Annotated in this window: 51 protein-coding genes; 19 read left to right on the top strand and 32 right to left on the bottom strand. The window is 69.7% G+C overall.

The window, feature by feature from the left end; all coding sequences use genetic code 11:
* Window positions 1-9: 9 nt before the first annotated feature.
* The 9 genes from FCN22_RS15840 to FCN22_RS15800 all read right to left on the bottom strand — a co-directional run bounded on the left by FCN22_RS15840 (window position 10) and on the right by FCN22_RS15800 (window position 9,591).
* The gene (locus tag FCN22_RS15840) at window positions 10-966 is read right to left on the bottom strand and encodes an L-lactate permease (protein WP_137122527.1); all 957 of its coding nucleotides are present in this window, start codon (window positions 964-966) and stop codon (window positions 10-12) included.
* Complete coding sequence (locus FCN22_RS15835) at window positions 963-1,709, bottom strand: GntR family transcriptional regulator (protein WP_202911621.1); 747 nt, start codon at window positions 1,707-1,709, stop codon at window positions 963-965. The genes FCN22_RS15840 and FCN22_RS15835 overlap by 4 nt, the downstream gene beginning before the upstream one ends.
* A 3-nt stretch (window positions 1,710-1,712) precedes the next feature.
* On the bottom strand, window positions 1,713-3,506 hold the full coding sequence (locus tag FCN22_RS15830; protein ID WP_444965520.1) for a gamma-glutamyltransferase family protein: 1,794 nt from the start codon (window positions 3,504-3,506) through the stop codon (window positions 1,713-1,715).
* The gene (locus FCN22_RS15825) at window positions 3,487-4,518 is read right to left on the bottom strand and encodes an ABC transporter ATP-binding protein (RefSeq protein ID WP_137122525.1); all 1,032 of its coding nucleotides are present in this window, start codon (window positions 4,516-4,518) and stop codon (window positions 3,487-3,489) included. Before FCN22_RS15825 ends, FCN22_RS15830 begins: the two co-directional genes overlap by 20 nt.
* Window positions 4,515-5,519: an ABC transporter ATP-binding protein gene (locus FCN22_RS15820; RefSeq protein ID WP_137122524.1), complete on the bottom strand. Its 1,005-nt coding sequence runs from the start codon at window positions 5,517-5,519 to the stop codon at window positions 4,515-4,517. The genes FCN22_RS15825 and FCN22_RS15820 overlap by 4 nt, the downstream gene beginning before the upstream one ends.
* Window positions 5,519-6,340, bottom strand: a complete 822-nt coding sequence (locus tag FCN22_RS15815) for an ABC transporter permease (RefSeq protein WP_238384783.1) — start codon at window positions 6,338-6,340, stop codon at window positions 5,519-5,521. Before FCN22_RS15815 ends, FCN22_RS15820 begins: the two co-directional genes overlap by 1 nt.
* A 59-nt stretch (window positions 6,341-6,399) precedes the next feature.
* Window positions 6,400-7,353 carry an ABC transporter permease gene (locus FCN22_RS15810; protein WP_137122522.1) on the bottom strand — a complete coding sequence of 318 codons (954 nt, stop codon included), beginning with the start codon at window positions 7,351-7,353 and terminating at the stop codon, window positions 6,400-6,402.
* Window positions 7,354-7,359: 6 nt separating this feature from the next.
* Window positions 7,360-9,003 (bottom strand): ABC transporter substrate-binding protein, encoded by a 1,644-nt coding sequence (locus tag FCN22_RS15805; RefSeq protein WP_137122521.1) that lies wholly within the window; start codon window positions 9,001-9,003, stop codon window positions 7,360-7,362.
* Window positions 9,004-9,156: 153 nt separating this feature from the next.
* Window positions 9,157-9,591 carry a MarR family winged helix-turn-helix transcriptional regulator gene (locus FCN22_RS15800; protein WP_137122520.1) on the bottom strand — a complete coding sequence of 145 codons (435 nt, stop codon included), beginning with the start codon at window positions 9,589-9,591 and terminating at the stop codon, window positions 9,157-9,159.
* Window positions 9,592-9,639: 48 nt separating this feature from the next.
* On the opposite strand from FCN22_RS15800, the gene FCN22_RS15795 reads away from it, so the two are divergent.
* From FCN22_RS15795 to FCN22_RS15785, 3 genes are all read left to right on the top strand, one after another.
* Window positions 9,640-10,689, top strand: coding sequence for an ABC transporter substrate-binding protein (locus tag FCN22_RS15795; RefSeq protein WP_137122519.1), 1,050 nt, complete (start codon window positions 9,640-9,642; stop codon window positions 10,687-10,689).
* A 97-nt stretch (window positions 10,690-10,786) separates the two neighbouring features.
* Window positions 10,787-12,193 (top strand): APC family permease, encoded by a 1,407-nt coding sequence (locus FCN22_RS15790; RefSeq protein ID WP_137122518.1) that lies wholly within the window; start codon window positions 10,787-10,789, stop codon window positions 12,191-12,193.
* Window positions 12,180-13,190: an acetamidase/formamidase family protein gene (locus tag FCN22_RS15785; RefSeq protein WP_137122517.1), complete on the top strand. Its 1,011-nt coding sequence runs from the start codon at window positions 12,180-12,182 to the stop codon at window positions 13,188-13,190. Before FCN22_RS15790 ends, FCN22_RS15785 begins: the two co-directional genes overlap by 14 nt.
* A gap of 79 nt (window positions 13,191-13,269) precedes the next feature.
* Here the strand turns inward: FCN22_RS15785 and FCN22_RS15780 are convergent, their stop codons facing one another.
* Window positions 13,270-14,091, bottom strand: a complete 822-nt coding sequence (locus FCN22_RS15780; RefSeq protein WP_238384782.1) for a HalD/BesD family halogenase — start codon at window positions 14,089-14,091, stop codon at window positions 13,270-13,272.
* 221 nt (window positions 14,092-14,312) lie between these two features.
* Here FCN22_RS15780 and FCN22_RS15775 point away from each other — a divergent pair, with 221 nt between their 5' ends.
* Entirely contained in the window at window positions 14,313-15,233 is a 921-nt protein-coding gene (locus FCN22_RS15775) for a LysR family transcriptional regulator (RefSeq protein WP_137122516.1), read from the top strand.
* 80 nt (window positions 15,234-15,313) lie between these two features.
* Here FCN22_RS15775 and FCN22_RS15770 read toward each other — a convergent pair whose 3' ends face one another.
* The 5 genes from FCN22_RS15770 to FCN22_RS15750 form a co-directional block, all read right to left on the bottom strand.
* Window positions 15,314-16,138: a HalD/BesD family halogenase gene (locus FCN22_RS15770; RefSeq protein ID WP_137122515.1), complete on the bottom strand. Its 825-nt coding sequence runs from the start codon at window positions 16,136-16,138 to the stop codon at window positions 15,314-15,316.
* A 96-nt stretch (window positions 16,139-16,234) separates the two neighbouring features.
* Window positions 16,235-17,587, bottom strand: coding sequence for a M20/M25/M40 family metallo-hydrolase (locus tag FCN22_RS15765; protein WP_202911620.1), 1,353 nt, complete (start codon window positions 17,585-17,587; stop codon window positions 16,235-16,237).
* 30 nt (window positions 17,588-17,617) lie between these two features.
* Complete coding sequence (locus FCN22_RS15760) at window positions 17,618-18,430, bottom strand: amino acid ABC transporter ATP-binding protein (protein WP_274381612.1); 813 nt, start codon at window positions 18,428-18,430, stop codon at window positions 17,618-17,620.
* Window positions 18,427-19,371: an amino acid ABC transporter permease gene (locus FCN22_RS15755; protein ID WP_238384781.1), complete on the bottom strand. Its 945-nt coding sequence runs from the start codon at window positions 19,369-19,371 to the stop codon at window positions 18,427-18,429. The genes FCN22_RS15760 and FCN22_RS15755 overlap by 4 nt, the downstream gene beginning before the upstream one ends.
* Entirely contained in the window at window positions 19,368-20,315 is a 948-nt protein-coding gene (locus FCN22_RS15750; protein WP_137122514.1) for an ABC transporter substrate-binding protein, read from the bottom strand. The genes FCN22_RS15755 and FCN22_RS15750 overlap by 4 nt, the downstream gene beginning before the upstream one ends.
* A gap of 103 nt (window positions 20,316-20,418) precedes the next feature.
* On the opposite strand from FCN22_RS15750, the gene FCN22_RS15745 reads away from it, so the two are divergent.
* Window positions 20,419-21,084, top strand: coding sequence for a GntR family transcriptional regulator (locus FCN22_RS15745; RefSeq protein WP_162308230.1), 666 nt, complete (start codon window positions 20,419-20,421; stop codon window positions 21,082-21,084).
* 27 nt (window positions 21,085-21,111) lie between these two features.
* On the opposite strand, the gene FCN22_RS15740 is transcribed toward FCN22_RS15745, so the two are convergent.
* A complete protein-coding gene (locus FCN22_RS15740; protein ID WP_137122512.1) occupies window positions 21,112-22,257 on the bottom strand; it encodes a CaiB/BaiF CoA transferase family protein in 1,146 nt (381 codons plus the stop codon).
* A gap of 142 nt (window positions 22,258-22,399) precedes the next feature.
* Between FCN22_RS15740 and FCN22_RS15735 the strand changes: the two genes are divergently transcribed.
* Together FCN22_RS15735 and FCN22_RS15730 are read left to right on the top strand one after the other, a co-directional pair.
* A complete protein-coding gene (locus FCN22_RS15735; protein WP_137122511.1) occupies window positions 22,400-23,548 on the top strand; it encodes an acyl-CoA dehydrogenase family protein in 1,149 nt (382 codons plus the stop codon).
* Between the two features lie 44 nt (window positions 23,549-23,592).
* Window positions 23,593-25,146, top strand: coding sequence for a PucR family transcriptional regulator (locus FCN22_RS15730; protein ID WP_137122510.1), 1,554 nt, complete (start codon window positions 23,593-23,595; stop codon window positions 25,144-25,146).
* Window positions 25,147-25,223: 77 nt separating this feature from the next.
* Here FCN22_RS15730 and FCN22_RS15725 read toward each other — a convergent pair whose 3' ends face one another.
* From FCN22_RS15725 to FCN22_RS15675, 11 genes are read right to left on the bottom strand one after another with little or no spacing between them, the layout of a single operon-like run.
* Window positions 25,224-25,529, bottom strand: a complete 306-nt coding sequence (locus tag FCN22_RS15725; RefSeq protein ID WP_162308229.1) for a Dabb family protein — start codon at window positions 25,527-25,529, stop codon at window positions 25,224-25,226.
* Window positions 25,526-26,791, bottom strand: coding sequence for an alpha-hydroxy acid oxidase (locus FCN22_RS15720; RefSeq protein WP_137122508.1), 1,266 nt, complete (start codon window positions 26,789-26,791; stop codon window positions 25,526-25,528). Before FCN22_RS15720 ends, FCN22_RS15725 begins: the two co-directional genes overlap by 4 nt.
* A 47-nt stretch (window positions 26,792-26,838) precedes the next feature.
* Complete coding sequence (locus FCN22_RS15715) at window positions 26,839-28,215, bottom strand: FAD-binding oxidoreductase (protein ID WP_238384780.1); 1,377 nt, start codon at window positions 28,213-28,215, stop codon at window positions 26,839-26,841.
* A 9-nt stretch (window positions 28,216-28,224) separates the two neighbouring features.
* The gene (locus tag FCN22_RS15710) at window positions 28,225-29,190 is read right to left on the bottom strand and encodes a PDR/VanB family oxidoreductase (protein ID WP_137122507.1); all 966 of its coding nucleotides are present in this window, start codon (window positions 29,188-29,190) and stop codon (window positions 28,225-28,227) included.
* A gap of 33 nt (window positions 29,191-29,223) precedes the next feature.
* Complete coding sequence (locus FCN22_RS15705) at window positions 29,224-29,712, bottom strand: hypothetical protein (RefSeq protein ID WP_137122506.1); 489 nt, start codon at window positions 29,710-29,712, stop codon at window positions 29,224-29,226.
* Complete coding sequence (locus FCN22_RS15700; RefSeq protein WP_137122505.1) at window positions 29,709-30,767, bottom strand: Rieske 2Fe-2S domain-containing protein; 1,059 nt, start codon at window positions 30,765-30,767, stop codon at window positions 29,709-29,711. The genes FCN22_RS15705 and FCN22_RS15700 overlap by 4 nt, the downstream gene beginning before the upstream one ends.
* Window positions 30,768-30,803: 36 nt before the next feature.
* The gene (locus FCN22_RS15695; protein WP_137122504.1) at window positions 30,804-31,871 is read right to left on the bottom strand and encodes a pyridoxal phosphate-dependent aminotransferase; all 1,068 of its coding nucleotides are present in this window, start codon (window positions 31,869-31,871) and stop codon (window positions 30,804-30,806) included.
* Complete coding sequence (locus FCN22_RS15690; protein ID WP_137122503.1) at window positions 31,868-32,605, bottom strand: IclR family transcriptional regulator; 738 nt, start codon at window positions 32,603-32,605, stop codon at window positions 31,868-31,870. The genes FCN22_RS15695 and FCN22_RS15690 overlap by 4 nt, the downstream gene beginning before the upstream one ends.
* A gap of 13 nt (window positions 32,606-32,618) precedes the next feature.
* The gene (locus FCN22_RS15685; protein WP_137122531.1) at window positions 32,619-33,371 is read right to left on the bottom strand and encodes an amino acid ABC transporter ATP-binding protein; all 753 of its coding nucleotides are present in this window, start codon (window positions 33,369-33,371) and stop codon (window positions 32,619-32,621) included.
* A gap of 60 nt (window positions 33,372-33,431) precedes the next feature.
* Window positions 33,432-34,337 carry an amino acid ABC transporter permease gene (locus FCN22_RS15680; RefSeq protein ID WP_202911619.1) on the bottom strand — a complete coding sequence of 302 codons (906 nt, stop codon included), beginning with the start codon at window positions 34,335-34,337 and terminating at the stop codon, window positions 33,432-33,434.
* 53 nt (window positions 34,338-34,390) lie between these two features.
* Entirely contained in the window at window positions 34,391-35,311 is a 921-nt protein-coding gene (locus tag FCN22_RS15675; protein WP_137122501.1) for an ABC transporter substrate-binding protein, read from the bottom strand.
* A 257-nt stretch (window positions 35,312-35,568) separates the two neighbouring features.
* Here FCN22_RS15675 and ureA point away from each other — a divergent pair, with 257 nt between their 5' ends.
* Genes ureA through FCN22_RS15660 form a run of 3 tightly spaced genes read left to right on the top strand, consistent with a single transcriptional unit; the run spans window position 35,569 to window position 39,604 of the window.
* A complete protein-coding gene (gene ureA / locus FCN22_RS15670) occupies window positions 35,569-36,312 on the top strand; it encodes an urease subunit gamma (protein ID WP_137122500.1) in 744 nt (247 codons plus the stop codon).
* The gene (locus FCN22_RS15665; RefSeq protein ID WP_137122499.1) at window positions 36,309-37,964 is read left to right on the top strand and encodes an urease subunit alpha; all 1,656 of its coding nucleotides are present in this window, start codon (window positions 36,309-36,311) and stop codon (window positions 37,962-37,964) included. The genes ureA and FCN22_RS15665 overlap by 4 nt, the downstream gene beginning before the upstream one ends.
* Window positions 37,964-39,604 (top strand): amidohydrolase, encoded by a 1,641-nt coding sequence (locus FCN22_RS15660; protein ID WP_137122498.1) that lies wholly within the window; start codon window positions 37,964-37,966, stop codon window positions 39,602-39,604. Before FCN22_RS15665 ends, FCN22_RS15660 begins: the two co-directional genes overlap by 1 nt.
* 45 nt (window positions 39,605-39,649) lie before the next feature.
* On the opposite strand, the gene FCN22_RS15655 is transcribed toward FCN22_RS15660, so the two are convergent.
* A complete protein-coding gene (locus FCN22_RS15655; protein WP_137122497.1) occupies window positions 39,650-40,861 on the bottom strand; it encodes a M20 metallopeptidase family protein in 1,212 nt (403 codons plus the stop codon).
* 232 nt (window positions 40,862-41,093) lie between these two features.
* Here FCN22_RS15655 and FCN22_RS15650 point away from each other — a divergent pair, with 232 nt between their 5' ends.
* The 8 genes from FCN22_RS15650 (at window position 41,094) to FCN22_RS15615 (ending at window position 50,443) form a co-directional block, all read left to right on the top strand.
* Window positions 41,094-42,770: an ABC transporter substrate-binding protein gene (locus tag FCN22_RS15650; RefSeq protein WP_137122496.1), complete on the top strand. Its 1,677-nt coding sequence runs from the start codon at window positions 41,094-41,096 to the stop codon at window positions 42,768-42,770.
* Window positions 42,771-42,830: 60 nt separating this feature from the next.
* Window positions 42,831-43,763: an ABC transporter permease gene (locus FCN22_RS15645; protein WP_202911618.1), complete on the top strand. Its 933-nt coding sequence runs from the start codon at window positions 42,831-42,833 to the stop codon at window positions 43,761-43,763.
* The gene (locus FCN22_RS15640) at window positions 43,756-44,655 is read left to right on the top strand and encodes an ABC transporter permease (protein ID WP_137122495.1); all 900 of its coding nucleotides are present in this window, start codon (window positions 43,756-43,758) and stop codon (window positions 44,653-44,655) included. The genes FCN22_RS15645 and FCN22_RS15640 overlap by 8 nt, the downstream gene beginning before the upstream one ends.
* 11 nt (window positions 44,656-44,666) lie before the next feature.
* On the top strand, window positions 44,667-45,692 hold the full coding sequence (locus FCN22_RS15635) for an ABC transporter ATP-binding protein (RefSeq protein WP_137122494.1): 1,026 nt from the start codon (window positions 44,667-44,669) through the stop codon (window positions 45,690-45,692).
* Entirely contained in the window at window positions 45,689-46,819 is a 1,131-nt protein-coding gene (locus tag FCN22_RS15630; RefSeq protein WP_137122493.1) for an ABC transporter ATP-binding protein, read from the top strand. The genes FCN22_RS15635 and FCN22_RS15630 overlap by 4 nt, the downstream gene beginning before the upstream one ends.
* Window positions 46,820-46,856: 37 nt before the next feature.
* Window positions 46,857-48,083 (top strand): metal-dependent hydrolase family protein, encoded by a 1,227-nt coding sequence (locus FCN22_RS15625; protein WP_137122492.1) that lies wholly within the window; start codon window positions 46,857-46,859, stop codon window positions 48,081-48,083.
* 73 nt (window positions 48,084-48,156) lie between these two features.
* Entirely contained in the window at window positions 48,157-49,569 is a 1,413-nt protein-coding gene (locus tag FCN22_RS15620) for a sugar porter family MFS transporter (protein WP_202911617.1), read from the top strand.
* A 244-nt stretch (window positions 49,570-49,813) separates the two neighbouring features.
* Window positions 49,814-50,443, top strand: coding sequence for an APC family permease (locus tag FCN22_RS15615; RefSeq protein WP_137122491.1), 630 nt, complete (start codon window positions 49,814-49,816; stop codon window positions 50,441-50,443).
* A gap of 9 nt (window positions 50,444-50,452) precedes the next feature.
* Here FCN22_RS15615 and lat read toward each other — a convergent pair whose 3' ends face one another.
* The 3 genes from lat to FCN22_RS15600 all read right to left on the bottom strand — a co-directional run bounded on the left by lat (window position 50,453) and on the right by FCN22_RS15600 (window position 54,862).
* Window positions 50,453-51,802, bottom strand: a complete 1,350-nt coding sequence (lat, locus tag FCN22_RS15610) for an L-lysine 6-transaminase (protein ID WP_137122490.1) — start codon at window positions 51,800-51,802, stop codon at window positions 50,453-50,455.
* Window positions 51,803-51,901: 99 nt separating this feature from the next.
* The gene (locus tag FCN22_RS15605) at window positions 51,902-53,569 is read right to left on the bottom strand and encodes a nuclease-related domain-containing DEAD/DEAH box helicase (protein WP_137122489.1); all 1,668 of its coding nucleotides are present in this window, start codon (window positions 53,567-53,569) and stop codon (window positions 51,902-51,904) included.
* A gap of 51 nt (window positions 53,570-53,620) precedes the next feature.
* On the bottom strand, window positions 53,621-54,862 hold the full coding sequence (locus FCN22_RS15600; protein ID WP_238384779.1) for a GmrSD restriction endonuclease domain-containing protein: 1,242 nt from the start codon (window positions 54,860-54,862) through the stop codon (window positions 53,621-53,623).
* Window positions 54,863-55,080: 218 nt separating this feature from the next.
* On the opposite strand from FCN22_RS15600, the gene FCN22_RS15595 reads away from it, so the two are divergent.
* A complete protein-coding gene (locus FCN22_RS15595; RefSeq protein ID WP_137122488.1) occupies window positions 55,081-55,845 on the top strand; it encodes a hypothetical protein in 765 nt (254 codons plus the stop codon).
* A gap of 39 nt (window positions 55,846-55,884) precedes the next feature.
* On the opposite strand, the gene FCN22_RS15590 is transcribed toward FCN22_RS15595, so the two are convergent.
* Window positions 55,885-56,529 carry an SDR family oxidoreductase gene (locus FCN22_RS15590; protein ID WP_137122487.1) on the bottom strand — a complete coding sequence of 215 codons (645 nt, stop codon included), beginning with the start codon at window positions 56,527-56,529 and terminating at the stop codon, window positions 55,885-55,887.
* Between the last annotated feature and the right edge of the window lie 107 nt (window positions 56,530-56,636).

Genomic DNA, 56,636 nt, shown 5'->3' with positions numbered 1-56,636 from the left:
ATGGGGGTGTCACGGGCCACGCTGCGGGAGGCGATCGCTGCCCTGCGCACGGCCGGCCTGTTGCAGAGTGTGCGCGGCGGCGGACGGCCCCGCGGCCCGGCCCGCGTCCCGGGCGTCCCGGGCGTCCCGGGGCCTTCCGGCCAACGCCGGCTCCGGCGCCGCGACCCCGGCCCGGCGGCGCCGCGTCAGCCAGGCCAGGGCCAAAGCGACGGCGAACCCGACGGCGCCCGCGCTGACCGTCCCGATGGCCGGCACGACCGAGGTCACGGCATACAGCGTCACGGCCATCGGCACGCCCGCGGACAGCAACAGCAGCAGGCCGTCCCTCAGCCCGCGCAACCCGCCGTCCAGCAACAGGACCAGGGCACCACCCAACACCCCGTTGACCCCCAGCATCAGCGAGGCGTGCCCCGCGAACGCGGCCGTCGCCGCCGCTGGCAGGTGTGCCGTCAGGGCAGCCATGTAGAACGACGAACCCATCGAACCGAACGTGACCGACCAGCTGTACCCGATCAACGGGTAGGCCACCGCCCTGGCCCGCGACCAGCCCGAGGCCAACAGCAACGGAGCGGCCACCGCGATCGGGGTGCCGAACCCCGCCACTCCCTGCACGAACGACGGCAGCAACCAGGCCAACACCAGCAGGTTCTCGCTGCGGTTGGGAAACAAGTGCTCGAACAGGCTCCCGATCCGGTCGAACCCGGCCCGTTCGGCCAGCCGGTACAACAACATCGCCGGGAACACCACATACAAGATCCAAGCCCCCAGCCACAGCCCCTTGCCCAGCGCCACCGCCAGCACCGACCAGCCGGCGCCGAAGACGGTACCCGCGATGACGCCGGTCAAGGCAGCAACCAACAGACACGCAGTCTTGGTGGCCAGCACCCCGGTCGTGACCAGGACCAGAAGCAGCAGGACCGGCGCAGCCGCCGCGAGCCAGTACCCCGCCGTGACCGGCGGGCTCACCGCCCGCTGCCCCCGCCCTCCCGCTTGCGCCGACCGCTCCGCCCCGGCACCGCCTCCTCCTCCGGCCCCATCGCCTGATAAGTCGACCGGGTCCGCTCCGTGTGCATCCGCATCACCCTCGCCGCAGTCGCCCCATCACCCGCCTCCAACGCCGCGATGATCCGCTCGTGCTCGTCCCAGGAGTGCATGCCCCGGGTGCGGGCGACCGGCTTGTAGAACCACCGCACCCGCAGATCGATCGACGCGATGTAGTCGCTGAGCAGCTGGATACCGGACAACGCCGCGATCCGGCGATGGAAGGCCGAGTTGGCCGACACGACCACCCCGACGTCCTTGGACCGCACCGCGCCCCGGCCCCGCTCGCAGATCTCCCGCAGCTCGTCCAGGCTCGCAGGCTCCATCCGTGGGGCCGCCAACCGCGCGGCCTCGCTCTCCAGCGCTGCACGAACCGCGAAGACCTCGTCCACCTCGTGGTCCGTGGGTTCGTGCACGAAGGCGCCGCGACCCGGCCGCAGGTCGACCCAACCACGCGCGTGCAGTGCCTGCAGCGCCTCCCGGACCGGTCCCCGGCTCACGTTCAGGCGCTCGGCCAGCTCGGTCTCCACCAGGTGCTGCCCGGGCGCCAACGTGCGGGAGATGATCAGCTCCCGAAGGGCGTCCTGGACCCCCTGCCGCAACGGCCCCGGCCGCTGCAGCGGACCCACGTCGTCGAACTCGTCGACGACGACCTTCGTACGTGCCACGGCTCAGCGTCCGACCGCGTAACCCTGCATGCCGCGGGGATTGGCACCGGCATGCAGCTGCCCGTCGGCGCTCCGCGAGACGGCCGTGAGCCGGCCCAACGACCACGGGTCCTCCACCATGACCTCGTGCCCGCGGCGCCGCAGCTCGGCGACGGTCGCCTCGCCGAGCCGCGACTCCACGTGCAGTCGCCCGGGGTGGATGTCTCGCGGGTAGAAGGAAGACCGGAGGTGACCTGAGCTCCAGGCTGGTGCGTCGATGGACTGCTGCAGGCCCATACCCGCATGCAGGACGTGCAGGAACAGCTGCAGCGACCACTGGTCCTGTTGGTCACCTCCGGGAGTGCCGAACGCCATCCACGGCCTGCCGTCGCGCAGCGCCAGGGTCGGCGACAAGGTCGTGCGTGGCCGTTTCCCCGGTGCGAGGGAGCCCGCAAGGCCCTCCTCGAGCCAGAACATCTGGGCACGCGTCCCCAGTGGAAAGCCGAGCCCCGGGATGACCGGGGAGCTCTGCAGCCAGCCACCGCTCGGGGTGACCGAGACCATGTTGCCGAAGCGGTCGACCACGTCGACGTGCACGGTGTCCCCCCGGGTGTCTCCGGTGGCACGCACCGTCGGCTCACCCAGACCGCCGGCCTCGCGGCGGCTCTCCGCCACGGACTCGTCGCCGGCCAACGCCGGCATCCGGGGAACCCTTCCGCCGGGTCGACCCGGACGCAGGCCGCCCACGTCGGCCACCTCGCCGACCAGGGCGCGGCGCTCGTCGTTGTAGGCGACCGACAGCAGCTCCTGCATCGGCACGTCGACGAACCCCGGGTCGCCGTACCACGCCTCACGGTCCGCGAAAGCCAGCTTGGCGCACTCGGTCACCAGATGCACCAGGTCGGGACCGGCGTGGTCCAGTCCGTCCAGCTCGAATCCACGCAGCAGCGCCAGTTGCTGGAGGAACACCGGGGCCTGCGACCAGGCACCGGCCTTGAGCACCGTGCAGTCGCCGTAGTCCAGGGACAGGGGCTCCTCGATGGTCGCCCGCCAGGTGGCCAGGTCCTCGCCATCGAGCAGCCCTCGGTGTGGTTCGCCCGACACGTCCATCACCGCGGTGGACCCGACGAAGTCGGTGATGGCCTCGGCGACGAAGCCCTCGTAGAAGGCCCGCCTCGCCGCCTCGATCTGCGCGTCTCTGTCCGATCCGGCGGCCTCCGCGGCGGCCAGCACCCGCTCGTAGGTGTCGGCGAGGTCGGGGTTGGTGAGCAACGTTCCCGGCTCGGGCGCCCGTCCCCCGCGCAGCCACACCTTCGCCGAGGTGTCCCAGTGGTCGGTGAACAGGTCCCGGACCGTGTCGATCGTCGAACAGATCCTGGGCAACGCAGGAAAGCCCGTCCGCGCATACCCGATGGCGTGCTCGAGGACGTCACGCGGCCGGAGCGTGCCATAGCGCTCGAGCATGGTCAGCCACCCACCGAACGCGCCCGGCACGCAGGCCGCCAGCAGGCCGGTCCCCGGCACGAGGTCCAGGCCCAGGTCGGCGAAGCGCTCGATCGTTGCGGACGCGGGTGCCGTGCCCTGACCGGCCAGCACGAAGGGCGCCTCCGTTCGCGCGTCCCAACCCACGGCGGGGACCTCACCGGCCGGTCCGTTGAGGTGGGGTTCGACCACCTGCAGCACGAAACCGGCGGTGACCGCCGCGTCGAAGGCGTTGCCGCCACGCTCGAGGACGGCCATGCCGGACTGGGAGGCCAGCCAGTGGGTCGAGGCGACCATGCCGAACGTGCCTGACAGCTCAGGTCTCGTGGTGAACAAGCGGCCCAGCTCCCTTCGTGATGTCCGGCGCGGTGCCGTCCGCGTGGACGAGGTGGCAGGCCGTGCGGTGGCCCTGCCCATGATGGGCGATCAGCTCGGGATCCCGGTCACGACACAGCGGCAGTTCCGCGACCGGACAACGTGTGTGGAAGTGGCAGCCCGAGGGCGGGTTGACCGGGCTCGGGATGTCGCCGGTGAGCACGACCCGTTTCCGCTCCCGCTGGACCGGCGGATCCGGCAACGGGATCGCCGACAGGAGCGACTGGGAGTAGGGGTGCCTCGGGTGCTTGAACAGCTCCTCCCTCGAGGACTCCTCGACGATCCGCCCGAGGTACATGACGGCGACCCGGTTGCACAGGAACTCCACCGCGGCGAGGTCGTGCGCGATGAACAGGCAGCTGAATCCCATGTCGCGCTGGAGGTCGAGCAGGAGGTTGATGATCGAGGCCTGGACGGAGACGTCGAGCGCCGAGACGGGCTCGTCCGCGATCAGCAGGCTCGGTTCGAGCACCAGCGAGCGAGCCAGGCCCACTCTCTGGCGTTGGCCACCCGAGAGCTCGTGGGGGTAGCGGGAGCGCATCTCCGGTCCCAGGCCCACGCGCTCGAGCATCTCGTCCACCCGCCGGGTGAGGTCCTTGCCGCGGGCGATCCGGTGCATCCGCAGCGGTTCGGCGACCACGGCACCCACCTGCATACGTGGGTTCAGCGAGGAGTGCGGGTCCTGGAAGACCATGTGCACCTGCCGTCGCAGGTGCCGCAGAGAGCGTTGTCGAAGGTGCGTGACGTCCCGGCCGTGGATCTTGATGGACCCTGCGGTCGGCTCCAGCAGGCGCACCACGCACTTGCCGACCGTCGACTTGCCACTGCCCGACTCACCGACCAGCCCGACCATCTCACCGGGTCCGATCGACAGGTCGACGCCATCGACCGCGTAGACCTTGCCTCCACCTCTGCTCCGGTCGACGTCGAAGTACTTGCGCAGGCCGCTGATCTCCAGCACCGGCTCACTCATGGCAGGACCACCTCCGTGGGGTGCGCCCGGGCGACCCCCGGGTGGACGCACGCTGCCCACTGGCCGGGCGCCGTCTCGGCCAGCCTCGGCATCTCGGTCCGGCAGTCGTCGCTGACCCGGGGACATCGCGGGGCGAAGACGCACTCGGTCGGCGGCTCGTGCAGCGTCGGCACCATGCCGGGGATCTCGGCCAGCCGGCCCTGGACATCGGCCAGCACGAGGTCGGGGCGGGGCACGGAACCGAGCAGTCCCAGGGTGTAGGGGTGCTGCGTCGATGCGAAGAGCTCGTCGACGGCGCCGGTCTCCACGACGTGCCCGGCGTACATGACCACGACGCGGTCGGCGATGTCGGCGACGACACCCAGGTCGTGCGTGATCATGACGACCGAGGTGTCGAGCTGGTGTTGCAGGTCCCGGACGATGTCCAGGATCTGGGCCTGGATCGTCACGTCCAACGCCGTGGTGGGTTCGTCAGCGAGGAGCACCTTGGGGTTGCAGGCGACGGCCATCGCGATCATCACGCGCTGCCGCATGCCACCGGACATCTGGTGCGGATACTCGTCCACCCGTCGGTCGGCAGCCGGAATGCGCACGAGGTCGAGCAACTCGATCGCGCGAAGCCGTGCCTTCTTCCGGCTCAGTCCCTCGTGGCGGCGCAGGACCTCGCCGATCTGGTAACCGACGGTGAAGACCGGGTTGAGCGACGTCATCGGTTCCTGGAAGATCATCGAGATCTCGCGACCGAGGATCCTTCGCATCTCGCGGCCGCTCAACCCGGAGATCTCGCGGCCCTCGAGGCGGATGCTGCCGCTGCGCGATGCCGCCGGCGGCAGCAGGCCCATGGTGGCCATGGCCGTCATCGACTTGCCACAGCCGGACTCCCCGACCAGCGCGAGCACCTCACCCGGTTCTACGGAGAAGGACACACCGTTGACGGCGAGGGTCTGTCCCTCGTCGGTGTCGAAGCGCACGTGCAGGTCCTCGACCTCGAGCCGCGCCATCAGGAGGCCAGCCTCACGTCGAGGACGTCCCGCAAGCCGTCGCCGAAGAGGTTGAACGACAGCGTCGTCACGGCGATGGCCAGGCCCGGGAACACGGCGAACCACGGCGCCTGGGAGACGTACTGCTGGGCCTGGCTCAGCATGGTGCCCCAGGCCGCGGTCGGGGGCTGGACGCCGAGCCCGAGGAAGGAGAGCACGGCTGCGCCGATGATGGCGCCCGGGATCGCGACCGTGGACTGGACGATGAGAGGGCTGAGGATGTTGGGCAGCATGTGCCGACGCAGCACGACCCGTGTGGGTGCGCCGTTGATGACGGCCGCCTGGACGTACTCCTGCTCCCTCAGCCCCATCACCTCACCGCGCGTGATCCGCACGAACATCGGCAGCTGCCCTACCGCGAGGGCGATGGTGGCGTTCTTCAGGGACGGCCCCAGGATCGCGGCAAGGCCCACCGCCAGGATCAAGAACGGGAAGGACAGCACCACGTCGGTCACCCGGGAGACGATGACGTCGACCCAGCCCCGGTAGTACCCCGCAACCATGCCGATCGGCACCGCCACCACCAACGCCAGCAGCGTCGCGAAGACGCCTGCCGTCAGCGAGGCGCGACTCCCGACAATCAGCCGCGACAACACATCCCGACCGAGGTCGTCGGTGCCGAGCAGGTGTCCGGGCGAGCCCGGACCCTGCAGGATGGCGGAGTAGTCCGAGGCGGCCGGGTCGTAGGGCGCGAGCAGTGGCGCGGCAAGTGCGACCACCACGACGACCACCACTCCCACCAGGCCGATCAGCGCCAGGGGACGACGCCGGAAACGCGCCACGAACCGACTTCTGCCGGCCGACCGTCGCCGCCCCACGCGCACGGTTGCCCCAGCCGCGCTCATGCGGCACCCCCTGAGACCCGGATGCGCGGGTTGAGCAGGGAGTAGGCGATGTCGACGAGCAGGTTGGCCACGATGTAACCCGTTGCGGTGATGAGTACCACTCCCTGCAGGCTCGGGTAGTCACGGCTGAACACGGAGTCGATGGTGAGCTTGCCGATGCCGGGGATGATGAAGATCTGTTCGGTGATGACCGCCCCCGAGATCAGGGTGCCGAGTTGCAATCCGACAACCGTGACGACGGTGATGAGGCTGTTGCGCAGCACGTGGATCCCCACGACGACCCGCTCACTCATCCCCTTGGCCCGTGCGGTGCGCACGAAATCTGCCCCGAGGGACTCGAGCATCGCCGATCTCATCTGTCGCATCACGACGGCGGCCAGCCCTATCCCGAGCACCACGGCAGGCATCGCCATGTGGGACAGGTTGCCGAGGGGATCGGTCAGCGGCACGAAGCCGGATGCCGGCAACCACTGCAGGCTCACGGCGAACCCCAGGATGAACAGGATGCCGAGCCAGAAGTGCGGCACCGAGAGACCGACCAGGGCGGTGGTGCTCGCGACGTAGTCGGCCACGGACCCTCGGCGTACCGCGGCGAGGATCCCGATGGGCAGGCCGATCGCCAGCGCGATGATCAGCGCCAGTCCGGCCAGCTCCAGCGTCACCGGGAGCCGCTCGGCCAGCGTCTGCGAGACCGAGATGCCCGTCTTCGGGGACTGGCCGAGGTCACCCTGTATGGCGTGCCCAAGCCACCGGACGTACTGCACGGGCACCGGCTGGTCGAGTCCGTACTCCTGTCGGATCGCCTGCAGCACCTTGGGGTTCGACGTTTCCGCCGACAAGGCTGTCGCCGCGTCCCCGGGGAGGGCCCGCACTCCGACGAAGACCACGATGGTGGCGATGAACAGCGTGACCAGGGACTGGCCGACCCTGCGCAGGATGTACCACTGCATGGAGCCTCAGCTGCCCGAGATCGAGGCGCTCTTCAGCCGGATGAGTCCGTCGCCGTAGTACTGGATGCCGCTGACCGCGCTTCGGTATCCCATGACCACCTTCGGGTAGTACAGGTAGATGATGTTGTTGTGCTGGAGGAAGGACTCGGCCAACTGCTGGAAGACCTGCTTGCGCGCCGCCTCGTCCGTCGTCGACTGCTCCTTCTGGATCAGCGACTGCACGTCCTTGTAGTTGGCGCCGCTGTAGTTGAGCGCGCTGTCGTTGTCCCAGAACGGTGCGATGTTCTGGTCGGGATCGAGCCGCCCTGACCAGCCCACCTGGAACGTCTCGAAGTTGCCCTTCGCCGCGTTGTCGAGGGCCGTGGTGAACTCGATCGGGTTGACCTTGACGTCGAAGCCGGCGTCCTTGGCCATCGACTGGATCACGGTGCCGAGCTTTGTCGCGTCGGCGTTGCCGGCCTGCACATTGACCTGCACCGGGATCGGGGTCGGCACGCCGCTGTCAGCCACGAGCTGCTTGGCCTTGGCCACGTCCCGTTTGGGGCAGGTGATGTCCGGCGCGAAGGGACTCTCCGGCGAGATCGGGGTGCACCCGGGGACGTACTGTCCCTGGAAGACCACCTTGTTGATGGCGTCACGGTCCAGGCTGAGCGCGAGCGCCTGCCGCAGCTCGGGGTGCTGCGCCATCGGGTTGTCGACGGTGTGGTTGCCCGGCTTCCCGGCACCGGCGCTGTTGGACACGTTGATCGTCAGTCCCTGGTAACCCAGAGACGTCACCGGCCAGACCTTGACGTCGCTGGAGCCCTTGAGCGTCGCCACGTCGGGGGGCGCGATGCGGTCGGCCACGTCGATGTCGCCTGAGCGCAGGTTGGCAGCCCTGACGTTGGGCTGGGTCACGGCCACGAAGGTCACACCGTCGAGGTGGACCTTGGCCTTGTCGTAGTAGTACTTCGACCTGGTCAGCTCGATCTTGTCGGAGGAGGGCCGGTCCTTGAAGGAGAACGGCCCGACACAGACGGGGTGCTTGGCAAAGTCGTCACCCAGCTTGTCCAGCTGCTTCGGCGACAGGATCATCCCGGACCGGTCGGCGAGAATGGCCGTCAAGGGTGCGTAGGGAGTCTTCAGGTGCAGACGCACCGTGGTGGGGTTCACGGCGTCGACCTTGGTCACGGTCGTGAGCTCCGAGGCGCGCGCGGACTTCGGGTCGTCCTTGTAGTGCTCGAGCGTCTTCTTGACGGCCTGGGCGTTGAAGTCCGTGCCATCGTTGAACTTCACGCCCTTGCGCAGCACGATCGTGTAGGTCTTGCCGTCCGGAGAGACCTTGGGCTTCTCAGCGGCCAACTGGGGCACGATCTTGAGTCCGTCACCGACGTCGTACAGCTTCTCGCACATGTTGGCGAAGACGATTCGGCCCACGTACGTCGAGGCGACCGTCGGGTCGAGCGCATCCGGGGCCTCGGCCAGGGCGACCGTGAGGTTGCCGCCCTCGTGGGCCGCTGCACCCGAGGCGGGCGCCGCAGAGGAGTCGCCACCGCCGGTGTCGCCTCCGGTGCCTGCGGGCGTGCTGCCGGTGGGCTGGGAGCACCCGGCAGCGCCCAGCCCGAGGGCCAGGGTCATGGTCAGGAGCAGTGCGTGGCGCGGTCGGGGCATCGGGATCGGCCTCCGTAGGTAGTGGGACGGCGCCAAATCAGTAAACTGTAAACAATTATGCAGTGTCAATAGTCTCCAAGTGGAAATGTTTGGAGGCGGGTCGAGCCCGTGACGATCCACGTCATCCCGGAATCGGGACGATGCGGCCTCTGGTCAGGAGTCCTGGCGCTCAGCGCCGCACAGGTCTTCCACTGCCGCCAGAAGAGTTCGAAACCGCTTGTCTCCCAAGGACTTCGAGATACGACTCTCCTGCGCCTCCACGATGGCGTCCATCCTTGCCACCGATGCCCGTCCCGCCTCCGAGATGTGCACGGCGACCCTGCGCCGGTCCTCGGTGGACTGTCGGCGGTAGACCAGGGCCCGGTCGACCAGCCCGTCGACGATCCGGGTCACGGACGGCCCCGGCACGCCCAGTCGGTCGGTCAGGTCTCCCATGAGCAGCCCGTCCGAGGCGTCGAGCGCGTGCAGCACCCGCCACTGGTCGACGGTGGCCCCCTCCTCCTCGAGGAGCTGGTCCAGCGCGCGGGACAGTCGTCGGTGGGCGGTGGACAGCGAGTCGAGCAGTCGTGCCTGCCGCGTGCCACTCATGCCTTCTCCTCGTCCAACCAGCCCACGATGGGGAGCATACTCAGACCAGTGACACTCTCAGCTCCCGTGATCGACCCCCTTGACGCGCTTCTCGCCGGTGCCGACCGGCGGAGCCTGCGCGTCGGGCTGGCCGTGCCCTCGTCCGGACCGATGGGACTCACCGGCCCGGCGGCGATGGCCTGCGCGCTCCTGGCCGCGGAAGACGCGAACACCTGCCGCAGTCACGCCGACCAGCCCCTCGACCTGGTGCCCATCGACGCGGGACGGGACCCCGAGGACGTCGCCCGGGAGGTCGCATCCCTCGTGGCCGCACGGGCCATCGACACCCTCGTGGGGTTCCACACCAGCGACGTGCACCGTCGTCTGGACGCCGCCGTGCAGGGGCGGCTGCCCTATGTGTTCACGCCTCCTCACGAGGGTGGCAAGCGCTCGTGCGGAGTCGTGCTGCTCGGCGAGGGCCCTAGGGAGCAGCTGCGGCCGGTCGTCGAACGGCTCGTCTCACGGACCCGGCTACGCCGCTGGGCCCTGGTCGGCAACGACTACATCTGGCCACGAGCAGTGCACGCCGCGGCAGGGGCGTTGATCCACCGGGCGGGCGGCGACGTCGTCCTGCAGCGCCTGGTGCCGTTCGGCGCCGTCCCCGCCGAACAGCTGATCCAGGAGATGTCGCGCGAACGCGTCGACGCGGTGCTGCTGAGCCTGGTGGGCCGCGACCTGGCCACCTTCAACCGGGGCTTCACGCGGACGCCCGCGGGGCACCGGATCGTTCGTGTCTCCGGATCCCTCGACGAGACAGGGCTGCTCGAGGCAAACGGTGACTCCACGGGCGAGCTCTATGCCGCGATGCACTGGTTTGCCACCGACCGCCAGAGCGAGGAGTTCCAAGACCGCTACCGACAGCGCTGGGGACCCACCGCGCCCACCGTGAGCGTCTACGCCCAGGGTTGCTACGAGGGCGTCCAGCTCGTCTCCCGGCTGGCACGCGCCGGGGCGCTCAACCCGGGGGCGGTCACCCGGGCCGCGGCACACCTTCGGCCGCGACGACCCCGCGTGCGGCTGGCACGCGCCGAGGGCCTGGACCTCGTCGCGCTCCGGTGAGGGCACGGCACACGACGACCGGCACATCGACCTCTTGCTTTCCCGACAGGTTGGGTGTTTCCTTCCACATGGAAATACCTACCGGTGGAGGACCGCGATGGCACAGCAGCACGCCACGGACGGCGTAGAGCAGTTCGGCTACCGCCAGGAGCTCAAGCGCTCCCTGCGGTTCAGCGACCTGCTCGTCTACGGACTCATCTTCATGGTGCCGATCGCGCCGTTCGGCATCTTCGGCAGCGTCTTCCAGGGCTCGGGGGGCATGGTCGCGCTCACCTACGCCATCGGCATGGTGGCGATGATCTTCACCGCGAACTCCTACGCCCAGATGTCGCAGGCGTTTCCGATGGCCGGGTCGGTCTACACGTATGCCGGCCGCGGACTGCGTCCCTGGGTGGGCTTTCTCGCGGGCTGGGTGATCCTGCTCGACTACGTGCTCGTGCCGGGTCTGCTCTACCTGATCGCCAGCGTGGCGATGAACACCATCGTGCCGAGCATCCCGGTGTGGATCTGGTTGGTGCTCTTCGTGGTTCTCAACACCGTCGTCAACTACCTGGGCATCGAGATGACCGCCAAGGTCAACAAGGTGATGCTGGTCGGTGAGCTCATCGTGTTGGGCATCTTCATCGTGATCGGGCTCGTCGCGCTGGCTGCCGGCAAGGGGCAGGGGTTCAGCATCACTCCCCTGTTCAACGACGCGACCTTCACCTGGCCGCTGGTCTTCGGCGCGGTCTCCATCGCGGTGCTCTCCTTCCTGGGGTTCGACGGCATCTCGATGCTGGCCGAGGAGAACCAGGAGTCGGCGCGAGCGCTGGGCAGGGCCATGATCGGCGCGTTGCTGCTGGCGGGCTCGTTGTTCATCGTGCAGACGTGGATCGCCTCTCTGCTCGTGCCGAACCCCGACCAGCTGATCAGCCAGGGCGACCCCGGCGGCACGGCCTTCTACGACGCCGCCCAGGTCGCCGGGGGCGCGTGGCTCGCCAAGCTCGCGGCGCTGGCCACCGCGATCGCGTGGGGCTTCGCCAACTCGCTGGTCGCGCAGGCGGCGACGTCGCGCCTGTTGTTCGCGATGGCGAGGGACCGGCAGCTGCCCTCGTTCCTCGCCAAGATCGATCCACGGCGCAAGGTTCCCGTCAACGCCACCCTGCTCGTGGCGGCGGTGTCCCTCGTACTCGGGCTCTACATGGCCTCCCGCGACGACGGGATCTCGCTGCTCAGCACGCTCGTCAACTTCGGTGCGATGACGGCCTTCCTCGTGCTGCACGTCTCGGTGGTCAACCACTTCGTGGTCCGCCAACACAGCCATGACTGGTGGCGTCACCTGGTCTTCCCCGTCATCGGTTTCGCGATCCTGCTGTACGTGGTGATCAACGCCAACGTCGCCGCCCAGCGGCTCGGCTTCGTCTGGCTCGCCATCGGGGTCGTGGTGCTGGTCATCTTCAAGGCCATGCGGCGCGAGCCGGAGCTGGCCGGAATGAGCGAGGAGGTCGACGATGTCGAGCGATGAGGTCTTCGAGCTGCGGCCGGCGGCAGGCGAGCTCAGGTATGTCTTCGGGGGGGGCGAGCCGCTCCTGCGCGTACCCCCCGGGTCGGTGATCGAGCTGAGCACCGAGGACTGCTTCGGCGGCAAGGTGCGGTCGGTCGCCGACCTGCCGAGCCGGGTCTGCGAATTCCCCTACCTCAATCCGGTGACCGGGCCGATCCACGTGGAGGGTGCCGAGCCGGGCGACCTTCTCGCGGTCCACTTCGCGGCGATCCGCCCGGCCCGCGACTGGGCGGTCTCGGCGACCTTCCCGCACTTCGGCGCGCTCACCACCACGCACGCCACCGCCATGCTGCACGAGCCGCTCGAGGAACGGGTGTGGATGTATGCCGTGGACGCCGCCGCCGGCATGGTCCGCTACTCGGCGCGCGCGAGCGACCACACGGTCGAGCTGCCCCTGGATCCGATGCACGGGACCGTCGGTGTCGCACCAGCCGCCGGTGAGGTGACCATGTCCATCACACCCGGCGCGCACGGCGGCAACATGGACACCCCGGAGCTGCGCGCCGGCACCACCGTCTACCTGCCGGTCAACGTCCCTGGTGCGCAGCTGGCCATCGGCGACGGCCACTGTCGTCAGGGTGAGGGCGAGGTGTGCGGCACCGCGGTCGAGGCGGCGATGGACACGACGATCGTGGTCGACGTCGTCAAGGGGGCCGGCACGGGGTGGCCACGGCTGGAGAGTGACGACTTCCTGATGTCGACCGGGTCGGTGCGACCGCTCGAGGACGCCTTCCGGGTGAGCCAGCACGACCTCGTCACCTGGACCGCACAGCTGACCGGCCTCGAGCAGCTCGACGCCCTGCAGCTGGTCAGCCAGGCCGGCCTCGCCCCGGTCGGCAATGTGGTGGACACCAACTACACCATGCTGGCGAAACTGCCTCGCGTGGTGCTCGGCGGCGCACAGGCCTATGACGGGATCCACACGCGGTTGCGCGAGATCGGCCGCACCCACGTGTGACCTCCTCTGCCATCCAACACAGGTTTGCCGTCCGCTCGGGTGAGCGGACGGCATACCCGTGCTGGTGGGTTCCCGGCGGTCAGCTGGAGGTGCGGCCGTAGAACAGCTCGGACGTCAGGTCGTTGAGCCTCATGTCGGGGCGCTCGCCGTAGGTGAGGACCGAGTTGATCCGCGGGGTGGCCCCCTTGATCGGGGTGACCTGGTGCAGTGCGTGCTCGCCCCGGAAGAACGCCAGGGTCCCGGGCGCGCTGGGGAGCACCTTGAGACGACTGCGGTCTCCCTGCAGCACCTCCTGCACACCCTCGTAGTTCTCGTCGTCGTCGGAGCGCAGGCCCGGGGCGTACTCGAAGTCGCCGCCCTCATCCGCCTGCTGGTACATCACCGTCATCGAGAACTCGCTGCGGTCGAAATGCCAGCCGAGCTCCTCGCCGGGATGGAACGTGGTGACCTGCAGGGCATCCAGGGGGTCGGCGCTGCGATAGAGCACCGGCTTCTCCAGGGCCGCGGCGATGAAGGCGGTCAGGTCGTCCGACTCGTAGAGCCGTCGCATCGGCGCGTCGCCGGGGATGTGGTCGTAGGCGATGCCGTGTTTGGCCGACCGCACCTGGTGGGCCCGCGGGTGCTGGGCGTGGACGCTCTCGTCGACAGGCTCGAAGTAGATCGTGTGTGTCCGGTCGGAAGCCCAGGCCTTGTCCTGCAGCTGACCGGCGAGCTCGACCATCGACGACACCGCCTCAGGGGTGATGAATCCCTCGAGCGTGCACACGCCGTCCTTGGCCAGAGCGGCGCGGCAGGAGTCGACGAGGGCGCGACCGCGCTCGCTGTCCAGCTCGTGGATCGGGTACCGCTCCAGGTCGACGACGTCCGCGTAGGCAGGCGCCGTGGTGGCGGTCAGGGTCATGGTGGGCTCCTCGTGGTCGTTGCTCGCGCACCGGACCGTGCGCGTGGTCTCCAGCGTGCGGCGGCCAAGATCATTAGAGCAAGTCCAGTCATTGACCCTATTCATCAGAAATTCTAATATCTGAGCAGGAACGGTACGCGGGCGTGCCAGCGACGCAGCCACCGGCCGATGGAGCAGGCGCAGTGAGGGGACCGACATATGAATGTGCATGGTGAACCGGCATGAATGAACCCAGGCGCGCGCTCGAACTGCGCTACCTGTTGGCCCTGGCCGCCGTCGGTCGGGAGGGCTCGTTCAGCCGAGCCGCCGAGACGCTCGGTTACACCCAGTCCGCCATCAGCCAGCAGATCGGCCGGCTCGAGCGGCTCGTCGGGCAGCGGCTCCTCGAACGCCCGGGCGGTCAGCGACCGGTCGCGCTGACCGCCGCGGGGCGCGTCCTCCTCGGGCACGCGGAGGCGATCGTCGCCCGGTTGGACAGCGCCCGCGCCGACCTGCGCGCACTCGCCGAGGGCGAGTCGGGGCTGCTGCGGATCGGTTGCTACCAGAGTGTCGGCGCCCGGCTCCTGCCGCGCATCCTGCGCGAGTTCCAGGCGAGCTGGCCGCAGGTGCGCGTGGAGCTGACCGAGGCCGAGGACGACGAGGAGCTGCTGCACCTGGTGGAACGGGGCGAGCTCGACCTGACCTTCCTCGTCTACCCGGTCATGGCGGGGCCCTTCGCCCACCGCGAGCTGCTCGAGGACCCCTACGTCGTGGTCGTCCGCGACGACAGCGAGCTCGGTCGGGACGGCAGCGCCGTGCACCCCAGGGACCTGACCGGGCACCCGCTGGTGACGTATGCCCGGATGCGCGACGTGCACGCGGTCGAGTCCCGTCTCGGCCGCCCGGAGCTCGCCAGCCAGATCCTGTTGCGCTCCAACGACAACGGCACGATCCTCGGGCTCGTCGCCGAGGGCGTCGGCTCGGCAGTCATCTCGTGGTTGTCGGTCGACCCCTTCCGCACCGGGGTGCGCACGGTGCCGCTCGCGGGAGTGGCACCGCGGGTCGTGGGTCTGGCCTGGCACCGTGACCGTTACCGCATCCCCGCAGGCGAGGCCTTCGTGCGGGTGGCCCAGCAGGAGGCAAGTCGGGTCGCCGTGCCCTGACTGCGTTCCGGCAGGTGCGCGGGGCTGGTATGCCGTCCGCGGCAGCTGCCCTGGACGGCATACCTCGCGACGGGTTCAGCTCAGGATGAGGTGCGGCCGTAGAAGATCTCGGAGGTCAGGTCGCTGAGCCGCATGTCCGGGCGTTCGCCGTAGGTGAGGACCGAGTTGATCCGCGGTCGGCCGCCCTCGATCGGCGTCACCCGGTGGAGCGCGTGTTCGCCACGGAAGAAGGCCAGCGTGCCCGGCGCGCTCGGCAGCACCTTGATGGCGCTCCGGTCACCCTGCAGCACCTGCTGGACACCGTCATGGTTCTCGTCTTCCTCCGAGCGTAGACCGGGGACGTACTCGAAGTCGCCGCCCGCCTCGGCCTGTTGGTACATCACCGTCATCGAGAACTCGCTGTTGTCGAAGTGCCAGCCGAGCTCCTCGCCGGGCTGGAACGCGGTGACCTGCAACGCATCCAGCGGGTCGGCGCTGCGGTAGAGCACCGGCTTCTCCAGGACCGCGGCAATGAAGTGCGTCAGGTCGTCCGACTCGTAGAGCCTGCGCAAGGGCGCGTCCTTGGGGATCTGGTCGTAGGCGATGCCGCGTTTGGCCGAGCGCACCTGGTGTGCGCGCGGGTGCTCGGCCGGCACCGACTCGTCCACCGGCGTGAAGTAGATCGTGTGCAGCCGGTCGGAAGCCCACGCGTCCCCGCCTCGCGTTCCGGCGAGGTGCACCATGGCGTCCACCGCCTCCGCGGTGATGAAGTCCTCCAGGTTGCACACGCCTGTCTCCGCAAGGTCGGCGCGACAGGCGTCGACGAGCGCCCGCCCGCGCGCGCTGTCCAGCTCGTGGATCGGGTACCGCTCCAGGTCCACGACATCGGCGTAGGGCGGCGGTGTGACGGGTGTCGTATCGGTCATCGGTGGTTCCTGTCTGTCGTGGCGTGGTCGGCAAGCCCGGATGGCCCTGTGGCGGCCCGGTCCGGAGGAAGTGCGGTGTCTCGGATTCAGCGGAGGTCAGTAGAGATCGAGGAACCGGTCGAGCACCCGGGTGGAGAAGTGCAGCGCCTCCACCGGGATGCGCTCGTCGATGCCGTGGAACAGCGACCAGAAGTCCAGGTCCTCCGGCAACAGCAAGGGGTTGAAGCCGAAGCACTCGATCCCCAGTCGTTGCAGGTGCGTCGCGTCGGTGCCGCCGGACAGCATGAACGAGGAGACCCTCGCTGTCGCATCCTCCGACTGCAGAGCCTGCGAAGCAGCCGAGAACAGAGCCGGATCGGGCCCGTCCGCGGTCGGCGCCAGTCCGGCGGTCCGCGCGAGCTCACGCACCTCCACCCCGTCGCCGAGCGCGGCGTCCAGCTCCGCGCGGAACTCGTCCCAGCGCCCAGGCAGGTAGCGGCAGTCCAGCTCGGCCGTCGCGGAGCCCGGTATGACGTTGCTCTGGTAGCCGGCGGACAGCCGTGTTGCGTGGGCAGTGTGCCGCAGGCCGGAGGCCGCGTTGCCGGCCTCGGTCCCCAGCAGCGACAGGGCGGCCTCAGGGTGGTCCGGGTCGAACGCCACGCCGCCGAGCTCGCACGCGGTCCGCAGGAGCTGCTCGACCTGCGGGGTCAGGTGCACTGCGAAGCGGTCATGGGTGAGCCCGCCGATGGCTTCCCCCAACACCCGGACCGGGTTGTCATCGTAGAGTCGTGAGGCGTGCGCGGGGGCGGCACGGGCCGTGAGCTCCAGTGCGGCCCAGCCCTTCTCGGCCGTGTGGATGGGATAGATCCGCTCCCCGGGGCGGATCGGGACGCTGTAGCCCCCACCTTCACCGATCGCGGTGCGGCAGCCCTCGAACAGGTCCGGTCGGTGCTGCACCGCCCACTCGGCGCCGAGCACTCCCGCGTTCTCCTCGTCGGCGAAGAAGGCCAGCACCAGCGGACGCCTGGGCAGCCGTCCCCCGCGCACCCGCTCCTGCACGACGGTCAGCACACTGGCGACCATGTTCTTCATGTCCACTGCGCCACGGCCCCACAGGTAGCCGTCCCTGACCTCGCCGGAGAGCGGGTGGACCGACCACTCGTGGGGCTGGGCCGGCACGACGTCAAGGTGCATCTGCACCAGCAGCGGGTCGAGAGTCGGGTCCTGCCCAGGCACGCGCGAGACCAGTGTGCTGCGTCCCGGCTCGGACTCCACCAGCTCGGAGCCCACACCGGCGTCGCTGAGGAAGGTGGCGACCCACTCCGCGGCGGCCCGCTCCCCCGGGCCGCCGATCTGGGTGTCCATCCGGATCAACGTCGAGCAGGTCGCGACCGCGTCCTCCCACCACCGATCACCCACGGCGTTGCTCTGGTCGCGCCCGACTTCCGCTCCCTGCACCTCGGCCGTCACGGTCTGCTCCTCCTTCGTTGCGCGGTCTGCTCAACGCACCGCGCGCAGGAAGGCGCGGGTCCGCTCGTGCTGGGGGTCGTTGATGACCTGGCTGGCGGGTCCTTCCTCGACGACCTGTCCGGCGTCGAAGAACACGACGCGGTCAGCGACCTCTCGGGCGAAGCTCATCTCGTGGGTGACCACCGCCATGGTCATGCCGCTCGAGGCCAGGTCGCGCATCACCGCAAGGACGTCCCCCACCAGCTCGGGGTCGAGGGCCGAGGTGGGCTCGTCGAAGAGCATCAGCTTGGGCTGCATGCACAACGCCCTGGCGATCGCGACACGCTGCTGCTGCCCCCCGGACAGGTGCCGGGGATAGGCACTTCTCTTGTCCGCCAGACCGACCTGCTCCAGCAGCGACAGCGCGCGCAACGTGACGTCCGCCTTCGGCTGCTTCAGGGCCAGCCGCGGCGCCTCGATGAGGTTCTCCAACACCGTCATGTGCGGAAAGAGGTTGAAGTGCTGGAAGACCATCCCGATCTGGCCGCGGCGCTTGCAGATCTCCTTGTCCGCCAGCTCGTGCAGCTTGTTACCGCGTTGCTCGTAGCCGACCACCTGGCCATCGACCCACAACCGGCCTCCGTCAACGCGTTCGAGGTGGTTGATGCAGCGCAGGAAGGTGCTCTTGCCCGACCCGGACGGGCCGACCATGCACACCACCTCGCCCCGGCCGATGGTCAGATCGACGCCCTTGAGCACCTCGAGCCGGCCGAAGGACTTGCGCACCTGTTCGGCGCGCACCATGGGGTCGTTCTGCGACTCGTGCGACGCCGCGGTCAGGCGTGTCGAGGTCGACTCGGTCATGACAGATCACCCTTCGCGAGCGGGGTGTGGGTGGCCAGCAACGCTCTCAGCCGTTGCAGAGGGGTGGGTGGCAGGACCTTGTTACCACGGGCAAAGTGCCGTTCGACGTAGAACTGGCCGATGGTCAGCAGGGTCGTCACCACGAGGTACCAGATGCTCGCCACGATCAGCAGCGGGATGGGCTGGAAGGTGCGGTTGTAGATGATCTGCGCCGAGTAGAGCAGATCCGGCACGGCCAGCACCGAGACCAGAGACGTCATCTTCAGCATGCCGATGGTCTCGTTCCCTGTCGGCGGGATGATCACCCGCATCGCCTGGGGCAGGATGACGCGCCTCATGGTCTGACTCCGAGTCAGGCCCAACGCCCCGGCCGCCTCCTGTTGGCCGTGGTCGACCGAGATGATCCCGGCCCGCACGATCTCGGACATGTAGGCCGCCTCGTTGAGTCCCAGTCCGAGGATGGCCGCCGTCAGCGGGGTGATGAGCTGGTTGGCGTCCAGATGGATCCCGGGGAGCCCCAACGTGATCACCGGATAGAGCGCCGCCAGGTTGTACCAGAAGAGAAGCTGCACGAGCAGCGGTGTCCCCCGGAAGAAGGACACGTAGCCGAAGGCGCCACTGCGGATGACCGGGTTGGCCGAGATCCTCATGACGGCCAGGACGATCCCCAGGACGACACCGACCACCATGCAGACGGCGGTCAGCCAGATGGTCAGCCAGAGGCCCTGGGCGACGGACACGTCGCGCAGGTAGAGGTTGACCACGTCCCACTGGAAACGTTCGTTGCCCACGACCGACCGCAGCAGGGCCACTCCGATGAGCACGACCACCGCTGCGGCCACCCACCGGCCGGGATGTCGCTTGGGTACGACCGTCAGGTCCTCCCCGGGCGCCGGCGAAGGCGACAGGCCCTCGCTCGAGCGCCGCAGGTCCGCGGTCACTTGACGACCTCACCCGCGTCATCGCCGAGCGACTGGTCGGGCATGCCCCACTTGTTCATCAGCTTCTTCATCGTGCCGTCCGCCACGACTTCATGCATGGCCGCCGAGATCGCGGGCACGAGGTTGGACCCGTTCTTCAGCGCCACTCCGGTCTTGGTCGGCTCGTAGTCCTCACCCGGCGCAAGCTCGAACCGTCCACCGGACAGCTTGGACTGGTAGGCCATCGAGATGCTGTCGGCCATCACGGCGTCCACGCGCCCGCTGGACAGAGCGAGGTTCGCCTCGTTCTGCGACGGGAAGAGGCGGATGGTGATCGGCTTGTTGCCCGCCGTCACGCAGGCCTTCGAGAACTCCGGCAGGTAGTCGATCCCCTGGATCGAGCCCTTCTGCCCGGCGATCCGGAGTCCGCAGAGCTGCTTCGGGTCCATGGTGAGGTTCTTGGGGTTTCCCTTGGGGACGGCGATCCCCGTCCCACCCGTGAGGTAGACGACGAAGTCGACCGTCTTGGCCCGTTCCGGCGTCACGGAGAACGCCGACATGCCGAGGTCGTGCTTGCCGCTGGTCAGGCCGGCCAGGATCGTGTCGAATCCCGCATTGACGTCGACGGCGGTCAAGCCCATCTTGCCGGCGAGGGCCTTGGACAGGTCAGCGTCGAAGCCGATGATGGTCTTGTTGTCCTTGTCGAAGTACTCGAACGGCGCGTAGGACGCGTCCATGGCAACAGTGAGCTTGCCCTTCGCCTTGACGCTGGCCGGCACGAGCTTCGCCGCCTTGCCGACCTTCGTGTTCGCGGCGGGTTGCGCTGCCGCGCTCGCACCTCCCCCCTGGCCGCCGCCCGTGCCACCGGCTGCGGGGTCGGCGGTCTGGCTCGCCTGGGTGCAGGAGGACAGCGCGATCATGCCGATCACGGGGAGGGTGAGGGCGCACAAACGGGTCAAGCGCATGGGTCAGGCCTTTCGTGGGGGGCCTCGCGAGCACGGCGCGGCCAAGGAGTGGATGCACTGTATACGCTGGATCCAGCAGCCACAAGAGGGTACGGTTCACGTCATGGTCAGCTCCCCGGCTCGTCGGTCCGGCGCCCGTCCGATGGGCACGGTCGTCTACGAGTCCGTCCGCGACGCCATCATCGAGGGCCGCTACGGTGCCGATGAGAAGCTCGTCCAGGAGCAGGTGGCCGGCGACCTGGGGGTCTCTCGCACCCCGGTCCGAGACGCCCTCAATCGCTTGGCGCAGGAGGGCCTGGTGACGTGGCTCCCCGGCAGCGGCTACCTCGTCAACGACCTGACCGACCAGGACATCACCGAGGTCTTCGAGGTGCGCCGCAACCTCGAGGTGCTGGCGCTGGAGAAGTCCTGCGGACGGCTCAGCCGGGTGCAGGCGTCGCGCATCAACACCATCATCGAGGAGATGGCCGCGGCCGACCCGACCGACGCCGCAGCGCAGTTCGACCTCAACCGGCGCTTCCACCAGGCGATGATCGAGCCGGCCGGTAACCAGCTCCTCCTGACGATGCTGGACCAGCTCTGGGACCACCCCGTCAGCCGTCGGATCACCCGGTCCTACATCCACGACGAGGAGAACGTCGGCCGGATGATCGAGGAGCACCGCCAGATCCTGCAGGCCTGCCTCGACGACGACGTCCAGCGCCTGACGACGTTGTCCGAGAAGCACATGACCGAGGGCTACGGCGAGACCCTGTCCGAGGCCACCTGAGGGCGCGGCGCCTGCATGGTCGCTGCTTCAGCCGACCAGCTCGCTGAGCCAGTCGGAGAGGACCTCGCGCGAGTCCGCGCCGAGCGCCGGGCTGCTGCGCACCCGAGGTCGGCCCGACTCGACCTGCACCGGCATGCCCAGGTAGGGCGTCGGGCCCAGGACGGGATGGTCGAACTCGCCGACCAGCCCACGGCCGCGCACCTGTTCGCTGGCGAGCGCCTGCTCCAGGTCCCAGAGGGGCGCGGCCGGCACCCCGGCGGCGCCGGCCAGCGCCAACACCTCCCCGCTCGTGTGCCGCGACGTCCACGCCTGCGTGATCTCGGTGATCTGCGAAACCCGCTGCGCGCGAGCGCTGTCCGTGCTGAAGTCCGGGTCGGTCGCCAGTTCCGGCCGCTCGACGAGCGCGGCGAACCGGCCGAAGACGGCGTCGTTCGCGACGGCTATCGCCACGAGGCCGTCCTTGGTCGGATAGGTGTCGAACGGCGCGGACACCGGGTGCCGGTTGCCGACCCTGCCCGGATGCACTCCGGTGGCCGTGAGCAGGCTCAGCCCGGTCACCTGCAGCGAGATCATCGAGTCGAGCATCGAGACGTCGAGGTGCTGGCCGCGGCCGGTCCGCTCCCGCTCGTAGAGCGCCGCGCACGTGGACCACGCGGCGAACAGGCCGGCGACGACGTCGGCCAGCGACTCCCCCACCCGGGTGGGCAGACCCTCCGGCGTCCCGGTGGCGGCCATCAGACCCGACATGGCCTGGACCACCAGGTCGTAGGCCGGGAGCCCGGCCATCGGCCCGGTCTGGCCGAATCCGGAGATGCTGGTGTAGACCAGCCGCGGGTTCACCGCGGACAGGGCGGCGTGGTCGATGCCCAGCCGCTCGGTGACCCCGGGACGGAAGTTCTCGACCAGCACGTCGGCCTGCTCGACGAGCCGCAGCAGGGTCGCCCTCTCGGCATCGTCCTTGAGGTCGAGCACCACACTGCGCTTGCCGCGGTTGAGCTGGGCGAAGTAAACACTCTCCCCGGCCGTGAACGGCCCGAGATGGCGGGCGTCGTCGCCTGCGGGCGACTCCACCTTGACCACGTCGGCCCCCAGCTCGGCGAGCAGACCGGTGCAGTAGGGGCCGGCGAGGACCCGGCTGAGGTCGAGGACACGGACTCCGTCGAGGGCTGGCATGGCGCCCACGCTAGGCAGCCGATGACGCGGGGGCCATGTGCACGCGCACGAGCTCCGGGGAGCCCTTCGTGCACGTGCACCTTGAGCGGGGCGGGGACGGCTGGTCCCATGACAGGGACCGCAGCCCGACCGAGGAGCCTTCGTGACGCCATACCTCCTGCCCGACACGTATGCCGATTTCCGCGCCGCGGCGCGCAGTGTCGCCGAGGACAGGCTGGCACCCAACGCGGCCATGGTGGACCGCCGTGGCGGCTTCGCCCAGGAGTCGTATGACGGGCTGGTCGCCGCCGGCATGCACGCACCGGGCATCCCCGAGGAGTTCGGTGGTGACGGCATGGATGCCATCGCGTCTGCCATCCTCGTCGAGGAGGTCTCACGCGTCTGCGCCTCGTCCTCGTCGATCCTCACGTCCAACAAGCTGGGCATCACCCCCCTGCTGCTGCACGGCACCCCCGGGCAGCAGCAGGACCACCTGCCCGAGGTCGCCTCCGGGGCGGCACTGATGGCCTACGCGATCAGTGAGCGGGAGGCTGGCAGCGACGTGGGCGCGATGCGTTGCCGCGCAACCGAGTCCGGCGACGAGTGGGTCCTCGACGGTGTCAAGACCTGGATCACCTCGGCCGGCGTGGCGCGGTTCCTCATCGTCTTCGCCGTCACGGACCCCGACCGTGGATCGCGCGGCATCTCGGCCTTCATCGTCCACTCCGACGACGAGGGCATCAGCTATGGCGAGCCGGAGCGCAAGATGGGTCTGCGCGGGTCGGTCACCCGAGAGGTCTACTTCGAGGACTGCCGCATCCCGGCCGACCGGCTCCTCGGAGAGCGCGGTCGCGGCATGCGGGTCGCGCTCGGCACGCTCGACCACACCCGTGTCTCCATCGGTGCCCAGGCGCTCGGAATCGCGCAGGGCGCACTGGATCTCGCGACCGGCTACGTCCAGGAGCGCCGCCAGTTCGGCCACGCGGTCGCGGACTTCCAAGGGGTCCAGTTCATGCTTGCGGACATGGCCATGCGGGTGGAGTCGGCCCGCCAGATGGTCTACGCCGCGGCCGCTCGCAGTCAGGAGCGCGCCAAGGACCTGACCTACTTCGGGGCTGCAGCCAAGTGCCTGGCCAGCGACACGGCGATGTCCGTGACCACCGATGCGGTGCAGCTGCTCGGCGGAGCCGGCTACACCATGGACTTCCCCGCCGAGCGGATGATGCGCGACGCCAAGATCACCCAGATCTACGAGGGCACCAACCAGATCCAGCGGATGGTCGTCGCACGCCAGCTGCTGGGGCCCCGCTGACCGACCGGTCGTCCCGGCAGCGTCCCCGATGGGATACTCCGGGAGTGTCCGTCACCGTCGCCGCCCTGCTGGCGGAGCCTGCGCTACAGCTGGTGGCGCTGACCTCACACTGCCACCCGGGTGACCGCGAGATCAGCTGGGTCGCCACGACCGAGCTCAGCGAGCCCGCGCCGTTCCTGCGCGGCGGTGAGCTGGTCTGCACCACCGCTCTGCAGGAGCGCACCGACCAGCAGTGGCGCACCTTGGTCGACCAGCTCGTCGAGGTGCCGGTCGCCGCCTTGTGCATCGGCACCGGGCTGGTGCGCGACGCGGTGCCACAGTCGCTGGTGACGGCCGCCGAGACGGCAGGGCTCGCCGTGGTCAACTCGCCGGTCTCGGTGCCGTTCATCCAGATCAGCCGCCTCGTGGCCGACCGGATCTTCGCCGAGCAGTACGAGCTGGTGCGCTCCAGCGCCTTCGCCCAGGACCAGCTGCTCCGCGACCTGCTCGACGGCCGCGGCCTGCCGCACCTGGTCCGGACCCTGGCCAGGCACCTCGGTGCCGGTGCAGAAGTGGCCCTCGTGGACGGGGACGGACGGTGGATCGCCGGGCACTCGCCCACCCCATCGGGGGCAGCGAGCACCGGCGCGCCACAGGACGTGGCAGGCCACGAGGTGTCCGGGCAGGAGGCCGACGGAGAACCGGTCGCCGAAGGGGGCGAGGGCTGGGGTCCGACGAGCGAGGTGCCCATCCTCGTCGACCGTGAGCCGCTGGCCTACCTGAGGGCCCGTGCTCCTCGGCCCCGGCCCGACATCCTCTCGTCGGCAGCCAACGTGCTCGGGCTCGAGATCGCCCGTCGCCAGGCCGTCTTGCGCGGACAGCGCGCCTTGGCGGCGCAGGTGCTCGAGGACATCGTGCAACGCACGGGATCGGACGCGGAGTCGCGTCGCCGCCTCGCCGACCTGGGCGTGACCCCCGACGAGGAGCACCGGGTGGTCATCGGCCGGGCCCAAGGCGCAGCCCAGGCGCTCACCCGCCACCCCACCGCCATCCTGCGGTTGTTCGACGACGTCGAGGAGAACCATCTGACGGCCTGGCACGACGACCGCGTCGTCCTCGTCGTGTCGGCCGAGACCGATGCCGACGAGGTTGCCCGAGGTCTGCTGACCCGGCTGCGGGACCGCGATCCCCACGCGGCGGTCGGTGTCAGTGCGGCTCACCCGGGGATCATGGGCCTGCGCCGGGGTCACCTCGAGGCGCGCCTCGCCGGCGAGCGGGGTCCGGGTGTCCACCGGTCCGTGGAGCTCTCGCTCGGCGCCGTGCTGCTGGCCGGCGCGGACGCCGGGACGCACGAGCTCGCGGACTCGGCACTGCGGCCCTTGGTCGAGCACGACCGCGACCGTGGCTCCGACCTCGTCGCGACGCTGCGCACCTGGCTCTCCCGGGACTGCTCCATGGCGGCCACCTGCGCCGCCCTGCACCTGCACCGCAACTCTCTGCGCTACCGCCTCGCGCAGATCGGCGAGCTCACGGGTCAGGACCTGGACACCATGGCTGCGCGGGTGGACCTGTGGCTCGCCGTGCACCACGGCCAGCTTCGGTCCTCCCAGCCGGGCTGACCCGGTCGGCTTCGGACGGGGAGCAGTTCCGCCCAACACGAGCGGAGCGGACGGACGGGGACACCCCTACCCCCGCGTCAGCGAGAGGCAATCTCCAGGTCGCAGACGGTCCAGCCGGCGATCCGCGTCCAGCGATCGGCCGCGGCCACGTGATCGGGATGGGTCAAGAACGCGCGCAGGACCGCGGGGCTCTCGAAGTCACCGACACCACCGAAGTCGGCGGAGACCTCGCGGTCGCTGGTGTCCGCGCCGATCCGCCAGTCCTCGCCGCCGGGCACGGTCGTCCGCAACCCCGCAGACCCCGCCACGGCTTCCGTGACCCGCGGGTCGTCGTGGGAGACACCCTCGTGCAGCCGGAAGAGGACGATGTGCCGGATGGTCACGAGGCCCACCCCGCGCCCCCGGCGTCGGCGCCCACCCGGCGCGAGGAGCCCGGCGCCGTGTCACGCACCAGCGTCTCGCCCTCCTGGCGCAGCTGGGCGATGCTCGTGACGCCGAGCAGCTGCATGGCCCGGCGCAGCTCGTCGGCCAGCATGGTGATCGCCGCGGTCACTCCGCGCTCGCCGCCAGCGCCCAGACCGTAGAGGTAGGGGCGTCCGACCAGGCAACCGGTGGCCCCCCGGGCCAGGGCGATGACCAGGTCGGTGCCGCGGCGGATCCCCGAGTCGACGTAGACCTCCAGGCTGTCCCCCACGGCGTCGCGCACCTGCGGAAGCGCGTCGATCGGCGGGATGGTCTGGTCGAGCTGGCGGCCGCCGTGGTTGGACAGCACCACGCCGTCGACGCCCAGGGAGGCCGCCTGCCGGACGTCGTCGGGCCGGACCAGTCCCTTGACCACCAGCGGGCCCGACCACAGCTCGCGCAGCTGCGCGAGGTCGTCCCAGCTCACGGAGGCGTCGAAGAGCTCGGCCGACATGGCCATCGCGCCCATCGGGTCCTGTTCGAAGCCGGGGATGTTGGCGAAGGTGATGGGCGCCCCGGTGAGCATCCGGGCGCACCAGACGGGGTGGGCCGCCATCTGCAGGATGGTCGACGGCGTGAGGGTCGGTGGCACGGTGAACCCGGCCCGCAGGTCGCGAGCACGCAGCCCGGTCACCGGGGTGTCGACCGTGAGCATCAGCGCCCGGTAGCCGTGGTCCCGGGCCCGGGCCACGAGGTCGCGCATCAGGGCCCGGTCGCGCCAGACGTAGAGCTGGAACCACAGGTCACCGGTGGACTCCCGGGCGACGTCCTCCAGGTTCGTGGTCGCGACCGTGGAGAGTGTGTAGGGGATGCCGGCCGCGCCCGCGGCACGGGTCACCGCGGGCTCGCCCTGGTTGTGCATCATCCGGGTGTAGCCGGTGGGTGCCAGGGCGAAGGGAAGCGCCGACTCGACACCGAGGAAGGACGCCCTGGTGTCCACCTCGGTCACGTCGCGCAGGGGGTGCGGCAACAGCGAGAAGCGTTCGTATGCCGTGCGGTTGCGCTCCACGGTCACCTCGCCGTCCGCTCCCCCGTCGACGTAGCCACGCACGCCCTCAGGCCAGCGACGGCGGGCGGCGCGCCGCAGGTCGTCGATCGTGTGGCAGTGGGCGAGGGTGCGGTCCACGGGGTCGAGGATCGGCCGGCGCGGCCTGATCAGGGCGCGGACGTCACGGGGTCTCATGCTGGTCGGAGCTCCTTCACGGAGGTGGGTGAGTGGCGTGGACGGGTTCAGAAACCCTTGCCGGGGTTGAGGATCCCGGTCGGGTCGAGAGCCGACTTGATCGAGCGTTGGACGTCCATGACGTCCGAACCGAGCTCGAGCTCGAGCCAGCGGGTCTTGAGGACGCCGACCCCGTGCTCGCCGGTCAGTGTGCCGCCGAGCTCGATCGCCGTCCGGAAGACCTCGTCGGCGGCCGCCCACACCTCGGGTGGGGCGTCGCCGTCGGGAGTCGGCTCGAACACGAAGGTCGGATGAGTGTTGCCGTCTCCGGCGTGGGCGACGGTCAGGATGGTGACACCGTGCCTGGCGCCGGCCCGCTCGATCGCATCCAGCATGTCCGGCAGCTTCGAGCGCGGCACGCCGACGTCCTCGACCAGACAGCGCCCGAGCCGCTCGGCCGCAGGGTAGGCAAGTCGGCGCACCTCGAGCAGCTGGGCCGACTCGTCCCGGTCCGCAGAGACCGCAACGAAATCAGCACCGGCCGCCTCGAACGAGGCTTCCAGTTGGTCGGCCACCTCGGCCGCGTCGCTGCCGTCGGCCTGTCCGATCAGCATGGCTGCGGTGTCGCCCAACCCCATGTGTTTCCAGTCGTCGATCGCCTGCAGGGTGTTGCGGTCGACCAGCTCCAGCAGGCTCGGCACGACTCCATCGCGGACCACCGAGGCGACCGCGTCGCCCGCGGCTCGCAGGGACGGGAAGCTGCCGACGACGGTCACCGGCTCCGCGGCCGGCCTGGGCCGCAACCGCAGCGTCGCGCTCGTCACGATGCCGAGCGTCCCCTCCGACCCGACGAACAGACTGGTCAGGTCGAGGCCGGCCACGCCCTTGACGGTGCGGCGTCCGGTGTGGATCACCCGGCCGTCCGCCAGCACCACCTCGAGACCCAACACGAAGTCGCGGGTCACGCCATACTTCACACAGCGCAGTCCACCGGCGTTGGTGGCGATGTTGCCGCCCAGCGTGGAGATCTCGTGGCTGGACGGGTCGGGGGCATACATCAGTCCGACCTCGGCGGCCGCCCGGTCGAGGTCGGCGGTGATGACACCCGCCTCGACGACGGCCAGCTGGTCCCCGGCCGAGATCTCCCGGATCGCGGTCATCCGGGCCAGGCACACGACGAGGCAGCCCGGTGTCGCGGTCGCTCCCCCGGCCAGTCCGGTGCCCGCCCCCCGTGGCACCACCGGTATGCCGTGCCGGTGGGCCCAGCGGAGAGCTGCGGACACGTCCTCCACGGTCTCGGCCAGCAGCACCGCCACCGGCGTGCCGGGAGCCACCAGGTGCGCCTCGTCGCGGCAGTAGGCCTCGACGACGTCGGGGTCGGTGAGCAGCCGGCCGCTGAGGCCGGTCCCGAGCTCCGACAGGTCAGCAACGGTGTCGCTGGTCAACAGGTCTCCTCACAGGTCGAGGACCAGGCGGTCGCACAGGGCACGTCCGACACAGATCATCATCGTGTCGTTCGCCGCTCGCTCCTCGTCGGACAACAGGCTGTCGCGGTGGTCCGGGACACCGGCGAGCACCTTGGTCTCGCACGTGCCGCAGATCCCCTCGCGACAGGAGTTCAGTGGTTCGATGCCATTGTCCTCCAGCGCCTCCAGCACGCTCATCCCGGCGGGCACGGTCACCGTCACACCGGACTGCTCGAGCACCACCTCGAAGTCCGACTCGGCGTCGGGGTCGACCGGTGCCTGCGCCCTGGGCTTGAAGCGCTCCAGGTGGAGCGATCCGGGCGCCCAGCTCGCGCAACGCTCCTCGACGGCGGCAAGCAGCGGTTCGGGACCGCAGCAGTAGACCAGCGTGCCGTCACGCGGCTCGTCGAGGAGCGCGCCCAGGTCGAGCAGGCCGACCTCGTCCTGTGGCTGCACCCGCACGGCGTCGCCGTGGCGTTCCAGCTCGGGCAGGAAAGCCATGCTGCTGCGGGTGCGACCGCCATACAGCAGCTGCCAGGAGGCGCCGGAGGCGGCCACCGCCTCGATCATCGGCAGCATCGGGGTGATGCCGATGCCACCAGCGATGAACAGGTAGTCGGCCCCGGCGACCAGCGGGAAGTTGTTGCGCGGGCCCACCACCTCGACCACGTCGCCGGGACGCAGCGTCTCGTGCACGGCCTGCGAGCCACCCTTGCCGGCTGCTTCGCGAAGCACCGAGATGCGCCACGTGGTGCGGTCGGTGGGGCTGCCGCTCAGGGAGTACTGCCGGGTGATGATGCCCGGCAGGCGCAGGTCGACGTGTGCGCCGGCCTGCCAGACCGGCAGGTCGCCGCCGCCCGGGGCGCGCAGGTGCACCGAGATGACGCCCTCGGACTCCCAGGTCAGCTGGTGGACCCGGAGCCGCAGCTCACGCTCTTCGTGGGTGGTGGACATGGCTTCCTCGTGGTTCGTGGGGTCGTGGCCGGCCTACGGGACCCAGCTGATCGGCTGGCTTGCCGTCGAGCGCAGGCGCACGACGGCGACGGAGGTGGGCTCCTCCCCCACCCGTTCCAGCTCGGGTCGGAGCGGGTCGTCGCCCTCGAGCACCATCGCGTCCAGCTCGTGCAGCAGGTGGCGCCCCTCGACACGCACGCCGCCCTGCCCGACGACGAGCACGGTGACCTCGTGGACGTCTCGCTCGAGGGTGACCGGCTCCCCGCTGATCACGACCTCCGCCCTGGCGGCCGCGGCGTCGGGGTCACAGCTGACCTCCAGCACCGCGGGGAGGCCGCCGGAGCGAGGCAGGCTCAGCGTGAGCCGCTCGACGTCCGCCTGTTCCTCGCCGTGCCCGGATCGACCCTCGAGCACCCGGACGTGCCACTGCCAGGCCTCGCGGCGCGGCGTGTCGGGTGAGGCGGCGACCTCGACCCCGCCTGGCACGGGCCGGTGGGCGCCGGCTCGGAGCAGCAGCCTCACGACGCGCGGCCGGGACGACGCCGGGCCGACTCCGCCTCGGCCGCCTCCTTCGCCTCCTCGGCCTCCTCGGCGACCAGCTTGGTCATGAGCCGACGCGCCTTCGCCACGCCCGCGTCCTGGCCGATGAGCACGTCGGGCAGCGTCTCCGGTCGGGTCTTCATGCGCTGCTGCTGGAGGGCGAGGGCGTCGGCGTCCTCGTCCAGCACGGCTCCGAGGTTCTCGCGCAGCAGGTCGTTGATGGCCTCGTCGCCCACCGAGAAGTTTCGGCAGAAGCCGTAGAAGTACCACGCGGTCGACTCCGTCTGCGGGGTGATCGCGTTGAGCACCTCGAGCAGGTGGCCGTCCACGCGCCGCCCGCCCGGCTCCACCACGCCGGCGTGGATGGTGTGCAGGCTCGGCATCTGGAACTGCGTGGTGTGCCAACGATCCACGAGTTGCAGACCGGTCGCCTTCTCGAACAGCGGCGAGGGGTGGCAGTGCGGCATCCACCGGTCGACACTCACCGAGCGCCCGTCGACCTCGACCGTGACGCCGTTCTCGAAGACCGCCGCGTCGCCGATCGACGACTCGTGCAGGAAGGACTCGTGGGTGAGGTCGAGCAGGTTGTCATGGATCAGGTCGGCGCTCGACTCGAAGAGCCGGGTGTGCGTCACCCGGTCCCACGCGGGGTCGGTCATCCAGTGCGTGTCGGGGACAGGGGTGTCCGCGGCCTTGTCCCGGTCGCCCATCCAGATCCACACCCAGCGGTGCGCCTCGACGACGGGGTATTTGTGCACCAGCGCCCGCGGGGGGATCCGGTCCTGGGCCGGCACCTTGACGCACAACCCCTCGCAGTCGTACTCGAACCCGTGGTAGCCGCACTGGATGTTGTCGCCGATGATCCGGCCGGCGGACAACGGGTAGGCGCGGTGTGCGCAGCGGTCGGCCAGGGCCACGGCGGTGCCGTCCTGCTTGCGGTAGAGCACGACGTCGTCGCCGAGGACGGTGCGCTTCATCGGCTCACGGGTGACCTCCTCGGACCATCCGATGACATACCAGGCGTTCTTGACGAACATCGATCAATCTCCTTGGGACTCGGCGAGGGTGCGGGTTCAGCGCCCGGACAGCGCAGGGACGTGGAGGTCGCCGGCGAGGGCGTGGTCGAGCAGCTCGAGGCCGCGATCCGAGGGCACGCTGACCCGGACGGTCCCGGGCAGGCCGAGGCTGCTGCCCGGGCGCACGGACACCCCGTGGGTGTAGAGCCGCTCGACGAGGTCCTGCTCGTCCGGTGCGACGACGAGGACGAAGTTGGCCTGCGACTCCACGACCTCGTAGCCGGCCCGCTCGAACAGGCCCGCCACCTCCGTCCGGACCCGCACCGTGTGGCCCACGACGGCGTCCCGGTGCTCGGGGTGGCGCAACGCGGCGACGGCCGCGGACTGCGCGAGGACGCCCACGGAGAACGGCGCGCGGATCTTCCGGAGCGTCGCGATCACCTCGAGGGGCGCCACCAGGTAGCCGACCCGCAGGCCGGCCAGCCCGTGCACCTTGGAGAAGGTGCGCAGCACCGCGACCCGGCCGGTCGCGACCAGGTCCATCGCGGTGCGGGCCGCAGGGTCGTCGGTGAAGTCGATGTAGGCCTCGTCGACCACGATGAGACCGGCCCTGCTCTCCCGGGCGAACTGCTCGATGTCGGCGTGGGACCGGACCGTGCCCGTGGGGTTGTGCGGGTTCACGACATACGCGATGTCGGCCTCGACCGTCGCCATCGTCTGGAGGTCGTGGGTCCAGTCCTTGAGCGGCACCTGGGTGAGCCGGCCGCCGACCACGACGGTGCTGATCTCGTCGATCCGGTATGCCGGGTCCGCACAGACCACGTGGCCGCCGCCGGTCAGGTAGGCCAGGGCCAGCAGGAAGATCAGCTCGTCCGACCCGTTCCCCACCAGGATCTGGTCGGGGTCGACGCCGTGCAGGGCGGCCAGCTCGGACCTCAGCTCGTCCGCCAGCGGGTCGGGGTAGAACTGTGACCGCTGCGCGGCAGCGGTCACCGCCGCGATGATGCTCGGGCTGGCCCCGATCGCCGACTCGTTGGAGGCCAAGGAGCCGTCGGCGCTGGCTGCATGCCGTCCGGGCCGGTAGGGCGCGATCTGCTCCAGCCAGGGACGGGCGGCCAGGGTCATCGGGGGTTCCTTCCACCGAGCAGGGAGGTGGCCCTGGCCGCGGCCTCGCGGACCTGGGTCGTGATCGTGTCGAAAGAGGCGCCGCTGTCACGCAGGTAGCTCACGCCGATCGCCCCGCGGGGGCCGGACATGTCGAAGACCGGGGCGGCGACGCACTGGATGCCGAGGGCCGCCTCGCCGTCGTCGGTCGAGTAGCCGGCGGCACGCACCCGGTCGAGTTCACGGTGGACGTCAGCCAAGGCCTTCGACCGGTCGACACCCGTCGCGATGGCCACGTGGCGCTCCACCTCGTCGGCGTCGAGCCAGGCCAGGCAGCTCTTGCCGACCGCGGTGATCACGGCAGGCAGCCGCGCCCCGATCGCGCTGGCGAGCTGGATGCCCCGCACGGGGGGATCCTCCTTGCACAGGTACACCGCGTCGGTCCCCTCGAGGATCGCCCAGTGCGAGGTGATGTTGAGCGACCTGGTGAGCCGGGCGAGCTCGGGGGCGACGACGCCGACGGTGCCGGTGGCCCGCAGGTGCGCGGCGCCGACCTCGAAGGCCTTCAGGCCGATCGAGTAGGTCGCCGACTCCGACACCTCGACGAAGCCCTCGCCCACGAGCGACGCGAGGATGTTGTGCGCCGTGCTCTTGGGAATCTCCAGCTCGGCGCAGACGCGGGACAGCGGGAGGGGCTTTTCGGCGTGTGCCAACAGCTCGAGGATCCGCACCGCACGGACCACGGATGTGCTCATGTCATCGTCCCTCTCAGCGGACCTTGCCCAGGAACGCCTTGGTCCTGGCGTGCTGAGGGTTGGTCAGCACCTCGCGCGGGTGCCCTGACTCGACCACGACGCCGCCGTCCATGAAGACGAGCGCATCGCCGACCTCGCGGGCGAACGCCATCTCGTGGGTGACGACGATCATGGTCATGCCGTCCTCGGCGAGGCCGCGCATCACGTCGAGCACCTCACCGACCAGCTCCGGGTCGAGGGCCGAGGTCGGCTCGTCGAAGAGCATCAGCTTGGGCTGCATCGCGAGCGCACGCGCGATCGCGACGCGCTGCTGCTGACCGCCGGAGAGCTGGCCGGGGTAGGCGCCGTACTTGTCCTTGAGGCCGACCCTGTCCAGCAGCGCCATCGCCCGCTCCCGAGCGACCGCCTTGGACTCGCCGCGCACCTGGATCGGCCCTTCCATGATGTTCTGCAGCGCAGTCATGTGCGGGAAGAGGTTGAAGCGCTGGAAGACCATGCCGATCTCCTCGCGCTTGCGGGCGACCTCGCGGTCGCGCAGCACGTGGAGGCGGTCACCGACCCTGCGGTAGCCGACGAGCTCGCCGTCGACCGACAGGGAACCGGCGTCGATCTTCTCGAGGTGGTTGATGCAGCGCAGGAAGGTGGACTTGCCCGAACCCGAGGGCCCGACGAGGCAGAAGACTTCCTTGGGCGCCACCTCCAGGTCGATGCCCTTGAGCACCTCGAGACGGCCATAGCTCTTGTGGACGTCGACGGCCTGGACCATCGCGGTGGTGCTGTGCACCGACGGGACGAACGACTGGGTTGTGGTCATGGGCATTCCTTGTCAGCGCCAGCTGGGGGGCATGAGGTTGGTGGCCAGCCGTCTGCCGAAACCCTTGGTCTGCGTGTTGTGCCCTCGGCCGAGGCGGCGTTCCACGATCTGTTGCAGGAGCGTGAAGACCGTGGTCAGCACGATGTACCACAGCGAGGCCGTGAACAGCAGCTCGATCACCTTGAAGTTGGCCGTGTAGATCTTGTTGGCCGAGTGCAGCAGCTCCGAGTAGGAGATGGTGAAGGCGAGCGAGGAGTACTTCAGCAGGGCGATGAACTCGTTGCCCAGCGGCGGCACGATGACCCGCAGCGCCTGGGGCAGCACGATCCGCTTCATCAGCTTGCCCTGGCTCATCCCGATGGCCGCCGCAGCCTCCCGCTGTCCGTTGTCGACCGACAGGATGCCGCCCCGGACGATCTCGGCGATGTAGGCGCCCTCGTTGACACCGAGCCCGAGCAGTGCGGCCACGAAGGGCGTCATCACCGAGTTCATCGAGGCCGACCAGAGCCCCGGTATCTCCACGGTCTTGAAGACGATCGCCAGGTTGAACCAGATCAGCAGCTGCACCAGCAGCGGTGTCCCGCGAAAGAGCCACGTGTATCCGTTGGCGACCGCACGCAGGACGGGGTTGCCGCTCTGTCGCATCACCGCGGCCGTCACGCCGAGCGCCAGCCCGAGGCACATCGCCAGCAGGGTCAGCTCGAGGGTGTGCCAGACGCCCCAGAGGATCGGGGACGCGGTGAAGTACTTCGCCACGAGGGCGTACTCGATGTCCGCACCGGCGAAGGCACGCACCAGCAGGGCCAGCAGGACCAGCACCACCACGCCGAGCGCCCAGGTGCCGTAGCGGCGGACCGGCACGACCTTGAGCGGCCCGGAGCCGTCGTGCGGACGGGGTGCCTTGGGTGACTCGGTCACCTGCGTGTTCGTAGCCAACATTCAGTTCCCTCCGGTCGAGGTGGTCGGGCGGGTCAGTCGGCCGTGGCCTTCGAGGCGACGGCGTTGACGCCCGCCTTCTTGATGCCGATGTCGGCCAGCTGCCACTTCTCGAGGACCTTCTGGTAGGAACCGTCGTCGATGATGCCCTGCCACGCCTTCACAAGGGTGTCGCGCAGCTGCTCGTTGCCCTTGTCGAGGACCATGCCGAAGAACTGCTTCTCGACCTGGAGGTCGGGCACCAGCTCGAGCTTGCCGTTCGACTCCTTGGCGAACGTGGCGGCGGTCGGGAAGTTCTCCAGCATCGCGTCGGCCTTGCCCTGCTTGACCGCGAGCTGCTCCTCCGCGTTGCCGGCGAAGGTCAGCACGGTGAGCTCACCCTTGCCTGCCGTCTTGCACTCGTCAGCCTTCTTCTCGAGGTACTGCGCCTGGACGCCGCCGCGCACCGCCGCGATCTTGTTGCCGCACAGGTCGTCCTCGCTCTTGATGCCGGCGGGGTTGCCCTTGGCGACGACGAAGCCCTGCGAGGACTGCAGGTAGTAGACGAAGTCGAAGGTCTGCTCGCGTTCGGCGGTGTCGTTGGTCGCCCCGTAGACGACGTCGTAGCGCTTGGCCTTGAGCGCGCTGAAGAGCGTGTCGAAGCTCGCGTTGTTCCAGGTGAAGGTGACCCCGAGCTGCTTCTCGAGAAGCGTGGCGAGCTCCGGCTCGAATCCGTCGAGGGTCTTGCCGTCCTCCTTGTAGTACTCGAACGGTGGGTAGTCCACCGACGAGCCGACCTGGATGGTGCCGGCGTCCTGGATCTCCTTCGGCAGCTCGGAGAAGAGCGGCGCGTTGTTGCCGGCATCCTCACCGGCCGCGTTGCTCTCACCTCCGCAAGCGGAAAGGGCCAGCAGACCGGCGAGGGGCAGCGCCACGAGCGTTGCCTTGCGGGACGTCATACGGGGAAAACGAGCCATGGCTGTCGCTCCGGGGTGAGGGGAAGGAGTGGGAAGGTGTGAGAGTCGTTCGTATATGTGAACATCGTCTCTGAATAGGAACAAGGTAGGAGGGGGCTCATGACGCTGTCAACGGCTTCGGCGCAATCTTCTGCGGCGTCTCACATCGTGGTCCTCGGGTATCCGGCCCGCCGCGCCGCTCTGGCCCGTCCCGTCCGTACGATGCGATAGGCGCCTCCCACCAGGCGGCCCCGACGCCCAGACCCCGGAGGCAGTTCGTGCACCTGAGCCCCACCGAGCGAGACCGGCTGCTGCTGTTCAACGCGGCGCAGCTCGCTCGTGTCCGCCGCCAGCGCGGTCTCCTGCTCAACGTCCCCGAGGCCACCGCGATCGTCGCCGACACCGTGGCCGAGGCGGCCAGGGACGGGTTGCGGCTGGCGGAGGCGATCGCCCGCGGCCGCGAGGTGCTGGGCGCCGACGAGGTCCTGCCCGGCGTGGCCGACGTGGTGCGGCAGGTGGAGGTCGAGGCGGTGTTCGCCGACGGGACCCGACTCGCTGTGGTGCCCGAACCCTTCGGTCCGGCAGGCGGTTCCGTCGAATCGCCCGGCGCCGTGCTCCCCGCGCAACCGGCCGCGGCCGCCATCGACGACACCGACCAGACGCACCTGACGGTCGTCAACGAGTCCCTGGTGCCGATCAGCGTCACCTCGCACTTCCACTTCTTCGAGGTCAACCCACGACTGCGGTTCGACCGGGCCGCAGCGTGGGGCACCCGGCTGGCGATCCCGGCCGGTTCGGTCCAACGCTTCGACCCCGGCGTGCCGACCGAGGTCGCCGTGGTGCCCATCGGGGGTGACCGGGTCGTGATCGGTTTCGCCGGGCTCGTGGACGGCCCGCTCGACGCCCCGGGCGCGCGCGAGCAGGCGCTCGAACAGGCCCGGGGCTGCGGCTACCTCGATGCGTCGGCGGCCGGCGGCGCGGGCCCGGGCACGGGATTGCCGGACGCGGGTGAGGACGGGTGAGCACGTCATACGGGCCGACCACCGGCGACCGGGTCGTCCTGGGCGACACCGGTCTGGTGGTGCTGGTCGAGCACGACTCCCAGAAGCCGGGTGAGGAGTTCGTCGCCGGCTTCGCCCGGACCGCGCGCGACGGCATGCACCTGCGCGCCGACACCGTCGCGGACACCTGCGACGTGGTCGTCTCCAACGTCCTCGTACTGGACCCAGTGCTGGGGGTCCGCAAGACCTCGATCGGCATCAGGCAGGGACGGATCGCGGCGATCGGGCGGGCCGGCAACCCGGACACCCTGGACGGCGTCGAGGTCGTCGTCGGCACCGGCACCGCGATCGTCAGTGGTGAGGGCCTGATCGCGACGGCCGGCGTCATCGACACGCACGTCCACCTGATCACGCCACGCGTCATGGAGGCGTCGCTGTCCTCCGGGGTGACCACGATCATCGGGCAGGAGTTCGGTCCGGTCTGGGGCGTCGGGGTGAACTCGCCCTGGGCGCTGCGCACCGCCTTCGCGTCGTTCGACGCCTGGCCGATCAACATCGGGTTCCTCGCCCGCGGATCCTCCTCTCGCCCGGGGCCTTTGGTCGAGGCACTGGTCGAGGGCGGCGCCTGCGGGTTCAAGGTCCACGAGGACATGGGGGCCCACGCACGCGCCCTGGACACCGCGCTCACCGTCGCCGAGGAACATGACGTGCAGGTCGCGGTCCACACCGACGGGCTCAACGAGAGTCTCTTCGTCGCTGACACCCTCGCGGCGCTCGACGGTCGGACGGTGCACGCCTTCCACGTCGAGGGCTGCGGCGGCGGCCACGCACCGGACGTGCTCAGCCTGGCCGGCGTGCCGACCGTCATCGGTTCGTCCACCAACCCCACCCTGCCGTTCGGTCGCGATGCAGTCGCCGAGCACTTCGACATGATCATGGACGTCCACGGCCTGTCCCCCGACGTGCCGACCGACCTGACCATCACCCGCGACCGGATCCGCGCCTCCACCATGGGTGCGGAGAACGTGCTGCACGACCTCGGAGTCATCCCGATCACCTCCTCGGACGCGCAGGGCATGGGCCGCGCCGGGGAGACGGTGCGCCGCACCTTCGGCCTCGCGGGCGTGATGAAGCGGACCAGGGGCGCCGAGGACCCGCGGCACGACAACGCTCGGGTGCTGCGCTACCTCGCCAAGCTGACGCTCAATCCCGCCGTGGCACATGGGATGTCACACGAGATCGGCTCGCTGGAGGTCGGCAAGATGGCCGACCTCGTGCTGTGGGACCCGGCCCGGTTCGGCGCCAAGCCCGAGCTCGTCCTCAAGGCCGGGTTCCCGGCCTGGGGCGCCACCGGCGACCCGAACGCCGCCATCGACACCGCCCAGCCGGTCGTGCTCGGGCCCCAGTTCGGCGGCCATGGCGGGGCGCCGGCCGAGCTGTCCGTCGCGTTCGTGAGCGGTTCGGCCCGCGACGCGGGCGTCGACCGGCTCCCTACCCGACGCCGGCGGGTGGCGGTCGAGCACACCCGAGGGATCGGCCTGGCACAGATGGTGCGTCACCGGGCCTCGGCGCAGGTGCGGGTCGCCCCGGACGGCGCCGTCGACCTCGACGGAGAGCCCATCTTCTGCGAACCGGCCGATTCCGTGCCCCTGTCCCGGTTGTACTTCCTGTGATGCGGTCCGGCGCGGCGGACCTCGCCCTGACCGGTGCCCCGGTGTGGACCGGCGACCGGTGTTCGCCCTGGACCGACGCGGTCGCCGTGCGAGGTGACCGCATCGTCGCGCTCGGGCTGGAGGCGGTGCGCGAGGTGACCGGACGTCATACGCGCGAGGTCCGCTCCACCGGCGGCCTGGTGGTGCCCGGCTTCCAGGACGCGCACATCCACCCGCCGGTTGCCGGGCGCAACCGACTCGGGGTGTGGCTGAACGAGCTCGAGGGGCGCGAGCCCTACCTGCGGCACGTCGCGCAGCACGCTGCCGACCACCCCGACGACGCGTGGATCATCGGCGGTGGCTGGGCGATGGAGCACTTCCCTGGCGGCACCTCGCGCAAGGAGGACCTCGACGCCATCGTGCCCGACCGGCCGGTCTTCCTGATGAACCGTGACGTGCACGGCGCCTGGGTCAACTCGCGTGCCCTCGAGGTGGCCGGGATGACCCGCGCCACCCCCGACCCGTCCGACGGGCGGATCGAACGCGACCCGGACTCCGGAGAGCCGTCCGGCACGCTGCACGAGGGCGCGGCCTACAGCTATCAGGACCGGTTCCTGCCGACGCCGACCCGCGCCGACTGGGCGGCGGCCATCCTCGAGTCGCAGTCCTACCTGCACTCGCTCGGCATCACCGGCTGGCAGGACGCCTGGGTGAGCCCGGCCACGCTGGACGCCGACACGTCGCTCGCCGAGTCGAGGGCACTGACCGCCCGGGTGGTCGGGGCCCTCTGGTGGGATCGCCACCGCGGGCTCGAGCAGATCCCGGAGTTGCTCACCCAGCGCGAGGGCGGCGCCGCACCCGGGTTCCACCCCACCACGGTCAAGATCATGGTCGACGGGGTGATGGAGAGCCACACGGGCGCGCTGCTGGAGCCCTACTGTGACGGCTGCGGCGGGCACACCGACAACGTGGGACTGACGTATGTCGAGCCAGACCTGCTCGCGGCGGCCGTCACCGAGCTGGACCGGTCCGGCTTCCAGGTGCACTTCCACGCCATCGGCGACCGCGCCGTGCGGACGACCCTGGACGCGATCGAGGCGGCGCGGCGAGCCAACGGCCGAGGTGACCTGCGCCACCACGTCGCCCACGTCCAGCTGGTCCAGCCGGAGGACGTCCCGCGCTTCCGCGAGCTCGACGTCGTCGCCAACTGCCAGCCCTACTGGGCCCAGCTGGAACCGCAGATGGACGAACTGACCCTGCCGTTCCTCGGCCGAGACCGCTCCGAGCGGCAGTACCCGTTCGGCGACTTCGTGCGTGCCGGCGTCCGGATGGCCATGGGCAGCGACTGGTCGGTGACGACCGCCAACCCGCTGGAGGAGATGGAGGTCGCCGTCACCCGGGTCGACCCCGAAAACCGTGACAACGCACCGTTCCTGCCTGAGCAGGCGATCCCCCTGGCGGTTGCCCTCGCGGGCTTCACCTCCGGGGCCGCCCACGTCAACCACGACGATGATGCGGGCACCGTGGCCCTGGGCAACCGCGCCGACCTCACGGTGCTGGACCGCAACCTGTTCGCCGAGGGCTCCGGCCCGATCGGGGACGCGCAGGTCGACTGCACCATCGCCTCGGGCGTCGTCGTCCACGAGCGGCCGTCGTCCTAGCGCCCTGAGAGCGCCGCGGCCGAAGGCGGGACGCTGCCGTCCGTGCTACGCCGGCACGGAGTCCCGCCGCAGGGCCCGCATCGCCAGCTGCGCGTGCAGGAGGGACCCGTCGGACAGGACCGAGTCGTCGAACATGGCCCGTGGGCTGTGGTTGTCGGCACCCTCGAGGCTCTCCCCCACGTGCGCGCCGAGGAAGAGGTAACAGCCCGGCACCGCCTCCAGCACCCGCGAGAAGTCCTCCGCGCCGGCGATCGGATCCGGCATCAGCGCCGACCGCTCCTCGCCGAACACGTCTCGCACCACCTCCTGCACGAAGTCTGCGTGCGCCGCATCGTTCACCGTCACCGGATACTCCTCGTGGAACTCGACGTCGACCTCGACGCCGTGTGCCGCGCCGATGCTGCGGCACAGCTCCGGTGCCAGCTGCCGCATCTGCCCGCGCGACTCGGACGAGAACGATCGGACTGTCGCCTGAAACAGCGCTTCGTCGGGGATGACGTTGTAGCGGGTGCCGGCGTGGAAGGCTCCCACCGTCACGACGACGGGGTCGAAGATGCTGAATCGCCGCGTGACCATGGTTTGCAGCGAGGTCACCATCTCCGCCGCGGCCGCCACCGGATCGCGGCCGAGGTGCGGTGCGGAGCCGTGTCCGCCTCGTCCGCGCACCGTCACGAACAGCGCGTCGCTCGCAGCCATCAACGTCCCGGGCCGGGTCGTGAACGTCCCCCGGGGGAAGCGGGAGGAGAAGACATGCATGCCGTATGCCGACCGCACCGGCCGCCCGGCAGCGCCCAACACGCCTTCCTGCAGCATGAGGCCGGCGCCGTCGCAGCCCTCTTCGCCGGGCTGGAACATCAGCACCACGTCTCCGGCCAGCTCTTCTCGGTGGGCGACGAGCAGTCGCGCCGCCCCCACCAGCATGGCGGTGTGCAGATCGTGCCCGCAGGCGTGCATCGCACCGTCGATGGCGGAGCTGAAGTCGAGCCCCGTGGCCTCGCTGACCGGGAGCGCATCCATGTCGGCGCGCAGCAGGACCGCTCCGTCGCCACCTCCGCCGCGGATCACCCCGGTCACCGAGGACAGCGCCTCGCCCAGCGAGATCTCGATGTCGAGTCCCTCCAGCTCCTGCACGACCGTACGCTGGGTGAGCGGGAGGTCAAGGCCCACCTCGGGCTGCCGGTGCAGCAGGCGGCGCAGGCGGACCAGGTCGGGAGCCAGCTCGTGCGCATCGTCGCGCAGCCGATCGTCGAGTGCCATCAGGGTCTCCTGTTACCGATGTGCGCGGACACGCCGGGGCCCGGCGTCGGTCCTGCACAGTAATATCGCTGAAGTCGCCACGGATGCAACGCAATACGCCGGGTGATTACCTGCTGGACACATCCATTGACCTGTCCCTCAGCCTGTGCAATGCTCGTTGCGATTTCCTGACACGAGGTCGCAGTCCAGCGTTCTTTCCTGCCACAGATGCCGCCCTGATCAAGGATGCCGAATGCCACGTCAGCAACTGCCGGACGACTCCTCCAACCCTGTTGCGCGCGAGCGCCCGTCACACCCTCGTGCGCGGTTCCGCCTTGCGCCCCTCGCGCTCGCGCTGGCCGGCACGCTCGTGGTCGCGGCCTGCACCACCGGGGGCTCGGGTGAGCCGGGCGGCGGCTCGAGCGGAGGCGGAGGCGGTGGCGGCACCAGCGGGGCGAGCGGCGGCGGAGGCGGTGGCGGCACGTTCGCCATCGGCATCGGCGTCGACCTCGACACCGTCGACCCGGCTCAGCAGACCACGACCACCGTGCAGAACGTCATCGACTACGGCCTGGAGACCCTGACCGAGCTCACCAAGGACGGCAAGACCACGCCCGGGCTCGCCACGTCGTGGAAGGTGTCTGCCGACGGCAAGACCATGACACTGAAGCTGCGTAAGGGCGTCAAGTTCCAGGACGGCACTGACTTCGACGCCAAGGCGGTCAAGTTCAATCTCGACCGGATCCGCGACCCCAAGGTGAAGGTGCCCATCGGTGGGGCGTTCCAGGTCATCAAGAACGTGAAGGTGGTCGACCCGCACACCGTTCAGCTGGACCTGAAGTACCCCGATCCCACCTTGATCAGCAACCTCGGAATCACCACGTCGGCGATCATCTCCCCCGCCTCCGCGACCAAGGACGGCAACTCCTACACCAACATCGTCAAGCCGGTCGGGACCGGGCCCTACACGTTCCAGAGCTTCAGCAAGGGCGACAAGGCGGTCTACCAGCGCTTCGACGGCTACTGGGGCAAGAAGCCCTACTACTCCCAGGTTGTCTTCCAGATCATCCCCGAGGGCAACTCGCGTGAGGCGGCGCTGCGTTCGGGCGAGGTCCAGATGATCATGAACCCGCCGGTCACCGACCTCGCGGCGCTGGACAAGGACCCGTCGATCAACGTGCTGAAGGCCCCGAGCGACCGCTCGATCTTCATCGCCTTCAACAACTCCAAGCCCCCCTTCGACAACGCCGAGGTCCGGCGGGCCCTCAACTACGCGGTCGACAAGAAGAGCATCATCAAGAACGTCCTGTTCGACACCGTCGACCTGATGGACTCCCCGCTGGCCTCCAGCCTGAGCGGCTACTGCAAGGTCGGCGCCTATGCCTATGACCCCGCCAAGGCCAAGCAGATGCTGGCCGACGCGGGCGCGACCAAGCTCTCGGTGACCTTGGGCACCCCGACCGGCCGGTACCTGCAGGACAAGCAGGCCTCGCAGGCGATCGCCGCGAACCTGCGCGACGTGGGTGTCGACGTCAAGGTGAGCACGACCGACTGGCCCTCCTACATCGCGGGGTTCACCAAGAAGGACGGACCCTACGACTTCCACCTGCTGGGATGGGCACCCGGCGCGCTGGACGCGGCCACGCAGTTCCAGATGTTCGAGAAGGCGCAGTGGCCGCCGACGGGACTGGCCACGGCCTTCTACACGGACCCGAAGGTGGAGTCGCTCATCGCGAAGGGGAACCAGGAGCTGGACGACCAGAAGCGCAACGACCTCTACTGCCAGGCGCAGAAGCAGATCTGGCACGACGCGCCGTGGCTCTTCCTGTGGAGCCAGACCCTCGACCTCGCCTACTCCAGCGACGTCGCGGGTATCTCCTACGTGCCCAACGAGAAGTTCGACACCATCTACGCGCACCCGGCGGGCTGACCCAGCCATGAGCATGCCCCGGAGGGCACGGGAGTCGCCGGGCAGGTTCGGCGGATAGGCGTGCGCGGGCTCTCGACCTACCTGATGGGACGGCTCGTCGCCGCCGTCATCACCCTGCTCGGGGTGAGCTTCGTGCTGGTGGCGCTCATCCAGTTCCTGCCGGGCGATCCTGCCCGCGTCATCGCCGGGCTGCGCGCCACACCCGAGCAGGTCGCCCGGATCCGGCAGCAGATGGGCCTCGACGAGTCCGTCCCGGTCCAGTTCTGGCGCTTCCTCGAGCACCTCTTCCACGGCAACATGGGCACCTCGGCGCGCACCGGCGACTCCGTGGTCTCGGAGATCACCGCGCGGCTCCCCTTCACCCTCGAACTGGCCATCCTCGGGACGCTGGTGGGTGTGGTCGCGGGGATCACGTTGGGCGTCATCGCGGCCACCCACAAGGACCGGCTGCTGGACAGCTTCGTCTCCATGGTCGGGGTCATGGGGATCTCGATGCCGGTGTACTGGCTCGGGATCCTGCTGATCATGCTCTTCTCGGTCAAGCTTCAGATGCTTCCGGTCTCGGGCGCGGCGACGCTGTCGAGCCTGGTCCTTCCGTCGGTCACGCTGGGCGTCTTCTCGATGGCCATCATCGCCCGCATGACCCGATCCACGATGATCGACGAGCTCGGCCAGGACTACGTGCGAACGGTGCGGGCCAAGGGCGTCGTCGAACGGGTCGTGGTCTACCGCCACGCGCTCCGCAACGCCTTCGTGCCGATCCTCACCGTCATCGGTCTGCAGTTCGGCACGCTCCTCGGCGGCGCGGTGCTGACCGAGACCGTGTTTGCGTGGCCAGGGATCGGCCGGCTGCTCGTCGACTCGATCAGCGCGCGCGACTACCCCATGGTGCAGGGCATCGTCTTCGTCTTCGCGGCGATGTTCATCGTGGTGAACATCATCACGGACCTGCTCTACACCGTCGTGGACCCGAGGGTGAGGCTCTATGGCTGAGATAGCGGTCCCGGAGAGCGGGGGCGGGGGCGGGGACAGCCTGGCCCGTCGCGAGCGTGCCCAGCTGCGCGGGCTGCGCACGCTGCTGCGCAACAAGGCTGCGGTGTTCGGCATCCTCGTGCTGCTGCTCTTCGCCGTCCTGGCCGCGGCCGCCCCCCTGCTCACCTCCTACGACCCCACCGAGCAGTCGCTCTCGGACGCCTTCCTCAAGCCCTCCGGAGCCCACCTGCTCGGCACCGACAACCTGGGCCGGGACATCCTGGCCAGGATCATGTATGGCGGCCGCTACACCTTGATGATCGGGGTGCTGGCGGTCAGCCTGGCCACCGCCATCGGGGTCCCGCTGGGCCTGATCTCCGGTTACCTCGGCGGCTGGGTCGACATGGTGATCCAGCGGATCGCCGACATCATGCTGGCGTTCAACCCCTTCCTGCTCGCGCTCCTGCTCGTCGCCGTGATCGGGGTGGGCCTCAAGAGCGTGATCATCGCGGCCGGCTTCGGCGTGGTGCCACAGTTCATCAGGCTGGCTCGTGGCCAGGCGCTGTCCTTGCGCGAGGAGGTGTATGTGCAGGCCGCGGATGCGTTCGGCTCCAAGCGGATGACCACGTTGCGCCGGCACATCCTGCGCAACTCCCTCACCCCGATCGTGGTCTTCGCCACCCTCAACATCGGGCTCACCGTCCTCGTCGCCGCCGGGCTGGGGTTCCTCGGCCTGGGCGTGCAGTCACCGACGCCCGAGTGGGGCACCATGCTCGGCGAGGCCCGGGAGTACATCTTCTACGCGTCATACACCTCGACGTTCCCGGGCCTCGCGATCTTCCTCGTGGTGCTCGGCTTCAACCTTGCCGGCGACGGCCTGCGCGACGTCCTCGACCCCAGCCTGCGGGCGTGAGAGGAGCCGACATGACCGAGCCCGTGATGTCCATCCAGGACCTGTCGGTCCGGTTCCGCACCCACGACAGCGTCGTCCGGGCGGTGGACAAGGTCAGCTTCGACGTCTACCCGGGCGAGACGCTCGGCGTGGTGGGCGAGTCCGGATCCGGCAAGAGCGTCACCATGCTCTCGATCCTGCGGTTGCTGCAGGAGTCGAAGCGGCTCGAGACCTCCGGGCACGCGTGGTTCGACGGCCAGGACCTGCTGGCGTTGCGGCAGAAGGATCTGCGCGCGATCCGCGGCCGTGACATCGCCCTGGTACCGCAGGACCCCATGACGTGCCTCGACCCCGTTTTCAAGGTCGGCAACCAGTTGAGCGAGGCGATCAAGGCGCACTTTCCCGGCAGCCGAGGCTCGTTGCGGCGCAAGGGTGTGGAGCTCCTCGACCTCGTGGGGCTACCGCAGCCGGACCGGCAGTACGACCAGTACCCGCACGAGTACTCAGGCGGCATGCGGCAGCGCGCGATGATCGCGATGGGTGTCGCCAACGACCCCAAGCTGATCATCGCCGACGAGCCGACGACGGCACTCGACGTGACCATCCAGGCCCAGATCATGGACGTGCTGCGGGAGGCACAACGCGAGAGCAACGCCAGCCTCGTGCTCATCACGCACGACCTCGGGTTGATCGCGGAGATGGCGGACCGGGTGGTGGTGATGTATGCCGGTCACGTCGTCGAGACCGGCGACGTCGCGACCATCTTCGCTCACCCTCGTCACCCCTACACGCTCGGGCTGATGGGCAGCCTTCCCCAGACCGGAGGCGACGAGAAGTGGTTGCGTCCGATCCCCGGAAGCCCGCCCAACCTCGCGGCCGTGCCGTCGGGGTGCCCGTTCCACCCGCGCTGCCTGTTGTCCAAGGGCCGGGAGATCTGTCGAACGGACCTGCCTGCCCTGGACACCGTGGAGGGTAGCCACCGGTCGGCATGCCACTTCAAGGAGGAGCTCGCGGACGAGGCAGCGCAGCTGCTGGCGCAGGCCGAGCAGATCACATGACCGACACCCAGACCCAGGCGTCCGCCGGTCGGCAGGCCTCCGACCGGGGGCCGATCCTGCGCGTGCACGACCTGGTGAAGCACTTTCCCATCACGAGTGGACTGCTGCGCAGACAGGTCGGGCAGGTCCATGCCGTGGACGGTGTGAGCCTCGAGCTGTCCGCCGGCGAGACCCTGGGGGTGGTGGGTGAGTCCGGCTGCGGCAAGACGACGCTGGGACGCACCATCATCAGGTTGCTGGAACCGACGAGCGGACGGATCGAGTTCAAGGGTCAGGACATCACGGGTCTGGGCAGTCATCAGATGCGGCTGCTCCGCCGCGACGTGCAGATCGTCTTCCAGGACCCGTTCGCGTCGCTGGACCCGCGGATGACCGTGCGCGACCTGATCGGCGAGCCGCTCCGGGTGCACGGCCTGCTCGAGCGCAGCGGTGGACGACGGCGGATCGGTGAGCTCATGGAGCTGGTCGGGCTGAGCCCGGAGCACGACCGGCGCTACCCGCACGAGTTCTCCGGCGGCCAACGGCAGCGCATCGGCATCGCCCGCGCCCTGGCCCTGAACCCCGACCTCGTGGTGCTCGATGAGCCGGTGTCGGCGTTGGACGTCTCGATCCAGGCGCAGGTGGTCAACCTGCTCCGCAAGCTGCAGGACGAGCTGGGGCTGGCCTACCTGTTCATCGCCCACGACCTGACCGTGGTGCGACACATCTCCGACCGGGTGTCGGTGATGTACCTCGGCAAGGTGATGGAGACCGGCTCGCGCGAGCAGGTCTACGGAAGCCCCAGCCACCCCTACACCCAGGCCCTCCTGTCGGCCGCCCCCATGCCGGACCCGACGTTGCGCGGCAGACGCGAGCGCATCGTCCTCGAGGGCGACGTGCCCAGCCCCTCCGACCCGCCGTCGGGTTGCCGCTTCCGGACGCGTTGCTGGAAGGCGCAGGACATCTGCGCCCGCGAGGAGCCGGCCCTGGTCGACCGTGGGCAGGGCCACCCCGTCGCGTGCCACTTCGCCGAGCCGGACCTGCGGGTGGCCTTCACCACCGACCCCGCCGCGCAGGCGGCGGACCGGCCCGGTGCTGCCGCCGACACGCAGGCCGCCGGCCCGACCGACGACATCTCGCCCAGGTGACCCCTGGGGAAGCGTTACCGACGCCAGGAGGAGCGACATGACCCGGACGGTCTTGCACGGCGGTCTCGTCTTCGACGGCAGCGGCTCCCCGCCGCAAAGGGCCGACGTGGTGATCGAGGACGACCGCATCGTCGAGGTCGGCCTCGGGTTGGACGCCGACGTCGCGGTCGATGTCAGCGGTGCCACGGTGCTGCCGGGGTTCTTCGACTGCCACGTGCACGTCATGTCTTCCGGGGTGGACCGGATGCGGCATCTGGTTGAGCCCTTCTCCTACCAGTTCTACACGGCTGCACGGAATCTCGCCGCCACGCTCGCCACGGGCGTCACGACCGTGCGGGATGCCGGAGGGGCCGACATGGGCGTGCGCCAGGCGGTCGCCGACGGGCTCATTGCCGGTCCCAACCTGTTGATCGCGGTGAACATCATCGGGCAGACGGGTGGCCACACCGACGGATGGTTTGCCTCCGGCTACGACATGCCGCTGGCGCTGCCCCACCCCGGCAGGCCGGCCGCCCTCGCCGACGGTGTCGACGAGCTTCGCAAGGTGGTCCGCACGCTGCTGCGGGCAGGCGCGGACGTGATCAAGATCTGCACCACCGGTGGGGTGCTCTCGCCGTTGGACGACCCGACGCATGCCCACTTCCGGCCGGAGGAGATCGAGGCAGTGGTCGCCGAGGCAGCGGCGGCCGGGCGCGTGGTGATGTCGCACGCCCAGGGCACCGTGGGGATCAAGAACGCGATCAGGGCGGGTGTGCGGTCGATCGAGCACGGCATCTACCTCGACGATGAGGCGATCGACCTGATGCTGTCCCACGGGACCTGGCTGGTGCCCACACTCGTCGCGCCTCGATCCGTCCTCGCGGCCGCCGCTGCGGGCGCCCAGCTGCCTCCGGCGGTGATCCACAAGGCCAGCGAGGTCGTGGAGGCCCACCGCGACTCGGTGCGCGCCGCCGTTGCCGCCGGCGTCAATGTCGCGATGGGCACGGACAGCGGGGTCGGGCCACACGGCCGGAACCTCGACGAGCTGCCACTGATGCGGGACTGCGGGATGTCTCCCGAGCAGGCCCTCGTCGCCACCACCTCGGGCGCGGCGCGACTGTGCGGCCTGCAGGACCGCTTGGGCCGGCTTGCGCCGGGCCTGACCGCCGACCTCGTCGTCGTCGACGGCGACTGCCTCGACCTAGACGGGCTGGCCGGGCGGATCCGTGCTGTCTGGCAAGGGGGCCGGGCGGTGGTCGGCACCGACGGGGGCTCGACCGGCTGAGCTGCAGTCGGGAGCCGGGGTGCTGCATGTTCTGCCGTCGGCCGGGTAGGAGGCCTCCTCGAGAGGAGGCGTCATGGTCGAGCAAGCGGCGCAGGAGACCGGCGGCTTCATCAGGGGTATGCGGGAGAGCGGCAACGGCCTGCTCCTGCGGATCTGCAGCATTGCGGCCATCGGTGGGCTGCTGTTCGGCTACGACACGGGCGTCATCTCCGGGGCACTGCTCTACATCAAGGACGACCTGCACGCGGGCAAACTGGCCCAGGAGTGGATTGTCTCCTCATTGCTCGTCGGCGCGATCGTCGGCGCGGTCCTGTCCGGTTACCTGGCCGATGCGATCAGCCGCAAGTGGACCAAGGTGATCTCCGGATGCGTGTATGTCGTGGGTGCCCTCGGCTGCGCCTTCGCCATGAGTGTCCCGATGCTCATCGGCTTCCGGTTCGTCCTCGGGCTCTCCGTGGGGACAGCGTCTTTCGTGGCTCCGCTCTACATCTCCGAGGTCTCGCCGCCACGCGTTCGCGGCGGCCTGGTCTCGTTCAACCAGCTCGCCGTCACCTGCGGCATCCTCATCTCCTACCTGGTCAACTTCGCGTTCAAGGACGTGGACAACGGCTGGCGCTGGATGCTCGGCGTGGCGGTCATCCCCGGTGCGGTGCTGGCTGTCGGCATGCTGACCGTGCCGCACACGCCGCGCTGGCTGATGTCCCGGGGCCGTGAGGACGAGGCCAGGGGGGTGCTCGACGAGCTGCGTTCGGACGACCCCGACGCGGATGTCGAGCAGGAGATCGAGGACATCAAGGAGGCCAACCGCACCGAGGGCGCGGCCACGGTGGCCGACCTGGTGAAGCCGAAGATCCGGCCGCTGCTGTGGGTCGGCATCGGTCTGGCGGTCTTCCAGCAGTTCGTCGGGATCAACACGGTCATCTACTACGCCCCCACGATCCTCGCGGACACCGGTCTGACCAAGAGCAGCTCGGTCACCCAGACCGTCTTCGTCGGTGTCACCAACGTGGTCTTCACCATCATCGCGGTGCTGCTGCTCGACCGCGTGGGGCGGCGCACGCTGCTGCTCACCGGCACGATCTGCCTGACCCTCTCGCTGATCCTGCTCGCCGTCTACTTCACCTCGAGCACGTTGCAGCAGGACGCGCCCTACCTCGCCCTCGTGGCGCTGCTGCTCTACATCGCCTCGTTCGCCGTCGGCCTGGGCCCGGTGTTCTGGCTGATGATCTCGGAGATCTTCCCGGTCGGTGTCCGCAGCAAGGCGATGTCCGTCTCGACCGTGGCCAACTGGGGCGCCAACCTGCTGGTGGCCTCGACCTTCCTCACCCTCGGCTCGGCGATCACGCGACAGGGCACCTTCTACCTCTACGCGGGCCTCGGCATCCTGGCGATCGTGTTCTTCGCGGCACGCGTCCCGGAGACCAAGGGCCGCACCCTGGAGGACATCCAGGCGGACCTCACCGGCGCCAGCGAGAGCCGGGGCTGAGCGGGCACCGAACACCGAGCACCGGCGGGGCGAGACGGCTGCCGCTCGACCTGCGACGAACGCGCACCAGGCGTACTTTCAAGTCGGAGGCGATCGTCATGGCTGCTCACCGACACCTGGAGCCCGTTGACGGCAAGGGCGGGGCACGCTCCCCGGGAGGCCTCGCCAGCGGCACGCTCAGCATCCCCGAACTGATTGCCAACAACATCGCCGAGATCGCACCGGCGATCGCCTCGTTCTTGCCATCTTCCTGTTCCTCGGCGCCAGCGGCTCGTCGCCGCTCGCTGAGGAGGCGCGCAACCCGCGCCGGGCGATGCCGCGCGCCATCTGGGCGGCCACCGGAGTCGCCTTCTTCATCTACGTCTTCATGGCGTGGGCGATGGTCGTCGGCATGCACGGAAGCGCGAGCAGGCTTGCCGGCGCCGCGTTTCCGTTCGTCGGTGCGACGATCGCGGCTTCCTCGCCCCTGCAGTACCTGCTCTACTTCGCCGGCTTCACGAGTGCGATGGGCGTGCTCTTCGGCACGGGCAACGCCGTCGACTACACCGCCACCCTCGCGACCGACCTATCCATGGTGGTCTTCATCGTCACCAACATCGCCACCATCCCCGACTTCTGGACCCGGCACCGCGACGAGTTCTCCTGGCTGCGCCACGCCGCGGTGCCGATTCTCGGCGTCATCGCCTTCGGCTACCCGCTCTACGAGTCGGTGCTGCCGAGCCAGGCGGCTCCCTACAACTGGTTCGGCATCGCCATCCTCGTCGCCTACGGCATCTCGTTTCTGTCGGGCCTGGCCGGGACGCACCGGATCGGGGACATGGGACAGCGCCTCGCCGACGACGTGGTCGAGGAGGCGCTGCCCGGGGCGGCCTGACCGGCCGCCTCAGCCGATCGCGGTCAGTACCCGGTCGAGTGCAGCGACAGCCTGTCCGAGCTCCTGCGGCGTGACGGACAGGGCCGGCCGGAACCGGACCGACCGCTCACCGCAGCCGAGGGCGAGGACCCGCTCGTCGTCATACAGGCACCGCAGCACCTCGTCGCGCTGCGCGGTGTCGGGCAGGTCGAGGGCGCACATCAGCCCGCGGCCACGCACGTTGCTGACTGCCGGGTGCCGCGTGGCGAGCTCCTGCAGGTCGGTGAGCAGGCCGGCCCCGAGCTCCGCGGCCCGTTCGATCAGCCCCTCCCGCTCGATGATCTCGAGCAGGCGCCGCGACCGGACCATGTCGGTGAGGCCGCCGCCCCAGGTGGAGTTGATCCGGCTCGCCACGTGGAAGACGTTGTCGGCGACCTCGTCGACACGGCGGCCGGCCATGATGCCGCCGAGCTGCACCTTCTTGGCGAACGCCACGATGTCGGGCTCGAGCCCGAGCTGCTGGTAGGCCCAGGCCGTACCGGTCAGACCGACGCCGGTCTGCACCTCGTCGAGGATGAACAGCGCGTCGAACTCGTGGCACAGCGCCTGCATCGCCTGCAGGAACTCGGGCCGCAGGTGGTTGTCTCCACCCTCTCCCTGGATGGGCTCGGCGATGAAGCAGGCGATGTCGTCGGGGTTGGCCTCGAACGCGGCGCGAGCCTGTTCGAGGGCGTGGCGCTCGGCCTCCTCGACCTCGGCCAGGTGGTCTTCGAGCGGGAAGACGACGGCGGGCACGTCGATGCGCGGCCAGTCGAACTTGGGGAAGCGCGCCACCTTCACCGGGTCGGTGTTGGTGAGCGACATGGTGTAACCGCTGCGCCCGTGGAAGGCCTTGGTGAGGTGCATGACCTTGGTGCCGAGGTCGGGCGACAGCCCCTTGGCCTCGTTGCGGCGGCTCTTCCAGTCGAAGGCGGTCTTGAGCGCGTTCTCGACGGCGAGCGCCCCACCCTCGACGAAGAACAGGTGCGGCAGCGCGGGGTCACCGAGCACGCGGGCGAAGGTGTCGACGAACTCCGCGTAGTGGGTCGTGTAGATGTCGGAGTTGGCCGGCTTGTTGGCCGCCACCTCGGCCAACAGCGCCATGAAGTCGGCGTCGTCGACCACCCCGGGAGGGTTGAGCCCCAGTGGCGCGGAGGCGAAGAAGCTGTAGAGGTCGAGATAACTGTCCCCGGTCGTGGCATCGACGATCCACGACCCGTGGCTCGCCTTGGCGTCGAGCACCAGCGCGAAGCCGCCGGTCAGGATGTGCTGAGACAGCGACTCGTGGACCTGGCCGGCCGCGACGGATGGATGGCGTGTGCTTACCTCTGTGCTCGTCATACTTCCATTTTAGACGGGTTTGCACGGGAAATCATCCCGTCTGATGCGCTGATTTCCCTCGTTTGGTGCGCGAGCAGCGTGCCACCGCACCGGGCCGTTCTAGCCGAGTCCGAGCCGGCGGGCGACCTGTCCCCCGCCGATCTCGCGGACGTCGGCAGGGTCCCCGACGACCACCAGCCGGTCGGTCGCACGGGACATGCCGACATACAGCCGCTCCCTCGACCGCTCACGGGTGTGCTGCGAGTTGAGGCACAGGACCACGGCACGGCGCTCGAGCCCCTTGCACCCGAGGACGTGGCCGTAGAAGACGTCATCCTCCTCCCAGAAGGACCGCCAGTAGCCGTCCTGCCCGAGGGTGGCCTGCCGCTCCTCCTGCACCGGGTGCCGACGGCCCGTGGTCAGCAGCGCCACGTCCTTGGCCGGCCAACCCTCGTCGAGGAGCGCCTCGACCTGCTCGTCGGCCACCTCCACCGCCGTCTCCGCGGTCGCCGGAACGAAGCCGACGTCCGGCCCCTCTCCACCGCGCAACGTCATCCGCATCGGCGCCATCGGCCCGAAAGCCTCCGCGATCTGCGTCGTGTTGCGCAGGTTGTGGTCGAGCACCAGTGGCACGAGCGGTACCGGTGGCTGGCCGAATCGGGCGAAGATGCGCTGGTTCTCGTCGGAGTAGACATAGAGTCCGCCCTGCTCCTCGTCACGCAGCGAGCGCATCAGCGGCGTCCACCACGTGTCGGCGAAGTCCTGCGCCTCGTCGACGATGACCGCGTCGAACCGGTGCCCCTCGTCGAGTCCGTCCGCCAGCGTGCTCATGATGGCCGGCAACCCCTCCTCCCAGAAGGTGCTGTCCTCCCGCGACCCGTCGGGCGCGCCCCACGAGCGACCCAGCTCGTGGAAGGTGCCCACGAAGGCCGGGCGGTGCCGCCGGGGCGCAGCCGCGATCTCCCTCTTGAAATGCGTGGCCAGCCCGATCGAGTAGCAGACCAACGCGACCCGCTGCGCCTTGACGTCGCCACGCCCGCGGGTGAGCTCCTTGGCCTGGGTCAGTGCCAGGACGGTCTTCCCGCTGCCGGCGCCGCCTCGCACCTCAACGCGGTGCAACAGCCGAGTCACCTTGAGCAGCACGGCCTGCTCCTGGGTGAGCCGCTCCGCGACGGCCTCGCGCTCGCCTGCCTCTGCCATGACGTCCGGCGCGGGCAGGTGGCGCCCACGCAGGATGTCGACGATCAGGTCGATGTCGTCCGCGGACGGCGCCCGGTAACGCGTCTCCTGCCGGTCGGCGACATCCCGCAACCGGCTCGCCAGGTCGTCCTGGTCCTCGCGTCCGTGCACCGCCCACCGGGGGCAGTCGGGCATCGCGAAGTCCTCGGCGAAGCTGGAGTAGGGCGCCACCACGCTGTGTGCCCAGCGGATCCGGGTGCGAGACGAGTCCCGCCACCTCGGGTCCTGCTCGACGTAGGTGCGCAGCGCGTACTTCGACGAACGCGCCTGGTCCACCGGGTCGATGGGCACGTCAGAGGAGCTGCGGCGCTGACGCCACTGGTCACCGTCGACCCACACGCTGCCGCCCTTGACCTCGACGACGACGATGCCGGCGCCGGGCATCAGGACGATCAGGTCCGCCTCGTGGTCCTTCTTCTCATCGGTGAGCCGCACGCCCGCCAGCACGGTGTCGTCGTCACGCAGGGTCGCCACGAGCCGCGCCCACACCTCGCGCTCGGACTCAGTGGTGAAGACCGGCATCGCCGGAACCGACCGTGCAGACGGCATCTTCGCTCCCCTTCGTCGTGGTCGAGTTGGTAGGAGCGAGTATGCCGTCCACTACTCACAACCGACGCCGTCGCCGTCCCGGTCGAGGTGCCGCGCGTATCCGGGGTCACCGCGATGGACGGGTGCGGCCCCGGCCGCCCGAGCAGCGTCGCAGTTCGTGTAGTAGACCGGCGCGACAGGGTTCTTCGGGATGGAGACGAGCGGTGCGGGAGGTGCCGGGTGCCGCGTGCGTTCGGGGCGGGGCGTCCGGTGCAGGGGCCGGGCGGGGGCCGCGCTGCGGTCCGGCGCAGGTGTGGCCCACCGCGCCGTCGTGGGCAGCGGCTCACTGGTGCACCGGCCGAGGATGCGCGCGATGGCGTCACGCTCGGGCGGGGTGACCCACAGGTGATAGCGATGTTTCACCGCGACCTGCCTCGCGACATACAGGCATCTGATCGCCTTGTTGGAGGGGAGCCAAGTGGCGGCGTCGCCGTCCTGCTTCTGCATGTTCGCACGGCCCTGGACGGCCCAGAGGTTGAGCGGATCGCCGGCGAGGTCCTGCCGCCGGTCGGCGGACAGCTGCTGCCCACCGGTCTGCCAGGCGTTGCTGAGCGCGACGACGTGGTCGATCTGCACCTGGCTGCTGGTGCCGACGCCACGGGCGAAGGCGATGGTGGTGGCGGTGTAGGGGTCGGCGAGCGTGCCCGTGAGCACGACGCAGCCGTAGGTGCCGGGTTTCAGGTGGACGCGACGCAGGTCGCGGCGCAGCACGTCGTTGCGGGTGTCGCAGCCGTTGTGACCGCCCTGCACGCTCACGTCATCGGTCCAGGCCGAGCCGAATCGGGCTCGGTCGTAGCCGGTCTTGGGCGCCCTGCCCTTGACCGGCAAGGTGGCGAGGACGGCCAGCGCGGTGCCCGGGCGGGCGGTGGCCGGTGGCTTGTTGACCGGCGTCGCCGACGTCGCCCGCTCCGTGCGGCGCGCGGCGGCGTGGCCGGTGGTCTCCTCCGACCCGACGGCGCCCGCCGCTGTCGGCTTCCTGCGCGAATCGTCCGACGTCGACTTCGCAGTGGAGCGTTGGGTGGTCCGGGCGCCTGCGGTCGGCCCCGCACTCGCACCGGCGGTGGTTGACGACGCGGCACCGTGGCGCTGCCCGGCGGTCCCGCTGTGCCCGCCGGCCGGCCCGGTCTCCACGACGTGGTCCGGCGTGTGCAGATCGGGCACGGCGGCCGGCGTGGCCACGCCCGAGCCACACGCCACCAGGCCGAGCCCGAGTGCGCCGAGGAGCAACCCCTCGAGGGCCGAAGTCTTGCGCACCGCCAGTCGCCTTCCTCATGCCGTGGGCAATCGTGCCGCGCCATGGGAATGCGCCGTGAGCCCGGCGATTCGAAAGGACTCCGGGCGATCCGGTGCGGCTGCCTCGATGCTACGGAGGGCCTCTGACAGCGACCATCGTCCGTTCAGCCGATGGTGGCGCGGGTTCTGACTCCCCAGAATGTAGTCACGGACACTGAGCACACGGGGGAGACAGGGCGATGCGTGACGGGATCGACCAGGCACTGAAACCAGTGCCTGCGCATCGAGCGCTGGGCGAGCACCGACGCCCACGACTCGTCACGCGCCGGCTCGACCTGCTCCTCACGCCTGCGGAGCAGCAGGCCTGGGTGCGCGACCGGATCGCCCTCGTGGACACCCCGACTCGGCTGGACGCCTCCCGTCATCGGATTGCCCGGCGCCCTGACTACCACCGCCTGGTCGAGCAACCGGACTTCGAGTTGCTCGCAGTCGTGCTGCGCGTGCTCACCCAGACGACGATCCCCCGCCCGCGCGCCACGGAGCGACGGTTCTGGTCACTGAGCGCCATGTCGGATGCACCGACCGGTGAGCCGGCGTCGTGCGTGTCCAGGTTGGCCACCTTGTCCGTGCGGGACCTCGCGACCGCTGTCTTCGCGCGGCACCACGACCATCCCGACGAGATCCAGGGCCGGGTCTGCGTGTCGCGCGCCGCCCTCGAACGCAGCGTGGGCTCGCTCGACGTCTTCCAGAACGCATGGCCTGAGCTGCTCGTCGCGCCGGGCACCCTCGAGCCGGAAGCGGGTCCGGACGTCTGCACGGTCTACTTCCTGGACGCCACGCACCTGCTGGAGGCGCTCATGGACGACCGTCACGACCTCGTGCAGGCGGCGCGGGTCCTCAACCTGCGTCTGATGCGGCAAGGACCGACCAGTCACCGCAACGGGCACTGCATGGACCTCGCCGACCACGTGGTAGGCCGGCCGTTCGCGCACGACACCGCCTGACCTGACGCCACCGCCCGCGGTCCTTGCCGCGGAATGCGGTCAGCCGAGCGCGTCGGCGATCGGCACCTCACCGTTGTTGAACTCGATGGTGCGGCCGATGGTGGCAGGGTGGTCGAGGACGTATGCCGCGACCGCAGCCACGTCGTCCCGGCTCACCTCACCCTTCGGGATACCGTCGCCGGTCTCGATCCGTCCGGTGCCGAGCTTGTCGAGCAACCGGCTCGGGCCCAGGATGGTCCAATCGAGCCCGGTCGAGCGAAGGTGGTCGTCGGCAGCTGCCTTCGCTTCCGCATACGGGAAGAACGGGTTGTCCTCCGGCACGCCGTGGTGCGGGTGGTCGTAGATGTACGACACCATCACGTAGCGGTGCACGCCAGCGGTCTCCGCGGCGGTCATCGAGGCGATCGCGGCGTCGCGGTCGACCGCGAAGGTGCGTTCGGGCTTGCCGCCTCCGGCGCCGGCCGACCACACGACCGCGTCCATCCCGCGCAGGTGCTCGGCCATCCCCTCGGCGTCCAGGTGCTCGACGTCCGCCACCAGGGCCGTGGCGCCGGTCGCCTCGACCTCGCTGGTGTGGTCAGGGTTGCGGATCCACGAGGTCACCTCGTGTCCCGCCCGCGTGAGCAGGGTGCTCAGCCGAAGTGCCACCTTGCCGTGTCCACCGATGATCGCGATATGTGCCATACCCGCCACCCTACGGACCTGGTGCCATGACTGTGTCCCCGCCCGAGTTGGGGCGGGGTGGGGCTGGGAGTTCAGGGTTGCCAGGCGAAGGTGCCGTCGTCGTGGCG

This window comes from Segeticoccus rhizosphaerae (genome assembly GCF_005222685.1).
GTDB lineage: Bacteria > Actinomycetota > Actinomycetes > Actinomycetales > Dermatophilaceae > Segeticoccus > Segeticoccus rhizosphaerae.
This window is presented reverse-complemented; position numbering and strand designations above follow the sequence as displayed.

Bases quoted from the DNA above. Each gene is read 5' to 3' on its own strand.
- FCN22_RS15825 (WP_137122525.1), bottom strand. From the start codon at position 4,518: ATGAGTGAGCCGGTGCTGGAGATCAGCGGCCTGCGCAAGTACTTCGAC.
- FCN22_RS15820 (WP_137122524.1), bottom strand. From the start codon at position 5,519: ATGGCGCGGCTCGAGGTCGAGGACCTGCACGTGCGCTTCGACACCGAC.
- FCN22_RS15810 (WP_137122522.1), bottom strand. From the start codon at position 7,353: ATGCAGTGGTACATCCTGCGCAGGGTCGGCCAGTCCCTGGTCACGCTG.
- FCN22_RS15805 (WP_137122521.1), bottom strand. From the start codon at position 9,003: ATGCCCCGACCGCGCCACGCACTGCTCCTGACCATGACCCTGGCCCTC.
- FCN22_RS15800 (WP_137122520.1), bottom strand. From the start codon at position 9,591: ATGAGTGGCACGCGGCAGGCACGACTGCTCGACTCGCTGTCCACCGCC.
- FCN22_RS15790 (WP_137122518.1), top strand. From the start codon at position 10,787: ATGGCACAGCAGCACGCCACGGACGGCGTAGAGCAGTTCGGCTACCGC.
- FCN22_RS15785 (WP_137122517.1), top strand. From the start codon at position 12,180: ATGTCGAGCGATGAGGTCTTCGAGCTGCGGCCGGCGGCAGGCGAGCTC.
- FCN22_RS15780 (WP_238384782.1), bottom strand. From the start codon at position 14,091: ATGACCCTGACCGCCACCACGGCGCCTGCCTACGCGGACGTCGTCGAC.
- FCN22_RS15775 (WP_137122516.1), top strand. From the start codon at position 14,313: ATGAATGAACCCAGGCGCGCGCTCGAACTGCGCTACCTGTTGGCCCTG.
- FCN22_RS15770 (WP_137122515.1), bottom strand. From the start codon at position 16,138: ATGACCGATACGACACCCGTCACACCGCCGCCCTACGCCGATGTCGTG.
- FCN22_RS15760 (WP_274381612.1), bottom strand. From the start codon at position 18,430: ATGACCGAGTCGACCTCGACACGCCTGACCGCGGCGTCGCACGAGTCG.
- FCN22_RS15750 (WP_137122514.1), bottom strand. From the start codon at position 20,315: ATGCGCTTGACCCGTTTGTGCGCCCTCACCCTCCCCGTGATCGGCATG.
- FCN22_RS15745 (WP_162308230.1), top strand. From the start codon at position 20,419: ATGGTCAGCTCCCCGGCTCGTCGGTCCGGCGCCCGTCCGATGGGCACG.
- FCN22_RS15740 (WP_137122512.1), bottom strand. From the start codon at position 22,257: ATGCCAGCCCTCGACGGAGTCCGTGTCCTCGACCTCAGCCGGGTCCTC.
- FCN22_RS15720 (WP_137122508.1), bottom strand. From the start codon at position 26,791: ATGAGACCCCGTGACGTCCGCGCCCTGATCAGGCCGCGCCGGCCGATC.
- FCN22_RS15710 (WP_137122507.1), bottom strand. From the start codon at position 29,190: ATGTCCACCACCCACGAAGAGCGTGAGCTGCGGCTCCGGGTCCACCAG.
- FCN22_RS15700 (WP_137122505.1), bottom strand. From the start codon at position 30,767: ATGTTCGTCAAGAACGCCTGGTATGTCATCGGATGGTCCGAGGAGGTC.
- FCN22_RS15695 (WP_137122504.1), bottom strand. From the start codon at position 31,871: ATGACCCTGGCCGCCCGTCCCTGGCTGGAGCAGATCGCGCCCTACCGG.
- FCN22_RS15690 (WP_137122503.1), bottom strand. From the start codon at position 32,605: ATGAGCACATCCGTGGTCCGTGCGGTGCGGATCCTCGAGCTGTTGGCA.
- FCN22_RS15685 (WP_137122531.1), bottom strand. From the start codon at position 33,371: ATGGTCCAGGCCGTCGACGTCCACAAGAGCTATGGCCGTCTCGAGGTG.
- FCN22_RS15675 (WP_137122501.1), bottom strand. From the start codon at position 35,311: ATGGCTCGTTTTCCCCGTATGACGTCCCGCAAGGCAACGCTCGTGGCG.
- FCN22_RS15660 (WP_137122498.1), top strand. From the start codon at position 37,964: ATGCGGTCCGGCGCGGCGGACCTCGCCCTGACCGGTGCCCCGGTGTGG.
- FCN22_RS15655 (WP_137122497.1), bottom strand. From the start codon at position 40,861: ATGGCACTCGACGATCGGCTGCGCGACGATGCGCACGAGCTGGCTCCC.
- FCN22_RS15650 (WP_137122496.1), top strand. From the start codon at position 41,094: ATGCCACGTCAGCAACTGCCGGACGACTCCTCCAACCCTGTTGCGCGC.
- FCN22_RS15640 (WP_137122495.1), top strand. From the start codon at position 43,756: ATGGCTGAGATAGCGGTCCCGGAGAGCGGGGGCGGGGGCGGGGACAGC.
- FCN22_RS15635 (WP_137122494.1), top strand. From the start codon at position 44,667: ATGACCGAGCCCGTGATGTCCATCCAGGACCTGTCGGTCCGGTTCCGC.
- FCN22_RS15630 (WP_137122493.1), top strand. From the start codon at position 45,689: ATGACCGACACCCAGACCCAGGCGTCCGCCGGTCGGCAGGCCTCCGAC.
- FCN22_RS15625 (WP_137122492.1), top strand. From the start codon at position 46,857: ATGACCCGGACGGTCTTGCACGGCGGTCTCGTCTTCGACGGCAGCGGC.
- FCN22_RS15620 (WP_202911617.1), top strand. From the start codon at position 48,157: ATGGTCGAGCAAGCGGCGCAGGAGACCGGCGGCTTCATCAGGGGTATG.
- lat (WP_137122490.1), bottom strand. From the start codon at position 51,802: ATGACGAGCACAGAGGTAAGCACACGCCATCCATCCGTCGCGGCCGGC.
- FCN22_RS15605 (WP_137122489.1), bottom strand. From the start codon at position 53,569: ATGCCGTCTGCACGGTCGGTTCCGGCGATGCCGGTCTTCACCACTGAG.
- FCN22_RS15595 (WP_137122488.1), top strand. From the start codon at position 55,081: ATGCGTGACGGGATCGACCAGGCACTGAAACCAGTGCCTGCGCATCGA.
- FCN22_RS15590 (WP_137122487.1), bottom strand. From the start codon at position 56,529: ATGGCACATATCGCGATCATCGGTGGACACGGCAAGGTGGCACTTCGG.